General features: G+C 69.5%; 45 protein-coding genes and 5 pseudogenes (2 of these 50 cut by a window edge). 21 read left to right on the forward strand and 29 right to left on the reverse strand.

Translation table 11 applies throughout. From position 1 onward, the window contains the following. The 3 genes from E4N62_RS03490 to E4N62_RS03500 all read left to right on the forward strand — a co-directional run. Positions 1–104: the final stretch of a hypothetical protein gene (locus E4N62_RS03490; protein WP_220649043.1), read on the forward strand. Its footprint begins 652 nt before the window's first position; the window shows 104 of its 756 coding nt (coding positions 653–756); its start codon lies off the left edge, out of view; it ends in the stop codon at positions 102–104. A 244-nt stretch (positions 105–348) separates the two neighbouring features. Next, positions 349–1,728 carry an O-antigen ligase gene (locus E4N62_RS03495; RefSeq protein WP_220649044.1) on the forward strand — a complete coding sequence of 460 codons (1,380 nt, stop codon included), beginning with the start codon at positions 349–351 and terminating at the stop codon, positions 1,726–1,728. Between the two features lie 133 nt (positions 1,729–1,861). Next, positions 1,862–3,094 carry a lipopolysaccharide biosynthesis protein gene (locus tag E4N62_RS03500; RefSeq protein ID WP_230211868.1) on the forward strand — a complete coding sequence of 411 codons (1,233 nt, stop codon included), beginning with the start codon at positions 1,862–1,864 and terminating at the stop codon, positions 3,092–3,094. Positions 3,095–3,184: 90 nt separating this feature from the next. On the opposite strand, the gene E4N62_RS03505 is transcribed toward E4N62_RS03500, so the two are convergent. The 7 genes from E4N62_RS03505 to E4N62_RS03535 all read right to left on the reverse strand — a co-directional run bounded on the left by E4N62_RS03505 (position 3,185) and on the right by E4N62_RS03535 (position 10,001). Continuing rightward, the gene (locus E4N62_RS03505) at positions 3,185–4,114 is read right to left on the reverse strand and encodes a phosphotransferase (RefSeq protein WP_220649046.1); all 930 of its coding nucleotides are present in this window, start codon (positions 4,112–4,114) and stop codon (positions 3,185–3,187) included. After that, positions 4,111–4,860 carry a class I SAM-dependent methyltransferase gene (locus tag E4N62_RS03510; protein WP_230211869.1) on the reverse strand — a complete coding sequence of 250 codons (750 nt, stop codon included), beginning with the start codon at positions 4,858–4,860 and terminating at the stop codon, positions 4,111–4,113. Before E4N62_RS03510 ends, E4N62_RS03505 begins: the two co-directional genes overlap by 4 nt. A gap of 46 nt (positions 4,861–4,906) precedes the next feature. Then, positions 4,907–5,815, reverse strand: a complete 909-nt coding sequence (locus tag E4N62_RS03515) for a glycosyltransferase family 2 protein (protein WP_268268912.1) — start codon at positions 5,813–5,815, stop codon at positions 4,907–4,909. Between the two features lie 148 nt (positions 5,816–5,963). Further along, the gene (locus E4N62_RS03520) at positions 5,964–7,211 is read right to left on the reverse strand and encodes a glycosyltransferase family 4 protein (RefSeq protein ID WP_230211871.1); all 1,248 of its coding nucleotides are present in this window, start codon (positions 7,209–7,211) and stop codon (positions 5,964–5,966) included. 47 nt (positions 7,212–7,258) lie between these two features. Beyond that, a complete protein-coding gene (locus tag E4N62_RS03525) occupies positions 7,259–7,798 on the reverse strand; it encodes an SAM-dependent methyltransferase (RefSeq protein ID WP_230211872.1) in 540 nt (179 codons plus the stop codon). A 251-nt stretch (positions 7,799–8,049) separates the two neighbouring features. Then, positions 8,050–8,952, reverse strand: coding sequence for a WecB/TagA/CpsF family glycosyltransferase (locus E4N62_RS03530; RefSeq protein ID WP_230211873.1), 903 nt, complete (start codon positions 8,950–8,952; stop codon positions 8,050–8,052). Between the two features lie 47 nt (positions 8,953–8,999). Continuing rightward, positions 9,000–10,001, reverse strand: coding sequence for a UDP-glucuronic acid decarboxylase family protein (locus E4N62_RS03535; protein ID WP_230211874.1), 1,002 nt, complete (start codon positions 9,999–10,001; stop codon positions 9,000–9,002). A gap of 261 nt (positions 10,002–10,262) precedes the next feature. Between E4N62_RS03535 and E4N62_RS03540 the strand changes: the two are divergent. The 3 genes and pseudogenes from E4N62_RS03540 to E4N62_RS03550 all read left to right on the forward strand — a co-directional run. Further along, positions 10,263–10,853, forward strand: a pseudogene (locus E4N62_RS03540) (sugar transferase); the annotation flags it as partial. Between the two features lie 187 nt (positions 10,854–11,040). Continuing rightward, positions 11,041–11,886, forward strand: coding sequence for a hypothetical protein (locus E4N62_RS03545; protein ID WP_230211875.1), 846 nt, complete (start codon positions 11,041–11,043; stop codon positions 11,884–11,886). 13 nt (positions 11,887–11,899) lie between these two features. Then, positions 11,900–13,753 (forward strand): DUF4012 domain-containing protein, encoded by a 1,854-nt coding sequence (locus E4N62_RS03550; RefSeq protein WP_230211876.1) that lies wholly within the window; start codon positions 11,900–11,902, stop codon positions 13,751–13,753. 57 nt (positions 13,754–13,810) lie between these two features. Here E4N62_RS03550 and E4N62_RS03555 read toward each other — a convergent pair whose 3' ends face one another. The 3 genes from E4N62_RS03555 to E4N62_RS03565 all read right to left on the reverse strand — a co-directional run bounded on the left by E4N62_RS03555 (position 13,811) and on the right by E4N62_RS03565 (position 17,008). Further along, the gene (locus E4N62_RS03555) at positions 13,811–14,461 is read right to left on the reverse strand and encodes a low molecular weight phosphatase family protein (RefSeq protein ID WP_230211877.1); all 651 of its coding nucleotides are present in this window, start codon (positions 14,459–14,461) and stop codon (positions 13,811–13,813) included. A gap of 740 nt (positions 14,462–15,201) precedes the next feature. After that, positions 15,202–15,330 (reverse strand): hypothetical protein, encoded by a 129-nt coding sequence (locus E4N62_RS47810; RefSeq protein ID WP_268268915.1) that lies wholly within the window; start codon positions 15,328–15,330, stop codon positions 15,202–15,204. An 811-nt stretch (positions 15,331–16,141) separates the two neighbouring features. Next, positions 16,142–17,008 (reverse strand): LysR family transcriptional regulator, encoded by an 867-nt coding sequence (locus E4N62_RS03565; RefSeq protein ID WP_230211878.1) that lies wholly within the window; start codon positions 17,006–17,008, stop codon positions 16,142–16,144. A 202-nt stretch (positions 17,009–17,210) separates the two neighbouring features. Here E4N62_RS03565 and E4N62_RS03570 point away from each other — a divergent pair, with 202 nt between their 5' ends. The 4 genes and pseudogenes from E4N62_RS03570 to E4N62_RS03585 all read left to right on the forward strand — a co-directional run. After that, positions 17,211–18,656: an amidohydrolase family protein gene (locus E4N62_RS03570; RefSeq protein WP_230211879.1), complete on the forward strand. Its 1,446-nt coding sequence runs from the start codon at positions 17,211–17,213 to the stop codon at positions 18,654–18,656. Between the two features lie 234 nt (positions 18,657–18,890). Next, positions 18,891–19,643 carry a fumarylacetoacetate hydrolase family protein gene (locus E4N62_RS03575; protein ID WP_374116917.1) on the forward strand — a complete coding sequence of 251 codons (753 nt, stop codon included), beginning with the start codon at positions 18,891–18,893 and terminating at the stop codon, positions 19,641–19,643. Beyond that, the gene (locus E4N62_RS03580) at positions 19,640–20,584 is read left to right on the forward strand and encodes an MBL fold metallo-hydrolase (RefSeq protein WP_230211880.1); all 945 of its coding nucleotides are present in this window, start codon (positions 19,640–19,642) and stop codon (positions 20,582–20,584) included. Before E4N62_RS03575 ends, E4N62_RS03580 begins: the two co-directional genes overlap by 4 nt. Positions 20,585–21,174: 590 nt before the next feature. Further along, positions 21,175–21,306 (forward strand): annotated as a pseudogene (locus E4N62_RS03585) (IS630 family transposase); the annotation flags it as partial. 72 nt (positions 21,307–21,378) lie between these two features. Here E4N62_RS03585 and E4N62_RS03590 read toward each other — a convergent pair. Next, positions 21,379–22,422, reverse strand: a complete 1,044-nt coding sequence (locus tag E4N62_RS03590) for a GlxA family transcriptional regulator (protein WP_374116918.1) — start codon at positions 22,420–22,422, stop codon at positions 21,379–21,381. Positions 22,423–22,558: 136 nt separating this feature from the next. On the opposite strand from E4N62_RS03590, the gene E4N62_RS03595 reads away from it, so the two are divergent. Further along, positions 22,559–23,485: an NADP-dependent oxidoreductase gene (locus E4N62_RS03595; RefSeq protein WP_230212426.1), complete on the forward strand. Its 927-nt coding sequence runs from the start codon at positions 22,559–22,561 to the stop codon at positions 23,483–23,485. Positions 23,486–23,607: 122 nt separating this feature from the next. Beyond that, positions 23,608–24,603 carry an NADP-dependent oxidoreductase gene (locus E4N62_RS03600; RefSeq protein ID WP_230211881.1) on the forward strand — a complete coding sequence of 332 codons (996 nt, stop codon included), beginning with the start codon at positions 23,608–23,610 and terminating at the stop codon, positions 24,601–24,603. Between the two features lie 237 nt (positions 24,604–24,840). On the opposite strand, the pseudogene E4N62_RS03605 reads toward E4N62_RS03600, so the two are convergent. The 4 genes and pseudogenes from E4N62_RS03605 to E4N62_RS03620 form a co-directional block, all read right to left on the reverse strand. Continuing rightward, positions 24,841–25,278 (reverse strand): annotated as a pseudogene (locus tag E4N62_RS03605) (family 43 glycosylhydrolase); the annotation flags it as partial. Between the two features lie 120 nt (positions 25,279–25,398). After that, complete coding sequence (locus tag E4N62_RS03610; protein WP_230211882.1) at positions 25,399–26,829, reverse strand: glycoside hydrolase family 43 protein; 1,431 nt, start codon at positions 26,827–26,829, stop codon at positions 25,399–25,401. Positions 26,830–27,099: 270 nt separating this feature from the next. Then, on the reverse strand, positions 27,100–28,533 hold the full coding sequence (locus E4N62_RS03615; protein WP_230211883.1) for a glycoside hydrolase family 43 protein: 1,434 nt from the start codon (positions 28,531–28,533) through the stop codon (positions 27,100–27,102). 17 nt (positions 28,534–28,550) lie between these two features. Further along, positions 28,551–28,931, reverse strand: coding sequence for a hypothetical protein (locus tag E4N62_RS03620; protein WP_230211884.1), 381 nt, complete (start codon positions 28,929–28,931; stop codon positions 28,551–28,553). Between the two features lie 349 nt (positions 28,932–29,280). Between E4N62_RS03620 and E4N62_RS03625 the strand changes: the two genes are divergently transcribed. Together E4N62_RS03625 and E4N62_RS03630 are read left to right on the forward strand one after the other, a co-directional pair. Continuing rightward, positions 29,281–30,924: a sigma-70 family RNA polymerase sigma factor gene (locus tag E4N62_RS03625; RefSeq protein WP_230211885.1), complete on the forward strand. Its 1,644-nt coding sequence runs from the start codon at positions 29,281–29,283 to the stop codon at positions 30,922–30,924. 234 nt (positions 30,925–31,158) lie between these two features. After that, positions 31,159–33,477 (forward strand): family 43 glycosylhydrolase, encoded by a 2,319-nt coding sequence (locus E4N62_RS03630; RefSeq protein ID WP_374116919.1) that lies wholly within the window; start codon positions 31,159–31,161, stop codon positions 33,475–33,477. 459 nt (positions 33,478–33,936) lie between these two features. Here the strand turns inward: E4N62_RS03630 and E4N62_RS03640 are convergent. After that, positions 33,937–34,695, reverse strand: a pseudogene (locus tag E4N62_RS03640) (IS5 family transposase); the annotation flags it as partial. Between the two features lie 209 nt (positions 34,696–34,904). Between E4N62_RS03640 and E4N62_RS03645 the strand changes: the two are divergent. Together E4N62_RS03645 and E4N62_RS03650 are read left to right on the forward strand one after the other, a co-directional pair. Next, positions 34,905–35,597, forward strand: a complete 693-nt coding sequence (locus tag E4N62_RS03645) for a response regulator transcription factor (protein WP_128376845.1) — start codon at positions 34,905–34,907, stop codon at positions 35,595–35,597. Continuing rightward, positions 35,594–37,045, forward strand: a complete 1,452-nt coding sequence (locus tag E4N62_RS03650) for a HAMP domain-containing sensor histidine kinase (protein ID WP_230211887.1) — start codon at positions 35,594–35,596, stop codon at positions 37,043–37,045. The genes E4N62_RS03645 and E4N62_RS03650 overlap by 4 nt, the downstream gene beginning before the upstream one ends. Before the next feature lie 208 nt (positions 37,046–37,253). Here the strand turns inward: E4N62_RS03650 and E4N62_RS03655 are convergent, their stop codons facing one another. Continuing rightward, positions 37,254–39,404, reverse strand: coding sequence for an MMPL family transporter (locus E4N62_RS03655; protein WP_230211888.1), 2,151 nt, complete (start codon positions 39,402–39,404; stop codon positions 37,254–37,256). 86 nt (positions 39,405–39,490) lie between these two features. Beyond that, positions 39,491–39,724, reverse strand: coding sequence for a hypothetical protein (locus tag E4N62_RS03660; RefSeq protein ID WP_230211889.1), 234 nt, complete (start codon positions 39,722–39,724; stop codon positions 39,491–39,493). A 543-nt stretch (positions 39,725–40,267) separates the two neighbouring features. Between E4N62_RS03660 and E4N62_RS03670 the strand changes: the two genes are divergently transcribed. Then, on the forward strand, positions 40,268–40,501 hold the full coding sequence (locus E4N62_RS03670; protein ID WP_230211890.1) for a type II toxin-antitoxin system VapB family antitoxin: 234 nt from the start codon (positions 40,268–40,270) through the stop codon (positions 40,499–40,501). Beyond that, positions 40,498–40,905, forward strand: coding sequence for a PIN domain nuclease (locus E4N62_RS03675; protein ID WP_230211891.1), 408 nt, complete (start codon positions 40,498–40,500; stop codon positions 40,903–40,905). The genes E4N62_RS03670 and E4N62_RS03675 overlap by 4 nt, the downstream gene beginning before the upstream one ends. A 376-nt stretch (positions 40,906–41,281) precedes the next feature. On the opposite strand, the gene E4N62_RS03680 is transcribed toward E4N62_RS03675, so the two are convergent. The 6 genes and pseudogenes from E4N62_RS03680 to E4N62_RS03695 form a co-directional block, all read right to left on the reverse strand. Next, positions 41,282–42,124 carry a MerR family transcriptional regulator gene (locus E4N62_RS03680; protein ID WP_230211892.1) on the reverse strand — a complete coding sequence of 281 codons (843 nt, stop codon included), beginning with the start codon at positions 42,122–42,124 and terminating at the stop codon, positions 41,282–41,284. 294 nt (positions 42,125–42,418) lie between these two features. Beyond that, a complete protein-coding gene (locus tag E4N62_RS03685; protein ID WP_308184833.1) occupies positions 42,419–42,790 on the reverse strand; it encodes a discoidin domain-containing protein in 372 nt (123 codons plus the stop codon). A 127-nt stretch (positions 42,791–42,917) separates the two neighbouring features. Next, positions 42,918–43,214 (reverse strand): annotated as a pseudogene (locus tag E4N62_RS49230) (IPT/TIG domain-containing protein); the annotation flags it as partial. A 16-nt stretch (positions 43,215–43,230) separates the two neighbouring features. Then, positions 43,231–43,908 carry a discoidin domain-containing protein gene (locus tag E4N62_RS49235; RefSeq protein WP_374116920.1) on the reverse strand — a complete coding sequence of 226 codons (678 nt, stop codon included), beginning with the start codon at positions 43,906–43,908 and terminating at the stop codon, positions 43,231–43,233. A 43-nt stretch (positions 43,909–43,951) separates the two neighbouring features. Further along, positions 43,952–44,239 carry a hypothetical protein gene (locus tag E4N62_RS03690; RefSeq protein WP_230211894.1) on the reverse strand — a complete coding sequence of 96 codons (288 nt, stop codon included), beginning with the start codon at positions 44,237–44,239 and terminating at the stop codon, positions 43,952–43,954. Positions 44,240–44,542: 303 nt separating this feature from the next. After that, on the reverse strand, positions 44,543–45,247 hold the full coding sequence (locus E4N62_RS03695; RefSeq protein WP_230211895.1) for a helix-turn-helix domain-containing protein: 705 nt from the start codon (positions 45,245–45,247) through the stop codon (positions 44,543–44,545). 134 nt (positions 45,248–45,381) lie between these two features. Between E4N62_RS03695 and E4N62_RS03700 the strand changes: the two genes are divergently transcribed. Further along, positions 45,382–47,016, forward strand: coding sequence for an MFS transporter (locus E4N62_RS03700; RefSeq protein ID WP_230211896.1), 1,635 nt, complete (start codon positions 45,382–45,384; stop codon positions 47,014–47,016). 9 nt (positions 47,017–47,025) lie between these two features. Here the strand turns inward: E4N62_RS03700 and E4N62_RS03705 are convergent, their stop codons facing one another. After that, entirely contained in the window at positions 47,026–48,051 is a 1,026-nt protein-coding gene (locus E4N62_RS03705; protein ID WP_230211897.1) for a LysR family transcriptional regulator, read from the reverse strand. Between the two features lie 70 nt (positions 48,052–48,121). Between E4N62_RS03705 and E4N62_RS03710 the strand changes: the two genes are divergently transcribed. Beyond that, positions 48,122–49,126, forward strand: coding sequence for a cyclase family protein (locus tag E4N62_RS03710; RefSeq protein ID WP_230211898.1), 1,005 nt, complete (start codon positions 48,122–48,124; stop codon positions 49,124–49,126). Positions 49,127–49,133: 7 nt separating this feature from the next. Here the strand turns inward: E4N62_RS03710 and kstD are convergent, their stop codons facing one another. Beyond that, the gene (kstD, locus tag E4N62_RS03715; protein ID WP_308184835.1) at positions 49,134–50,816 is read right to left on the reverse strand and encodes a 3-oxosteroid 1-dehydrogenase; all 1,683 of its coding nucleotides are present in this window, start codon (positions 50,814–50,816) and stop codon (positions 49,134–49,136) included. A 394-nt stretch (positions 50,817–51,210) separates the two neighbouring features. Here kstD and E4N62_RS03720 point away from each other — a divergent pair, with 394 nt between their 5' ends. Next, a complete protein-coding gene (locus tag E4N62_RS03720) occupies positions 51,211–52,122 on the forward strand; it encodes an alpha/beta fold hydrolase (protein WP_230211899.1) in 912 nt (303 codons plus the stop codon). Positions 52,123–52,149: 27 nt separating this feature from the next. On the opposite strand, the gene fxsT is transcribed toward E4N62_RS03720, so the two are convergent. From fxsT to E4N62_RS03735, 3 genes are all read right to left on the reverse strand, one after another. Continuing rightward, positions 52,150–56,088, reverse strand: a complete 3,939-nt coding sequence (gene fxsT, locus E4N62_RS03725; RefSeq protein ID WP_230211900.1) for an FxSxx-COOH system tetratricopeptide repeat protein — start codon at positions 56,086–56,088, stop codon at positions 52,150–52,152. Then, complete coding sequence (locus E4N62_RS03730) at positions 56,085–57,422, reverse strand: TIR-like protein FxsC (protein ID WP_230211901.1); 1,338 nt, start codon at positions 57,420–57,422, stop codon at positions 56,085–56,087. Before E4N62_RS03730 ends, fxsT begins: the two co-directional genes overlap by 4 nt. A gap of 111 nt (positions 57,423–57,533) precedes the next feature. Next, positions 57,534–57,671 carry the end of an AAC(3) family N-acetyltransferase gene (locus E4N62_RS03735; protein WP_230211902.1) on the reverse strand. The gene runs 645 nt beyond the window's last position, so only the last 138 of its 783 coding nucleotides appear in the window; its start codon lies beyond the right edge, outside the window; it ends in the stop codon at positions 57,534–57,536.

Here is a 57,671-nt window from a genome sequence, read left to right on the forward strand (position 1 = left end):
GCGTACTGCTGGCGGCTCCGACCCTCGCCGACAGGATGGCAGCGCTGGATGCCGTGCGGAGCATGGACGACGGTGTGCCACTGTGCCGTGCGGGCAGCCGGTGAGCGCAGTCGCTGCACACCGGGCCGCCGACGGCACCAGGGGTACCGGTCATGCTGGCTTGCGGTGTCGGCTCGCATGGCTGAGCAGAGCACCCGGCAGAGCCGCAACCGGTAGGGAGTGAGCGTGACTGTCAGGGCGGCTCCCGTCGACGCCGAGGAGGCGAATGCCTCAGCGGCCCACACCCTTCCTGCGAGTCGGCCATTCTCATCGGCTTCCCGGCGTACACGTCACGCGATCGCAGGCACTATGGCCGTCATTTTGCTCCTGGCCGGGGGACGCTGGGTATCCCATATCGCGATTGGTCCCGTCTACATCGCCGACGTACTGCTGGCTGCCGCCGTTCTGCACACGGTGTGTTCCCGCCTCCTGGTCAAGCACCACTCGGGTAGCAACCAGGGGCCCGGTGTCCTGGTCGGACTGGTGGTTCTCGCCACGCTGGTTCGCGTCATCTCGTCCGAGGGGGAGGCGCTACTGATCGCACGCGACGCGGCGCCTTTCGTCTATGTGGCCGTCGCCTACCTCTCGGCAAGGGGATATCTCCTTGCGAGTGAGCCCGACCGGCGGCGGACGGCCCGGCTTGTCCACGGTGCACTGGTGATCCACTTGTGCTGGGTGGCGTGCGTAGTTCTGGTGCCCGACCTCTCATCGGCGCTCAGCGAGTCCTGGAGCGGTCCGACCCCGGAAGTGAGATCGGATCTCGACACAGCGTTGCTCGGCATCCTGGCGGGAGTGTCGATCCTTCGGTTCCGCCGCAAGGAGGGGACCTGGATGAGTGCATCGCTGGCCGGAGCCTCAGTCGCTCTGGCTCTCACCATGCACTCCAGAGCAGGTCTGCTTGCCTGCGGCATCTGCGTCGTGGCCGCTATGGCTGGCGGTGCCAACAGGAACGCCAGGGCTTCGGTTCGCACGGTGGCTCTCGGTGTGTCGGCGGTGATCCTGCTGATGGTGCTGCTTCCGAGCAGCCCGGCCGCTCAGCGCCTGATCGCGACTGTGGACCGGACAGCAGCCTCTCAGACGCTCGCCGTCAGTGCCGAAGGGACCTCGAACGCAAGGAAGGTGGCGTGGGAAAGGGTCATCAGATTCACGCTCGCCGACCCGGCCCGGGTAATGATCGGTGTCGGCTTCGGACCCGACTTTCTGAAGGACGCGGATGCAGATGTGGCGCTGGGTTCGCAGACCTACCAGGGAGTACGTTCCCCGCACAACTACCTCCTGACCGTTTTTGCGCGGCTCGGTCTCCTCGGACTGACCGTGATCGTCGCGCTTCTGGCCACAGTCCTCGCCGCCGCGATCAGGGAGCTGTGGGCACGACATCAGCCGGACGAACTCACGTTCATGTGTGTGCTCGTGGTGATGTCCTTGTTCGTCATCGCGATGCTGGGCGTTGTGTTGGAGTCTCCGTTCGGCGCAGTCCCCTTCTTCTGGGCCGGGGGAGTACTCCTGGCTCGCAGCCATCGGCGGCGACGCTCTTTGGCGAGAACAGCTCACGTGGCCCCGTCAGTCCCATACCGAGGGCGGCGCCTCATCGAAGCCCCTCCGGAGGGCGCCGGATCCCTGGCAGTGGTGGCCGAGTCGGCTCCTCCCCTCCCCATGGAGCCGACTGCACGGGCTGTACATCAGCGGTGACCGGCCACAGGAAGTGACATCGATGAGCTCATCGCCCCGTGAAAGCTCGGAGACCGAGGCCCCCGACGTGTCCGCAGTCGGATCCAGGCCCTCTCTACAGGCCGTCCTGAGATCGTTAGCCGCAAAGGCCGTTGTGCTCGTTCTGGGGGGAGCCGCCACCCTGCTGTCGGCGCGCAGTGTGGTCGAGACTCTCGGAATTGCCGGCTATGCGCTCGTCGCCCTGGTCAGTACGTTGCCGACCCTGCTCGCGGTCTGCGACCTCGGGGTCGGAGCCGCCGTGATCGACGCCTTCTCCAGCCGTGACCGCGAGCACATGCTCCGCACCATCACCGCGGGCGCCCGGACACTTCTGTGTGCAGGCTCAGCCATTGCCGTGTGCGGAGTCCTGACGGCCGCCTCGGGAGCGACCGACTCACTGCTCGACAGCGCGTCCGGAGCGGATGTCGCCCCCTGCATCGCCGTCGTTGCCGTGCTGTTCGGCTGCAGCCTGCCTCTCAGCCTGGGCGGATCGGTGCTCGCGGGCCTGGGCCGCTATCACTTCGCCGTGCTGCTGCAAGGGGCCGGCACGCTGCTCGCATTGACCGTCGTACTGCTCGGTGCCGCGTATGACGCGCCTCCGGCGGTCTTCGTCGCATCTGTGCTCGTCGGACAGTGTGCCGCCGGAGCGGCCAGCCTGTTGCTGGCCGGCCGCATGCTGAGGCTGCGCTTGCTCCGTGTCGTGCTCTTTCCGCTTCGTCGCTCACCAGGCACCCGAATCATGCAACTGGCAGGACCTATGGCTGTGATCAAGGTGACCTCCGCCGTCGCCTATGGTGCGGATCGCCTTGTCCTCAGCAGTGTCGCGCCCCCTGTCGCCGTGGCCGTCTATTCGGCGGGAGCCCAGCTCTACGCTCCTGCCTCCGCGCTCGTTGCAGCGGCGGCGCTGCCGCTGTGGCGAATGTTCAGTAGGCATCGTCGTACCTCCCCGCAGGCACCGCGTCGCCAACTGCTGCAACTCACGGCGTATTTCACCGCGGGCGGCTTAGTGATCAGTGTCCTGCTGGTGACCGCCGGCCCGACTGTGGCGAGTTGGATGCTGCACGACCGTGCTGCCGTCGGGCCGGGGCTGATGGCTGCCTTTTCCGCCTTGCTCCTCACCCACGCGGTGAACTACCCCGTGGCGATGTGGTTCTCGGATCCGGCAGGTCTCCGCTTCCAGGCTGTGCGTGCCGTCCTCATGGCCGTCGTCAACCTGGCGGTGTCGATTCCGCTGGCCTACTTCATGGGACCCGCAGGACCTGTGCTCGCCTCCGCCGGTGCCCACTTTCTGTGTGTGACCGTCCCCTGTCATCGCAGGGTCTTCAGTCGTCGTGGCAGGGCAGCGTAGTGCCGGCATCGAAACGCCGTCCCGATGCCTCGGCGGAGCCGTTGACGGATTCCTCGGGCGTCCACACGGGTGTCCCGCGGGCGCGTGGAGTCAGGTGACCTTGAGGCCCAGCTTCGAGGCGACGTGGTCGCGGAATTCGCCTACCCGTCGGATGCTCGCCGCGGGGGCCGAAGCGAAGTAGGACCGGAGTGCTTGGTCGACCTCTGGCTGAGGGCAGCCGATACGCGTGGCAAGCTGCGCCAAGGTCCCCTGCGGTTCGGTCAGTTCACGGACCACAGCCCTCGCCTTGATCCATCGGAGGTGCCCACCCGCCTGGACGAGGTAGTGAATGACGTCCCGCAAGGGACGCTGGGCCAGTGACGCGCACTCCCAATCGACGATGCCCAGCCCTTGGGGAGTTCTGAGGATGTTCCAGGGCGCCAAGTCGCCGTGCCTCAACGAGCACGTGCCGTTGCCCGGTCTGCCGAGTGCCGCCGTGATGTCCAGCAGCTCGTCGCGGGAGAGCAGTCCCGCCTGGCGGCAGTTCGACCAGGCCCGACTCATCACCACGAAGTGGTCCCCCACGAAGTCCGCGAAGAGGAGTTCGGGGATCTTGAACGGAAGCCCCATCGAGGGGAGTTCTGTGAGGACTTCCCCTTCGTTCTGGAGACGCCGGTCATCGCCGTTGCCAACCTTGAGCACATAGCGAGGGCGGCCAGAAGCAGAGAGGGCGGCAACGCATCTTCCCGGCGTGGACGAGTGCATGAAGGCCATGCCGTCGACGTCCTTGGGCAACGCGTGGAGGAAGGTGTCCGCGAAGGCCAGCGGATTTTCGACCTTGGGCCCGATCTGCATGCGCATCATGAGCTGGTCGAAGAGGGCGGCCGCACGGCCGACAGGTCGCAAGGGCCGATCGATGACGCGCGCGGCTGCCGTGCCGTGTCGTCCGCCCGTGCTCCGCAACTCGATACGCCGGCCCAGTGGGCCGGCGCGCAACAGCCCGCGCTGCCAGGTGAACTGCGAAACGTCCACCTTCGTCATCTCACAGCCCTCGCCATGTAGAGCTGCTCGACCATCAGTCCTCCGGTGATCCTCTGCAGAGGCGGCCTGCATGCGACCGCATCGGCCCTTCTCAGAGCCGCAGCAGGCAGATTCCGGTGCAGGACGGGAGGGAAGGCCGAGAAGCCGCGGCGGGATTCGACCCGGAATCCGGATGCGTGCAGAAGTTCGATGATGTCCCTGTGCCGCAGCTCGTTCGGGCGCTCCGGCCTGCTCTTGGGCACGCGTACGGCGATGGACCGCAGACTGGGACAGTGCCCATGGTTGTTCAGGATGAGGAGAGCACCTGGCTCCATGTGCTGCCTGATCTTGCGGAGAACAGGCACCCTGACCTCTTCAGGCGCATTCAGAAGAAATCGAAAGACAGTGACGGCATCGTACGGGCCTGCCAGCAGGTTCTCGGTGAGTACGCAACCGGTCCTGATGAGTGCTTCGGGGCTGGCCTCGGCCGCGTGCTTGGCCATCTCCGCCGAGATGTCAACGCCCGTCAGCTCGTCCGCCACGCCTGCCAGTCCTCGCAGAATGCGGCCGGTTCCACAGGCGAAGTCGAGAACCCTGAGGCATCCGCGACGTGCCCGCTCACTCCGAAGCACGTCCAGGAGGACAGGCCTTTCAAGACGCCACACATGGTCGTCGTAGCTACCCTCGTCGTACTGGCGATTGTAACGTTCCACCCGTTCCTCGTCGACGAACTTGGTTTCATAGCCGCTCCAGCCTGAACGCATCATGCAGGACCCTCTTCTTGTCGGTCACAGTGGGAATTTCGGTTTCCTCTCAAGAGGAAACCCGTACGTCCACCAGCTGTTTGGCGCGACGTAGGGCACTTTCGTTCAACCACCAGCGAAGATCTTCGCTCCGGGCCAATCGATTGGCCCGCAACTGCCTGGTGTATCCATGGCTCGCCACCTTCTGGGCGGCGTGCACCGACATGCCCACAAGACGGGAGGTGCGTCGCGCTAGCTTTGTTCTGGGCAGGCCGTGTACCGACGACATGAGATCGAACTCGGCCTGGTACCTCTCGGCGGGTTGTTGCGTGACTTGAGCGTCATGCACCCGATATGCCGCCAACGGGCGGGGCAGGTAGCGAAAACGTGCTCCGTCGGCCGCCAGCGAGAGCCACAGATTCCAGTCCATGACCCTGCGCAGCCGTGGGTCCCAAGACGTCTGCGTCAAGCGGCGACGGCGCACGAAAGTGGCGCAGGACGGAATGAAGCAACCGTACTTACTCAAGGTGAAGTGCGAGAAGCGGTGCGCGGGGAGGAGCCTCAGGTACCTGCCATGCGCATCCACGAATACGCAGTCCCCGAAGACCACATCGGTTTCCGGTTCGGCGGCGATCACGTCGGCTACCACCGCGACGGCGTCCGGGAGGTAGAATTCGTCGGCGTTGAGCCAGCCGAGCCAGTCCGACGTGGCACGGGCCGCAGCCCGGTTCATCGCGTCGGATTGCCCGCGATCGGGAATGCTCCTGTGATCCAGCTGGGGGTGCCGTCGCGAAAGATCCTCCAGCAGTTGCGCCGATCCGTCAGTGGACGCCCCGTCCTGCACGATGTGTCTGAGACCGGGGTAGCACTGACGTGCGACCGAGACCACCGCGTCCTCGATATATTGGCGATAGTTCATACTCGGCGTGAGAATGTCGATCGTGGGTCGTCCGATTGTCAATGGGTTCTCCCTGTCCATGCCCGCTCGCAAAGCGGCTCGATAACCGGAGATGAGCCCGCGCCCACCCTATTTTTGACGAGCCTGTCGTCCGCACATTGACACGCTGAGACACGCTCGGATGGCGAGTGCCGGTCAAGAGAGCCGGAGTGGGGCCCAGGCCGCCGCGTCAGTGCGACGAGGGTGTGCCGGCACCTCGGGACCGGCGATGCGCGGCCTGCTGCACCGCGCTCTCGTAGACGGCAGCCATGGCGGCTGTCCACGACGCTGCGGCGTACCGCTCGGCGTGTACTTCCCGGCAGTGCTCACGCAGTGCGGGAAAGAGGTCGCGAGCCGCTGTGAGCGCGTGCGGCAAATCGCCGGCGCCCCGGTAGACCGCGCCCGTACCGTCACGAAGCACACTGTCTGCCGCGGCTGACCCGCTCAGGGCAAGCACCGGCACCCCCGCGGCCATGGCCTCCTGATAGATGACAGGTGCCATTTCGGGGCAGACACTTGGGAAGATCAGTCCCGTGTAGTGGGGCAGTCGGCCCAGGAGCTGCTCACGGGGGAGCGCGCCAAGGATTCGACCGCCCTTGGGCAGGGCTTCCCTGCAAGCCCACTCCAACGGTCCGGACCCGATCACGTCCAGCCGTTCGCTCGCCGGCCAGTGTTCCAGTAGCGGGATGATGCCCTTCTCCTCGCTCAGCCGGCCCGCAAAGACCCAGCGGCTGCCCGCTCCCGGTTCTTCCAAGGCGTCCCGGGAGCGCACGGCTCGTGCGGCGTCGACGAAATTCGGTACCAGAGCGAATTTCTCCGTCGGCAGCCCGAAGCGAAGGTAGAAGGCGCGGCTGTACTCGGAGAGCACCACCAGCCGGTTGGCCCGACGCAGTACGGGATGGGCTGCCGGACCTCTTCTACCGGCCCACGCAAGGGGGAACGTCGCTCTGCGCGCGCTCCGGTAGCAACTGTGCCGCAGTCCCGCCCACCGCTCTCCGTCGGGACATGCGGTGCACATCCTCCCGTCACGGAAGAGCGTCCCGGCCGCGCAGGCCGGACGGTAGTTGTGCACCGTGGCGACGAGGGCGCCAGGCCAGCGCTCCAGCCAGCTGGTGCCGAAGTTGGGGAAGAGGTTATGTACGTGAACGACATCAGGGGCCAGTCGCTCCAGTTCCGCCAGGGGCGACCGACCGTGGCCGGTCGTGACTCGGATCGCAGCCCGCAGGGTGTACCCCGGCTCAGCCTGCAACGCGTCGGTGTGCGCGGCGACGATGGTCACCTCGTGCCCGGCGACGCGCAGCGCCTCCGCCTGGTCGAGCACGACGGTGTTCTCGCCGCTGGGCTGGAGCGAGGAGTAGAAGCTGTGCACCAGCGCCACTCGGTAGGTTGCGGGACGCCCGGGCGGACCCTCGGCCCGGAGGTGAGCTGTCTCGTTCACTCGGCCTTCCTCGGCATCCGTGTCGTTGAACAAGCGTGATGACCGTGTCACCGGCGGTTCCCGGCGACGAGTGCGAAGGCCGTCGTCGGGAAGAACCGTTCTCCGGCGGCCTGCAGCAGTCCCGATCGGGCGGACCGGTGGTGAAGCTTGACCTCCACGTCCTGGAAGGCCGGGTCGAGCAGGTCGCGCAGGGCCTCCTCGTCCGCGCCGTCGCGGACGACGTGGTACTCGACCGTGTCGGCCTCGCCGGCCTCGTCGTAGATGCCGCGCCGCCGGCGCAGGCGGGCGGCACGGCCGTAGCCTCGCCCGAGGAGGTACGCGTTGCGGTCCGGACTCATGGACAGCCGGGAGCGGCAGGGATACGCCAGGGGAACCTGGGCGCTCAGGAACGCGCCGCCGGGAACGACTTGGTCGATGAGCTGCTCGACAGTGCCCAGGCGGTCCGGGTGGCGCAGGACGGAGACGCGCACGACGGCGTCGACGGGCCCGGCTCGGCAGAGCGAGGTGCCGTCCTTGTCGTACGGCACGGTGACATTCGGATTGCGCCGGAATCGGCTCTGGAGAGAGCGGACGCTCGGTTCGCTCATCTCGGCCAACATGACCTGAGCTCGTGCAGCCACAAGATGATCGGTGAAGTTGCTGTGCCTGTCTCCCGGTTCGAGCACTCGGCATTGCCCATTCCGGTCGATGACCCCTTGCACCAGGGCACGCAGGTTTCCGATCAGCCGGTCACGCATCGTGTGGTGGCGGATATGCGGGGAGCCCTTTGCGTACTCTTGCCGGATTCGGAGCTCACGCTCTCGCAGCTCCCGCATAGACGGTTTCGCCGGAGTGATCGTCATGGCCGTACCCCAGGAACCTCATCAGGAATCTCGCGTTCCTGGCCGATGAGTTGGCCCGAATTCAGGCAATCGGCCGCCGGGTGCACCGCAGCGCCGCCGGTTCGCAGTGGACGGCTCGCCTGGCGTACCACGCCGCGCACGAAACGCGCGTTGCCGAACACATAGCGCCGCCACAACCGACGCGGCTCGCTGCCCAGTCGGAACAGCCATTCCAGCCCGCTGCGCTGTATCCATGGCGGTGCCTGCCGCTTGGCGCCGGCGATGAAGTCGAAGGCGGCGCCCACGGCCACGGCCACCACGGGAAGTGCGGCACACAGGTCGGCGGCCCAGCGATCCTGCTTGGGGGTGCCGAGGCCCACCCAGACGATGTCCGCTGCGACGCAACGGATGTCCTCCAGCTGTTGCCGCAGTTCCTCGTGGGACAACGGCCGGAAGGGCGGGGAACTGGTGCCGACGATCCGCGTCCCCGGACAACGCTTTCGCAGTTCCCGGTGCAGCGCGTCCAGCACCTGGGGCGTGGAGCCCAGTAGGTAGTGGTTCAGTTCGGTGTGCTGGGTCAGGGCGAAGACGTCCAGCAGGAGGTCGGGGCCGTAGACGCGGGTGCTCGGCAGGGTGGCACCACGGTGGAGCAGTTGGTTGGCCCATACGACAGGCTGTCCGTCGGGGAGGTTGAGAGAGGCCGAGCGCAGAATGCCGTGCAGCTCGGGGTCCCGGTCCGCGAGGGCGAGCGTGTACGCGTTGGACAGATGGACATCACTGCCGAGAGGGACACCGAGGGCGTCCGGTCCGCCGGTGTCCCCATGGCGTGCCGCGTGGATCCGATGGGCGAGGCGCACGACGTGGCGGGCCGCGCTCTCGCGGGTGTGCGCGGTGATGGGCACCCCCAGGCACTCGACCACGGGAGCGGGCGACGTCGGTCCTGTCGTTCGTGAGCTTGGTGGGGCGGTCATGAGGAAGCGGCTTCGGTGCTCAGCGGGAGTGCGGTGGGTCGGTTGTCGCGCTCGGCGAACTCGGAGAAGGGCAGACGGCGTCGGAAGTCGGTGATGGTGTCGCACAGGCCGCGCTCCACCGGGGTCGTGGGCTCCCATCCCAGGAGGTCGCGGGCCAAGGTGATGTCCGGGCGCCGCTTTTTTGGATCGTCCTCAGGACGGGGGACCAGCGTGACGTCGGAGCTGGACTGGGTGAGTTTGCTGATCCACTGGGCCAGTTCGAGCATGGAGACCTCGTGTGGATTGCCCAGGTTGACCGGCCCTCCATGGCTGCTGGCGAGCATCCGCATCAACCCGTCGACCACATCATCGACATAGCACAGGGACCGGGTCTGACTCCCGTCGCCGGTGACGGTGATCGGCTCTCCGCGCAGTGCCTGGCGAATGAAGGTGGGGATGGCCCGACCGTCGTCCAGGCGCATCCGCGGGCCGAAGGTGTTGAAGATGCGCACGATCTTGGCGTCGACGCCGCGGCTCCTGCGGTACGCCATGGTCAGTGCCTCGCCGAAGCGTTTCGCTTCGTCGTACACCGACCGTGGACCGACCGGGTTGACATGGCCCCAGTAGCTCTCTGGTTGAGGGTGGATCAGGGGGTCGCCGTACGACTCGGAGGTGGAGGTCAGCAGGAATCGAGCATGCTTCGCGGCGGCCAGGTCCAGGGCGTGCCAGGTTCCGGCCGAGCCCACACGGAGTGTCTCCAGGGGCAGTCTCAGGTAGTCCACGGGTGAGGCGGGGGAGGCCAGGTGGAGGACAGCGTCCACCGGCCCCGGCACGTCCAGCCCTTGGGTGACGTCCCAGCGGCAGAACCGGAAGTGTCGCTCGCCCATGAGATGTTCGATGTTGTCGACGCTGGATGTCATGAAGTTGTCCACGCAGACCACGTCGTGGCCCGCGTGGAGCAGTCGCTCACACAGGTGGGAGCCGACGAACCCGGCCCCACCCGTCACTACCGCTCGCATGAGGGTCCTCTCGGTAGGCCCCGCCCAAGCTGGTGGACGGGGCAAGTCGCAGTGTCATTGTCGAAAATCAGGCACATGTCGTGTTTCTATCTATTAGCCAGATGTGAGTTAAATAAGACGATAAGTGAGTGGAAACACCTCGCGGTGGCGCACCTTTCACTCGTCCGTCGCACTAAGAGAAGGGGGCGCGGAATGTCGGCACCCGCTGCGGAGACGGCTCGCCGCTGGTCAAACGCGTGCCGTTGGCGGCGATGGGCGGGGCGGGCGGCCAAGCGGACCATCGACATGGTGGGGGCCGTAGCGCTGCTCGTGCTGGCGGCGCCGGTGCTTCTGGCGGCCGTCATCGCCGTGAGGGCCGACACTCCGGGGCCCGCACTGTTCCGTCAGTGGCGCACGGGTTGGCGCGGCAAGGAGTTCAAGCTTCTCAAGCTGCGCACCATGCAGGTCGGCTCCGAGGGATTGCGGGTGGCGCTGGCCGACCGAAACGAAGCCGGCGGGCAGCTGTTCAAGATTCGTGAGGACCCCCGTGTCACCCCTGTGGGGCGTTGGCTGCGTCGCTACTCCCTGGACGAGTTGCCGCAGCTGCTCAACGTGCTGATGGGGCATATGTCGTTGGTCGGTCCTCGGCCGTTGCCGGTCGAGGACTCGGTGTTCGCCGGGGAGGCCCGGCGCCGCCTGCTGGTCCGGCCGGGGCTCACCGGCTTGTGGCAGATCAGCGGCCGGTCCGACCTCGCATGGGAGGACGCCCTGCGCCTGGACCTGGAATACGTCGACACCTGGTCGATCCGGAAGGACCTGGTCATCCTCGCGAGGACGCTACCGGTCGTACTGCGCGGCGACGGCGCGTACTGACACCGCCGGTGCCGAGCCGCCGCCGCAACAGTCGGTGTGGTCGCGCGGATCTTGGGAGTGCGCCATCGGGGGGAACTTGAGGCGTGTCGCGTTAGCCTCGGAGTGGATGTAGACATATAGAAGGATGTTGGTATTTGTCGGCGGCGCCGCCATCCGGACACGAGATCAGCTGGGAGATTGGTGCAAGATGATCAAGTCCTCGCAGTGGCGGGCCGCCCTGGCTGCCACAGCCGCCACTTTCGTTGCCGCCGTACCGCTGGCGAACGCGCAGGCCGCGTATGCCGATGCGCCCGCGAGTGTCTACCAGCCCTACCCACCGGAGCTGAACACTGCCACGGTGCCCGCGGGTGGAGTGATTTACTTCGTCGCAGAGGGGTTCGAGCCCGGCGAGGTGGTCACCGCAGCGCTCGTCCCGCAGTCCTCGACCACCCTCAGCGGATCGCCCCGCAGCGGGGACGGTGAAGGCGGCGGGGACAAGTGCAAGGAGCGGGACGCGACCTACCGGGCCGACGCGAGGGGCACGGTGTCCGGGTGCTTCCAGGTGCCCAAAAAGACTCCTCCAGGACCCTACCTGTTCACGCTCACCGGCGAGGAGTCGGGAAGCGTCTCCGCACCCGTGACGGTGACGGCAAAGAACGGGCCCGGGAATGAGTACGGGAACGGGCCCGGGAATGAGTACGGGAACGGGCACGGCCCCGGGGAGCGAAGCGCGGACGGGGCGAGCCTCCCCCTGGAAGATGGCGCCGAAGGTCGACCCGGCACCGTCAAGGTCGCCGGCAACGGAAAGACCCTCGCCCTGAGAACCGGTGCCGCCGAGGAGCAGCCCGGCTCCGTCGGGACGGCGAGTCAGCAGGGAGACCTTGCTCCGGCCGGCTACGACGCGGCCAGTCAGGTGAGTGGCAGCACGGTGCCGGCGGAGACCGGCTCGGGTACGAACTGGGCGCTGGCGGGCGGGGCTGCCGGGCTGGCCGCCATCGCCGTCAAGGCGGTCACGGTCGTACGGCGCCGTCACACTCGCACCGAACAGGGCTGAGCCGGCCTGCAGCATGCGAATGCCGCGCCTCAGGAAAACCACCGAGCCGTACAATGCCGACAGCCTGGTCCGATGGCTCCGTCACCGTCGTGCCGGGCTGCTCGTGGCCGCCCTCGCGGGCCTGCCTCTGGCCGGCGCCGGGTGGATCGTCGTCACCGGCCTGCTCGCCCATGACGAGCTGCTGGCCTCTCAACAGGCCTTGAACTCGCTGCGGCAACAGATTGCAGCAGGTTCCCTCGCGGAAGTGTCCGCGGGAGGTGGCGTGCCGGTGAAGCAGAAGCCCGACGCCGCCGTGCGCGCAGCCGCCGCACATGCTGCGCGAGCACACAGTCTCACCACCGGTCCGGCCTGGTACTCCGCCGCGCACGTGCCTATCCTCGGTGGTCCCGTCCGCACCGTGCGCGGGGCCGCGGAGGCTGCTGAGCGGTTGACCCGCGAGGTGCTCTCCCCGCTGGCGGACACCGCCGCCCAACTCACAGCCGACACGGCAAAAGACGGTGGTCACCTGAGTCTCCCCGCGCTCCGCCGCGCCGCTCCGGCCCTCGATCAGGCCTCGCGCAGCGCCTCCGATGTGCGTCGCGAGGTCCACGAGTTGCCTAGCGATACCTGGCTGCCCGCCGTCGACGGGGCCCGAGCCCAGCTTGCCCAGAAACTCGACCGGATCGTCCCTGCCACGGGCGACGCCGCCGCGGCGGCGCGTGTGCTGCCGTCGATGCTGGGAGAGCGGAGCCCACGGCGGTATGTGGTGGTGTTCGAGAACACGGCCGAGGTGCGTGGCACCGGCGGGCTGCCCGGAGCGTTCGCGGTCCTCACCGCGGACCGGGGCCGTCTGGCGTTCGAATACTTCGGCAACGACACGGAGATGGCGGACGCCGTCGCGTCAGTCGACCTGGGCGACGAGTACGCCGCGTTGCACGGGCACAACGCCCCCACTACTACCTGGGTCAACTCCAACCTCAGTCCGCACTTCCCGTACGCCGCCCGCATCTGGACGGCCGCATGGGAGAATCACACAGGTCAGAAGGTGGACGGCGCCTTCGCCCTCGATCCCAGTGCCCTGGCAGGGCTGCTCACCGCATCCGGTCCCGCCCGTCTGCCCGACGGTACCGCGGTCACCGCTGCCAATGTCGTGGATCTCACCGAGCGCAGCAGCTACGCGGCCTACGCGGACACTCGGGAGCGCAAGGCATTCTTCCTCAACGTGGCTCGCGCCGTCGCGGGGAGGCTGCTGGGGGTTGCGAACGATCCGCCGCGACGGACCGCGTTGTTCGCCGCCCTGAGCGGGCAGCTGAGGTCGGGACGGGTCAAGATGTGGAGTGCTCACCCGTCCGAGCAGCGTGAACTCCGGCGACGCCCGTTCGGCGGCACCTTGCCCGACTCCGCCGACCCGTTCGCCGGACTGGTCGTCAACAACGCGGCCGGCACCAAGCTGGACTACTACCTGGACCGGCGTCTGGAGTGGGCTCCTGGCCGGTGCGTCGCAGCCGGTCGTGAGGTCACCGTGACCGTGGACCTCACCAACAGAGCACCGGCCTCGGGACTCCCCCTGTATGTCACCCAGCGAGTGGACGCCCCTTCTTACCGGACCCGGCCCGGCGACAACCGTCTGCTGGTTTCGTACTACGCGAGTAAGGGGGCGAGGCTGGCCAAGGCGGCTCTGGACGGGCGACCGGCTATGGTGAACCAAGCTGCCGAGCGCGGTCACCCGGTCTACACCCTTGACCTGGAGCTGCCCGCAGGTTCCACCCGCACCCTGGAATTGCGCCTGCTGGAGAGCCCCTCAAGCCGTCCTCCGTTGCTGCTGCGCCAGCCGATGGTGCGGCCCTTGCGGGCCACGGTGCGGCCGTACCCGGCGTGTGGTGACTGACTGCTCGGCTTGTTCCTCGCTCTTGGCTTCCTGCCGCCCTGCCGCCCCGGGGATCCCTCAGGCTCGGGATTCGAGCGTGAGGTGCTCACCGTCAAGGGGCAGGCCCAGTACAGCTGCGGCGATCCGCTCCACCGGCTCGGCGATGCGTGCCGCGGTCTCCCGGGCCACCCGCATGGGGGCACCGTAGGGATCAGCCACGTCATCGTCGTCCGCACCGTTGCCGTCAGTTCCACGCCGTGCCGCGGCGCCCCTGACCAGCGCTGTGGCTCGCTCGGCAGGGTCCGTCGCACCCGCGGCGTCCTCCGGACTCAGCAACCGGCCGAACTCACGCAAGGTGAAAGCCCGCTGCAAGGCCCACAGCGGAGACAGCCGCACGGCCGCCTCGCGGTGCTCCGTGGCAGCCCCCAGCACCAGGTCGGCGTCCTCCACCAGTGCTGCGGTCAGTCGGCGAGCGAGCGCGCCGCAGGGATCCCCGCCCAACTCGACGAGGAGGGTTGCCGCCGCCGGGTCCATGGGCGTTCCCGCCATGGCTGCGGTGCCGGCGCTGCTCACCCGGAAACTCTCCGATGTTTCTGGAGACGCGGCGAGCCGGGCCGTCAGCAGGCGCTCGGCCAGTGGGGAGCGGTGCAGATTTCCCGTGCAGACGACGAGCACGCGAAAGTGCGCGCCCCTGCGTCCCGGCATCGGCGAGGCAGGGGAAGGGCTCATGGGGGAAGTATCCCGCCACGTATGGTCGTCTGGGGCGCGCCTCACCGGGTGACCCGACACAGGAACACGGATGCTGCCTCGGGCGTCCCTGTCGCCCGCGCGCCCGCAAGCAACGTAGGGAGAGCCGGACTTCGCCGAGTCCACCGCTCTGGCCGCGCACAGCGGGAAGATCCGGCGGCGTAGGGCAGACCGACGACGAGGCGGTCCTGCTCATCGCCCATACCCGGCCCACCGCTCCCGATGACGTGGCGACATGCAGTCTTCCCAGCGATCCCCGGGCGGCAGGGCAGGCACGCGAATACGTCCGCGAGAAACTGGCGTCGTGGGGCTCGGACGACCTCGTCACCACACCGAACTCCTGGTCAGCGAACTCGTCGGCAACGCCGTACGCCATGCCGCGTTCCCCGGTGTCGAACCGTACGCCGCCTATGCGCGAAGCCGAGCCGACTGGAGGTTCGTCGAACTCCCCGGAGGGCACGACCGCATCATCTCCGCTGCAGGCTCGGTCGCGCCTTGCTCGAGTTGTGCGATGTGCTGCTTTGTCCGGACGAGCCGGTGCGGACGATTGACTTGGTGCTCGTGCCGGAGCACCGTCGCGGCGGCGGAGCTGTGAGTTTCGCCTTGCGCGGTTGGACCAGGGCCCACCCGGTGGGCGGGGAGGAACACCGGACAGGCCCTGGTGGACACTGGGGGTCTGGGGCGCGGGCGGACGTCGGGCGCCGAACCCTGTCACGGGTCCGTCAGTCGCGGTGCAGCCAGACCGTGGTGTCCGGCGGCAGCAGCTCGTCCTTGTCCAGCCGCGTTGCTGCGAGGAGGGGGCCACAGGCATAGGTGAGCGGGATGGGCTGGTCGGAGCACAGGCCTGACACTGATCAGCGCGTCTGACCACGGAAAGCGTCAAAGATGAGCGTTGATCGGCAAGGACCGCCAAGATCCCCAAAGGACTCATAATCCGTCGGCCGTGGGTTCGAGTCCCACCCGCCCCACCATTCAGGTCTGTGACCTGCGGAAACGTCTCAGCGGGCGTGCGGATTCAGGACTTTGGGCCAACGGACTGAATCCGCTGCTCGCGACTTCAATGACGGTTCGCTGCGCGATGGTTGACACCCCTTTGACCTGCACCGATGGATGGGTCCGTGGGCTCGTGCATGCCTTGGCGGGCTGTTTGTCCGGCTGGTGAGCTCCCGAGTTGGGACGCTGATGGGACACAGGGATCAGGAACGGACAGCGGAAGGTCGATCACTCCGTGGCTGCCGCGGGAGTTACCGACAAGTCGTCGTTCGTACGCGGCACCACGAGGCGCCCCCACGGGCCGCTGAACGCTTCGCGACGGCCGGTGCTGGGCCCAGTGACGAATAGGCCCGCTCGCGTGGGATCTGAACCGCGAAGCCGGCCTGCTGGTCATGGCGACGGGAGCCCCGACACAAGCGATCACCATCGGGCCACCGGGGCCTCGACCGCATCGCTCGACTCAGCTCGCGCAGGGCTGCAGACGCTCCGCAGGAACCTCGCCGATCCGCCGGTGGACATCGCTGGAATCTCTGAGCGGGCGGCAGGCAGACCATGGAAGGCGCGAACCGCCTGGTTCTTCGCCTGTGGCGTCAGAGAGGCGAGCGGCAGCGCCGAAAGCCCGCGCCGGGATGCGCCGACGGAACAACCCTGCGGATTTCCCTGGCTGACTCACGGAACTCTGTCGAGAAGGCGCGTGGCGTGGCGGACGGCGGCGATGGCGTGCCGGTCGTCGGTGGCGCGGGTGGCGACGGCGATCTCCACGGGCGGTCCGTCGAGCGGGACGAACCGGACGTCCGGGTGTGGGTAGAAGCGGCCGGCGGCCTCGGCGTGCAGGGCTATGCGGCCGGTTGTCGCCACGGCTCCCGGTATCGCGGCGGGGTTGCGCAGGGCGCCACGGCTGTGGGACCCGTCGGCGGCGGGGCCGGACCAGGCTTCGAGCGCGGGATGGGCGAGGGCGGTGGGCAGCCATGGGCTGTCACTGAGGTCGGCCTCGGTCAGACGGTCGGCGTCGGCGAGAGGGGAGCGGGCGGGGACGACCACGACCCGGGGCATGGTCAGGGCGTGTTCGAAGACGAGCCCGTCGACGGGGCCGACGTACTGGACGATGCCCACGTCGACCCGATGGCTGCGGACCGCTTCGTACTGGTCGGTCAGGTCCAGTTCGGCGTAGGAGAAGGCGATTTTGGGATCGTGTCCGTGCACCGCCGCAGTCAGGTCCGTCCAGCGTTCGGCGAGTCCGAATCCCAAGACGCCCAGCGTGAGGAGCTTTTCGTCGGCGATGCGGTGGCGGTTTTGTTCGGTGAGGGAGTCCACGGTGTCGAGCAGAGTCCGGGCTTCGGCGATCAGCCGCTCTCCCTCCGGGGTGAGCGCCACGCGGCGGCTGGTGCGTTCGAAGAGCTGGGTGCCCAGTTCCCGTTCCAGCCGCTGGATGTGGCGGCCGAAGGGCTGGGGGCTGATGTAGTGCCGCTGCGCGGCCCTGCCGAAGTGCAGTTCCTCCGCCAGTGTCACCGCGTAGCGGAGCGCCCGGATGTCCATCCCTGTGCCTCCGTGCCTCCCGCTCCGTACCGCCCGTGCAGGCCGGTGCTTCCGTCTACGTCAGCGGAGGTCGAGCCGTCAACCCCTCGGTCACGGCCGGTTCGCAACCATTTCGGCTGATGATCCCCGGCCTCCTCCTCTGGTGAGGTGAGTCCACGGGAGGCACTGCCTCTGTGGCTCGGATGACGAAGGAGTCATCATCATGGCTCGGCATCGCGTTGTGCTGCGCGGCGGCACCGTCCTCACCATGGATCCGCAGCTGGGGAACCTGCCCCGAGGTGACGTGTTGATCGAGGACGGTGCGATCGCCGCGGTGGCACCGGACCTCTCCGTCGACGAGGCGGAGACGGTGGACGTCACGGGGCACATCGTGGCGCCCGGCATGATCGACACCCACCGGCACACCTGGCAGACGCAACTGCGCGCCCTGTGCGCCGACTGGACCCTGGCGGACTACCTGTTCGGCATCCGGCTCGGCGCCTCACCGGCCTACCTCGCCGAGGACGTCCACCTGGGCAATCACCTCGGCGCCCTGGACGCCCTGAACTCCGGCGTCACCACGATCCTGGACTTCTCGCACTGCAACAACACGCCCGAGCACGCCGATGCCGCGATCACCGGACTGCGGGACGCGGGAATCCGCGCGGTGTTCGGCTACGGCTTCTTCGAGTCGAACCCGCTCCAGCCGCCGCACTTCACCGACCACGCCTTGCGCCTCGCGGACTTCCGGCGCGTCGCCGACACCCACTTCCCGAGCCGGGACGCGCTGCTGACCCTCGGGGTGGCGCTCACCGAGTACGGCACGCTGCCGTTCGACACCACCCGCGCCGAGATCGCCGCCGCCCGCGAACGCGACGCGCTGATCGTCACGCACACCGGCTGCGTGTGGTCACTGCCGAGCGGCGTGCGCGAACTCGCCGCGGCGGGCCTGCTCGGACCGGACCAGGTCCACGTGCACTGCAACACCCTCACCGACGAGGAGTGGCGCCTGCTGGCCGACCACGGCGCCAAGCTGTCGATCTCGGTGGAGACCGAACTCAACATGGGCATGGGCCGCCCCGCCTTCGCAGCCGCCCGCCGGCACGGCATCAAACCGACCCTGTCCTGCGACATCGTCTCCCTCAACACCGGCGACCTGTTCACCCAGACCCGCATGGGCCTGGCCTTCCAACGTTGGGCCGACACCGAAGACCTCAACCTCACCGGCGGGGACCCCACCACGGTGACCATCACCGCGCAGGAGGCACTGGCCTGGACCACCGTCAACGCGGCCGAGGCGATAGGACTCGATCACCGCATCGGCAGCCTCACCCCCGGCAAGCAGGCCGACATCATCGTGACCGGCGGGTCCGGCATGTCCCAGCACCCGCACCTCGACCCGGCCGGCACCCTCGTCTTCCAGACCACCCCCGCCGACGTCCTCCACGTCCTGGTCGCCGGCTGCTTCGCCAAGCGCGACGGCCGACTCACCGGCACTGACCTTCCGGCCCTGCTCGCACGAGCGGACGCCTCAGCCGAAACAGTCCTCGGCCGGCTCGCCGACGCCGGGCGCCCCCTGCCCGGCACCCCGCCGGAAGGCTGGGGCCTCATTGCCCGCATGTCGTCAGAGCTCCAGGCGGCTCCGGAACACCAGCAGACCGGAAAGTGATCATGCGCTTCGTCACCTACACCGAAAGCGAGGGCGACCGCGTCGGTGTACTCGACGCCGACGATCTTGTCCACGCCCTCCCACCCGGTATCCGTCTCATCGACCTGCTCGACGACCCGCAGCGATTGCACGACGCCGCGGACAACGCGCTGCGCGATCCCCGTGCCGTGCACCCCTACGCCTCGCTCAGGCTGCGGGCGCCGATTCCCCCAGCCGCCGACCGTGCGGGACTTCATGACCTTCGAGAGCCACATCGAGGGCGTGGCCAAACTGGGCGGACCAGAGGCAGGATCGCCCGAGCAGTGGTACGAGGCGCCGGCCTTCTACTTCACCAACCCCTACGCCATCCACGGCCCGCAGGACGATGTGCGCATCCCGCCGGGCTGCACACGCTTCGACTTCGAACTCGAGGTCGCCGCCGTGATCGGGCAAGGCGGCCGAGACCTGACCATCGACGAGGCCGAGTCCCACATCGCCGGATACGTCCTCATGAACGACTGGTCCGCGCGCGACCTGCAATTCACGGAAATGCAGGTTCGCCTCGGCCCCGCCAAGGGCAAGGACAGCGCCACCACGCTCGGCCCGGTGTTCGTCACCCCCGACGAACTGGAGCCCTACCGAGCGGGCAACGCCTACAACCTGCGGATGACGGCCGCCGTCAACGGCATCGTCGTCGGCCAGGACGTATGGAGCAACATGGCCTTCAGCTACGCCCAGATGGTCGCCTACGCCTCGCGGGGCACCGAGGTCCGCACCGGCGACATCCTCGGTTCCGGGACCTGCGGCGGCGGCTGCCTGGCCGAACTGTGGGGACGCCACGGGTTCGACGTCCACCCTCCCCTGGCCCCGGGGGACACCGTCACCCTCAGCGTCGAGCACCTGGGCACCCAGACCTGTCGCGTGACCGAGCGTGACGAGCGCCCCGTCGGCGATCTGCGGGCCACCTCGCACCCGAACGCCCTCGCACCCCACGGAGGCCACCGATGATCTCCGCCCAGAGCCCGGCACCGGACGCGGCAGGCACCGCCCACGCCGTGGCCCCCGGCGTGTACGCCTGGATACAGCACGACGGCTCCTGGTGGATCAACAACGCCGGGTTCGTCACCACCGACGACCACACCGTCCTCATCGACACCTGCGCCACCGAGAACCGCACCCGGGACCTGCTGGGCGCCGTCGGCCGGGCGGCGCCGGGCACACCGATCCGCTACCTGGTCAACACCCACCTGCACGGCGACCACACCCACGGCAACAGCCTGCTGCCCCGCACCACGGTCGTCATCGCACACGAAGCCACCCGCGAAGGCATCCTGACCGACACCGTCATCGACGGCTGCCCACCGATCTGGCAGCCCGTACCCGACTGGGGCGCGGTCACCCGGCGCGCCCCGGATCTCACCATCCGCACCGCACTCACCCTGCACAGCGACAGCCACCCGATCGAATTGCTCCACCCCGGCCACCCCGCGCACACCAGCGGCGACCTGATCGCCTGGCTCCCCGAACAACGCGTGCTGTTCGCCGGAGACCTGCTCTTCCACCGCGTCACCCCGCTGGTGTTCATGGGCTCCCTGGACGGCGCCCTGCAATCCCTGGACTGGATCGCCTCCTTCGCACCCGAGCACGTGGTGCCGGGCCACGGCCCCGTCATCGACGCACACGCCCTGCCGGCGGTGCTCGACCAGCACCGCGCGTACTACCGACTCGTACACACCACAGCCCAGGCCGGCCTGCGCGACGGCCTCACACCCCTGCAAGCGGCGCGCACCTGCCGCCTCGGCCCCTTCGCCGACCTGCCCGACGCGGAACGCGTCGTCCTCAACCTGCACCGCGCCTACGCCGACACCACCGGCCACCCCTTCGACCTGCCCCAGGCATTCACCGACGCGATCACCTACAACTCAGGCCCCCTGCACACCCAGGTCTGACCGGCGTCGGCCTACCTCACGAAACGCGCATTGCCCGCCACCACCTGCAAAGGCTGCACTGAACAAAGTCCGCGACACCGCCGCCGAGGCGGTCGCCGACATCCCCGACGGTGCCTCACAGGCCGTAGGCCGGGTCTGCCCCTGCCCTTCGACAGGGGGCGCAGAGGCTCCGCCTCGATCGTCGAGGCGGAGCTTCCGTGCATTGGAATGGCAATCCGCTGCCGACGGGATCGAAACCCACCTCCGAGCTGGCGTGATCGTCCGACAGCCCAGTGTCCCCGGCCGTCCGCAGGCGGTGTCGGGACGCAGTTGGGACGCAAGGACAGGAACAGACTGACGAAGACTGAGGGGCGGAGACATAGCACACCCTGTCTGACCAGCGAAAACGTCGTGAACGGACGTTGATCGGCAAGGGCCGGCCGTGTGCCGCCAGGCGCGGGTGCATCCGGTGCTGGGACACGCCGTCCATGGACGGTCCTGTGCCCGAGACCTGGCTAGGGGGTGTTTCGAAAGTCCCGCATAGGTTCGCCGGGTCGGCGGTCGTGGCGGTTGCATGTGCGGTGACATCCGATCCGACCGCTGGAGGCGCGGTGGCCGAGCCCGTCCGTGTGCGCAGACTGACCGACCACGAGGGGCAGAAGCTGCAGCAGATCGTGCGCCGGGGCGGCACGAGTTCGGTGCGCTACCGGCGGGCGATGATGCTGCTGGCCTCCGTTGGAGGGGGCACCGGCAGCGGACGATCAGGCGGATCCCGGCCGGCCCGCGGAGCGGGTATGTGCGGCGCTGATGTGTCCTCAGACGCCCGCTTCCACCAGGTCGTCGGTATGGAAGGTGCGGCGGTAGGAGGCGGGTGAGACGCCGAAGGCGGTGCGCATGTGGGCGCGCAGGGAGTTGGCGGAGCCGAAGCCGCAGCGGTGGGCGACCAGGTCGATGGACAGGTCGGTGGTCTCCAGCAACTGCTTGGCCAGTTCCAGGCGTTGCGCGGTGAGCCACTGCACGGGGGTCATGCCGACCTCGTCGCGGAAGCGGCGGGTGAAGGAGCGCAGGCTCATCCGGGCGTGTTCGGCCAGGCGGTTCAGGGAGAGGGGTTCGCCGAGGTGTTCCAGGGCCCAGGCGCGGGTGGCGGTGGTGGTGCCGACGGTGGGTTCGGGCACCGGGCGGTCGATGTACTGGGCCTGGCCGCCGTCCCGCCAGGGCGGGACGACGCACATGCGGGCGGCGCGGTTGGCGGCGGCGGCGCCGTGGTCGCGGCGGATCATGTGCAGGCACAGGTCGACGCCGGCGGCGACGCCCGCGGAGGTCAGGACGTCGCCGTCGTCGACGAAGAGGACCTCCTCGTCGACCTTGACGCGGGGGTAGGCGCGGCGGAACTCGGGAGCGAGGCCCCAGTGGGTGGTGGCGGGCCGGCCGTCGAGGAGGCCCGCAGCGGCCAGGACGTAGGAGCCGGCGCAGATGGACACCAGGCGGGTGCCGGGCCGGATGCCGGCGATGGCCGCGGTGACCTCGGGCGGCAGCGGGCCGCCGCGGCCCAGCTCGGGCATGGCGTGCGTGGGCGGGACGATCACGGTGTCCGCGGCGGCCAGGGCCTCGGGACCGGCCGCGGGCTGCACGGTGAACCCGGCGTCGCTGAGGACCGGGGCGCCGTCGGCGGTGCAGACGGTGACCTCGTACAGCGGGCGTGAGCCGGCGTCCAGGACGCTGCCGAAGACGCGGGAGGGGATGCCGAGTTCGAAGGGCGGGACGCCGGGCAGGGCGAGGACGGCGATGCGGTGCCGCCCGGCCGCGTCGGCGCTCGGGTCGGGGAGGGGGTCGGTGCACGGCCACTGCATCTCACTCATGGCCAGATCCTGTCACATAGTGGCCAGACAGCCAACACCATGGTGAGGGCGGATGCCGGATCGTGGACTGCGTCGCGCCGGGAAGGGCCCGGACGGCCGGTATCCGATCAAGACGGAAGAGAGTGAGGCGGACAGCATGCGTGCGGTGGTCGTGGAGCAGTGGGGCGGACCGGAAGTGCTCGTGGAGCGTGAGGTCGCCCGGCCCGAGCCGGGACTGAACGAGGTCCTGGTGCGGGTCCACGCGGCCGGTGTGAACCCGGTGGACTTCAAGACCCGGGCCAGCGGTGCCCTGATCGAGTGGGGAGAGGTCCCGGCGGTCGGCTGGGACGTCTCCGGCACCGTGGAGGCCGTCGGACCGGGCGTGGGGATGTTCCACCCCGGGGACGAGGTGTACGGCATGCCGCTGTTCCCGCGGCAGGCCGGCGCCTACGCCGAGTACGTCGTCGCCCCGGCCCGCCACCTCGCGCCCAAGCCAGCGAACCTCACCCACGTGCAGGCGGCGGCGCTGCCGCTGGCCGCGCTGACCGCCTGGCAGGCCCTGGTGGACACCGCCGGGGTGCGCGCCGGTGAGCGGGTGCTGGTGCACGCGGCGGCCGGCGGGGTCGGCCACCTGGCCGTGCAGATCGCCAAGGCCCGCGGCGCGTACGTCATCGGCACGGCCAGCGCCGGCAAGCACGACCTGCTGCGGCAGCTGGGCGCGGACGAGGTGATCGACTACCGCACGGTCCGCTTCGAGGACGCCGTCGGGGACGTGGACGTGGTGCTGGACGGGCTCGGCGGCCAGAACGCCGAGCGGTCCCTGACGGTGCTGCGCCCGGGCGGCCGGCTGATCACCCTGCCCGGCCCCGCCGACGTCCCCGCCGACGTCCCCGGCCACGTGCGGGCGGTGTGGATGCTGGTCGAGCCCGACCACCTGGGTCTGCGCGAGATCGCCGCCCTGGCCGAGCGGGGCGCGCTCACGCCCGTGGTCGAGACCGTCGTCCCGCTGGCCGAGGCCGCGAAGGCGCACGAGATCGGCGAGCAGGGCCGCACCACCGGGAAGATCGTCCTGAGCGTCGCCTGACGCCGGCCGCCCCGGCCGGGTCGGCTGCGGGCAGGTGGAGCGGGATTGGAGCCCCGGGACCGACCGGTCCTGATCTGGCCTCACGCCTGGATAAATAGGATGAAGACAAGGAGTAGTGCCCCATGCGAGCGTTCGTCGTCACCAAGTACAAGGAGCCGCTGCAGGAGGCGGACGTCCCCGAGCCCACCGTGGGGGAGCGCGACGTGCTCGTCCGGGTGGAGGCCGCCGGACTGAATCAGCTGGATGAGAAGATCCGCGCCGGTGAGTTGAAGCAGGTCCTGCCCTACAAGTTGCCGCTGATCCTGGGCAACGACGTCGCGGGCACTGTCATCAGCGTCGGGAAGGCGGTGCGCGGCTTCAAGCCCGGAGACGAGGTCTACGGTCGGCCCGACCAGGACCGCATCGGCACGTTCGCCGAGCGCATCGCCGTCGCGGAGGGCGACCTGGCGCTCAAGCCCGCTTCGATCAGCATGAATGAGGCCGGCTCGCTGCCGCTGGTGGCGCTCACGGCGTGGCAGGCGCTGGTGGAGCGCGGGAAGGTGCGGCCCGGGCAGAAGGTTCTCATCCACGCCGGGGCCGGCGGGGTCGGTTCGATCGCGATCCAGCTCGCCGCGCACCTCGGTGCGAGCGTCGCCACGACCGCCAGCGGTTCCAACGCGGACTTCGTGCGCGCGCTCGGCGCGGACACGGTGATCGATTACCGCAGCCAGGACTTCGAGCAGCTCCTGACCGGCTACGACCTGGTGCTGGACAGCCTCGGTGGGGAGACTCTCGAGAAGTCCCTGCGGGTGCTCAAGCCCGGCGGCAAAGCCATCGAGATCGCTGGTCCCCCGGAGCCCACTTTCGCGCGCGAGGCCGGCCTCAACCCGCTGCTGCGCCTGGGGGTCGCCGCCCTGAGCCGCAAGATCCGCAGGCAGGCGAAGAAGCTCGGCGTGACGTATGAGTTCATGCTCATGCGCGCCAGCGGCGACCAGCTCCGCCAGATCACCACCCTCATCGACCAGGGCGTGGTGCGTCCGGTCGTGGGAAAGGTGGTCGGTTTCGACCAGACTCCGCAGGCGCTGCAGTCCCTGTCCCAGGGTGGCATCCGCGGCAAGGCCGTCATCGGCAGCAGCTGACCCGCCGCAACCGCGACGGGCGACACAGAACGCACGAGGACACCACCCATGTGTGTCGCCTCCCAGTCGGTCGGACGGCGCGAGCGGAACAAGCAGGAGAAACTCGACCGCATCGTCGCTGCCGCCAGTGAACTGTTCGCCGAACACGGCGTCGATGAGGTCACGACCCAACGTCTGGCCGTTCACCTTCAGGACGCTCGCGTCGATCAGCCAGTTGGGCGGGTAGAGGTTGGGGCCGGTGATCATGGACTTGTACGTGTAGGGGCCCATGGGGTCCGTGCCGGCGCTCTCCAGGACGTGCGTGCGCTGGGTGCCGTTCGCCCCGCAGCACGAAGTGCCGCTCTGCCCGGCGCTGTAGTACAGGTACCAGTGGCCGTCGGAGAAGTGGATCTCCGGGGCCCAGATGTTGGAGTTGCGGGTGGGGGTGGTGTCCGACCAGATCTGCACGCTGGGAGCGGTGGCGAGGCCGGCGAGGGTGGGCGACTCGCGCGCATGCCCAGGACGCCGGTGAACGTCGTCGTGACGAGGTAGTAGTTGCCGTCGTAGTACTCCAGCCAGGGATCGGCGCCCTTCACCGACTTGAGCGGGTTCGTGTCGGGGCGGCCGTCCACCGCGGAGGCGGGGCCCTGTGCGCAGGCCAGCGCCGTGAGCAGGGCCACGGCGCCGGTCAACCACAACCTGAGATGGCGGAGGATCACGGTACTTCCTTTCCGGGTTTCACGCGGAGGGCACGGGAGCAAAGGAAGGGGATGCCGGCGCCTCAAGGAGAGCGCCGGCATCCCTGTCGAGGTCGGGTCAGTTCGTCACGCGGAAGGTGGCGTCGGCGCGTCCTGTCGCGGTGGTGATCGGGTCGAGCTTCAGTTGGTAGGCGTAGTGGCGGATGTAGCGGTCGGGGTGGTTGTAGGACTGGAATGAGGACCAGGTGGAGTCGGCGAGGCCGGCGACCTGGCGGAAGGTGGCGTCCGCGGCGAACTGGGCGGTGCCGTCGTTGCGGACCAGTTGGAAGTCGTTGTTGGCGTGGCGCAGGAAGTAGCCGCGGTAGTTCACCGACTCGAAGGAGACGGTGCCGGTGCCCGCGAGGCCGGGCCGCAGCCGGAACTGTGCGTCGGGGCCGGTGATGTTCTGGTCGATGCGCACGTCGAAGGCGGCGTGCCGCACGTAGCGGTCCTGGAAGTTGAACGACTGGAGCCGCTTGGCCGGGATGTCGGTCCAGCGGGCGAGCACCCGGGACTCCTCGGCGGCCGTGAGGTTCAGGATCGAGCCGTGGCGCTTCTTGTTGACGCCCAGGTTGTAGGTTCCCGACGCCGGAATCTGGTAGGTGCTGGGGGCGGAGGGGTTGGTCGTCGTGACCGGCATGTAACCGCGTCCGGAGGAGTACTGGTCGAGGTAGAGCGCCCACTCGTTGCGGTCGCGGAACTTCATCCACATCGGGCCCTCGACCTGGGCGCCGGTCAGGCCGATGCCGGAGAGGTTGCCGAGGTTGGTCCACGTCCCCAGGATCGAGTTGCTGCCTTCGATGGTGATCTGGCCGTCGCCGGAGGCCCGCACGTAGCGGTAGTTGCCGACGCCGGCCGGCATCTCGACGATCTGGGTGTCGATGATCTCCTGCATGCCGGGGCGCTCGATGTAGGTCTGCGGGGTGGTGATGGTGCGGAAGTCGCTGGTGTGGGCGTAGTAGATGCGATGCTTCTTCACGCCGTCGACGGGCTTGTTCGTCGCCCAGTACAGGACGTAGTTGTTGGTGGCCGGGTCCCACTGCGCCTCCGCGGCCCAGGCGTTGCGCCCGTCCGGGATCGCGCCGGCGACGTTGAGCAGCCACGGCTCCGACCAGTTGATCAGGTCCGTGGACTCCCACACCACGAGGTTGCGGCTGCCGTTGTACACGGCGGCCTCCCAGTTCTGCCCGCAGCTGATGCACAGGTCGGTCGCGATGATCCAGTACTTGTCACCGTTCGGGGACCGCACCAGTGCGGGGTCGCGCACCCCCTTCGTGCCGACCGTGGAGCGAAGGGCTATGCCGCCGCCGTTGAGATCGGTCCAGTTCAGGCCGTCCGTGCTGTATGAGAAGTAGATCTGCTGGCCGTTGGAGCCTTCCCCGATGAAGTGCGTCATCAGGTAGCCCGGGTCGGCGGCGGCCGCCCGCTCGGGTGCGGCCAGCGCCTGTGAGGTGAAGAGGAGGCAGGCGGCGACCAGTATCGCCGCCAGCCGGGAGAGAAGTATGCGCATGTACGAAACCTGTCCTTCTGCGGGTGCCTCGATTTGCGTGTCGAGGGCTGATGCGTCTCGTTCTTGAGAGCTTGAGGTTGTCGCTGGTGCTCGGGTGCTCGGGTGCTCTGGCCGCGGTTGGGCCGGATCGTCGGCCCGTCGCCTGGCAGAGCCCCGCTTCGTGCTCGGGTGGCGGCCGTGTGCGGGGCTCGCCCTGGCGGTCGCCACCGACTCGGCCTGCGCCAGGGCGATGCCGCACCGCGGGATGCGGCATCCCTGTTGGTTCCAGGATCAGTTCGTCACGCGGAAGGTGGCGTCGCCGCGTGCTGTCGCGGTGGTGGTGGGGTCGAGGCGGAGTTGGTAGGCGTAGTGGCGGATGTAGCGGTCGGGGTGGTTGTAGGACTGGAATGAGGACCAGGTGGCGTCGGCGAGGCCGGCGACCTGGTTGAAGGTGGCGTCGGCGGCGAACTGGGCGGTGCCGTCGTTGCGGACCAGCTGGAAGTCGTAGTTGGCGTGCCGCAGGAAGTAGCCGGGGAAGTTCACCGACTCGAAGGAGACGGTGCCGGAGCCCGCCAGGCCGGGCCTGATCCTGAACTGGGAGTCCGGGCTGGTGCTGACGTTCTGGTCGATGCGGACGTCGTAGTTGGCGTGGCGCACGTACCGGTCCTGGAAGTTGTACGACTGGAGCCGCTTGGCCGGGGTGCTGGGCCAGCGGGCGAGCACGCGGCTCTCCTCGGCGGCCGTGAGGTTCAGGATCGAGCCGTGGCGCTTCTTGTTGACGCCCAGGTTGAAGCTGCCCGATGCCGGGAGCTGGTAGGTGCCGACGGCGGAGGGGTTGGCCGTCGTGACCGGCATGTATCCGCCGCGGGAGGCGTACTGGTCGAGGTAGAGGGTCCACTCGTTGCGGTCGCGGAACTTCATCCACATCGGGCCCTCGACCTGGGCGCCGGTCAGGCCGATGCCGGAGAGGTTGCCGAGGTTGGTCCACGTCCCCAGGATCGAGTTGCTGCCTTCGATGGTGATCTGGCCGTCGCCCGAGGCGCGTACGTAGCGGTAGTTGCCGACGCCGGCCGGGACTTCGACGATCTGGGTGTCGATGAGTTCCTGGGTGCCGGGGCGGTCGATGTAGGTCTGCGGGGTGGTGATGGTGCGGAAGTCGCTGGTGCGGGCGTAGAAGATGCGGTGCTTGGTCTTGCCGTCGAGGGGCACGTTCGTCGCCCAGTACAGGACGTAGTCGTTGGTGGCGGGGTTCCAGATCGCCTCCGGTGCCCAGGCGTTGCGCCCGTCGGGGATCGCGCCGGCGACGTTCAGCAGCCACGGCTGCGACCAGTTGACCAGGTCCGTCGACTCCCAGACGACGATGCTGCGGCTGCCGTTGTTGATGGAGCCGTCCACGGTCGACCCGCAGCCCCAGCACAGGTCGGTCGCGATGATCCAGTACTTGTCACCGGCCGGGGAGCGGACCAGTGCGGGGTCACGCACCCCCTTCGTGCCGATGTTGGAGCGCAGGATCGGCGCTCCGTCGTTGAGGTCGTTCCAGTGCAGGCCGTCCGCGCTGTGCGAGAGGTACATCTGCTGACCGGTCGACCCCTCCCCGGTGAAGTGCAGCATCAGGTAGCCCGGATCGGCGGCGGCCGCCCGCTGAGGTGCGGCCAGGGATTGCGAGGTGAAGAAGAGGCCGACGGCGAAGAATATCGCCGCGAGCCGGGTGAGCAGCCTTGGCATGTGCGTGCCCTGTCTTTCTACGGGTGCCGGGACGGGGTGGAAACGGGCTTCCGGACGCGTGACCACTGGAAGCCGGTGGCTGTGCCGCTGGTGCGTTGTCCGGGCAGGGCCAGGTCAGTGGTCGAGGCGCCGACGTCGTTGACGCACTTGCCGCCGTGGCGGGCTCCGAACTGGTGGCAGTCGTCGCTCTCGACCCATGCGAACCGCTGGTCGTGACGGAGGGGAAGGGGTACTGGGTTGATGTCTGTGGCAGCGGCGGAACTGGCGAGCGGGTTCGGGAGGGTGGTGGTGGCTGCCTGTGCGAGGGGATCGGTCGCACCCGTCCCGGCCGTCGCGCCGTAGGCGAGCGCCCGGCGGACGATCGGTTCCACGCCGGCGGAGGGGGGAGCAACGCTCATGACAGAGACATCCTTGTTTCACGTCGCGGAGCGAGCCAAAAGGGTCCGACGTACCAGACTTTGTTCGATATGACGGACATCGTTCGTGAATTCGGCCAAAAGTTAGAGGGAGGTAAAAGCGGGTGTCAAGAGGTGTGAAGACAGCAGGAACAGCGTTGCCTCCCTCTGCGCTCGGAACGGGGTCCTACGCATCAGGAGACGCACCAGCACGTCGCGCATAACGGAAAACTCTGAACGGGCGAAGGCGGGGGCGGTACCTGAGCGGCGACCCGACGCCCGTCCTCGGGATTCGCTCCTGGCACACTGTCGCACTCGACACATCGGCAGGACGACGGGACGGTGGGCTGAGGTGCGCTCCCAGAACAGGCAGGAACGGCCGGACGTCGACGTCGTCATGGCGGCGCGGGCCGGGGACCGGCAGGCCTCGGAACAGCTGGTACGGGACTGTCTGCCGTTGGTATACAACATCGTCGGGCGGGCGCTGGACGGGCACAGCGACGTCGACGACGTGGTCCAGGAGACGATGGTGCGGGTCCTGGACGGGTTGCCCGGACTGGAGCAACCGGATCGTTTCCGGTCCTGGCTCGTCGCCATCACCGTGCGGCAGATCCGTGACCGGTGGCGCAGAGGGCGCACCTGGCTCGCTGCGGAATCCCTGGAGGAGAACGCCCACGAAGCAGACCCGCAGGCCGACTTCTCCGACCTGACGATTCTTCGGCTCGCACTGTCGGGCCAGCGGCGTGAAGCGGTGGAGGCGACCCGCTGGCTGGAGGACGAGGAACGTGAGGTGCTCTCGCTGTGGTGGATGGAGAGCGCGGGTGAGCTGACCCGCGGCGAGCTCTCGGCGGCCTGTGGCCTCACACCGCAGCACGCGGCGGTCCGAATCCAGCGGGTCAAGGAACGGCTGGAGACGGCGCGCACCGTCGTACGGGCCGTGACGGCCTCGCCGCGCTGTCCGGTCCTGGCCGTCGTGCTCGCCTCGTGGGACGGGCGGCCGTCCGCGCTGTGGCGCAAGCGGCTGGCACGCCATGTCCGCGACTGTCCGCAGTGCCTGCTGAACTCGTCCGACCTGATACCGGCGGAGAGGCTGCTGGCCGGCCTCGCGCTGGTGCCGGTGCCGGTCGGCCTGGCCGGCCTGGTACTGGCCAGGGCGCTGGGGGAGGGCTCGGCCGGGGCGACCGTCGGCGCAAGCGCAAGCGCAAGCGCAAGCGCAAGCGCAAGCGCGGGCACGCGTACGGCGAGCGGTGCGAGCCGTACGGCGCGGACGATCGGGAGGCTGGCCGCCAAGCCCGCGGCCACGGCGGTCGCAGGCGCCGTCACGCTCGCGGCTGCCGCAGTGGCCTGGTACACCGCCACGGGATCACAGGAGACGGCCCCGCGGCCCGCCGTCGCGGCCCCGCTGTCGCCCTCCGCCTCGTCCGTGCCGCCATCCTCCCCGAGAACGTCCGCCTCACAGAAACCGACACCGACCACAGCACCGACCACAACGCCGACCACAGCACCGACCACGACGCCGACCACGACGCCGACCCGGGCCACGACGGCGGAGGCGCGGCGGATCTCAGGGCCGCATGCCCTGCGGTCGGTCGACAACCCCGGCGACTACGTGAGTCAGTCCGGCCGACTCGGCATCCTGGCCCCGGTCGGCGCCACCAGTTCCGCGGCCACCCGGCAGGCGGCCGTCTTCACCTTCGTCCCCGGCCTGGCCGACCCCCGCTGCTACTCACTCAGGGACGCCACGGGCAGGTACCTGCGGCACTACGCCTTCCGTATCCGGCTGGACCCCGACGACCGATCCGCCATCTTTCGGAAGGACGCCACCTTCTGCCCCCGTTCCGGTTCCACGGCCGGTTCGGTCTCCCTGGAGTCGTACAACTACCCCGGCCGCTACCTCCGTCACCGGGACAACCTCCAGCTGTGGCTCGACCCTTCGCGGAACACGGCCTCGTACCGGGCCAGCCGGTCCTTCGTCCTCGTGGCGCCCTGGACCTGACGTTGATCGGCCTTGCCTTGAAGGGAGTTGTTCGACAAATCGGACAACTCCCTTCAGGGTAAGGCGGTTGTTCGACTCGTCGGACATCGTTCGAAAGTATTGACGTTGACTCGCGGTTCACTTCAAACTCACGCAACGCGATGTCATACGGGCGGCACGTCAGCACCTCGGCCGAGGTCTCGGGGCCCCCTCCTCAGGCATGTCTTCATCACGGGATGTGAACCCATGCGCAGCGTGAGACCTCTGAGACGCCGGAGATTCCGGCCCGCCGCTCTGGCAGCCGTGGCCGCCGCCGTCTCGCTTCTGGTCGGCGTTGCCGGCCCGGCGGCCCCGGCCCAGGCGGCGGAGATCACCGACGGTCTGGCCCTCTGGTACAAACTCGACGCCACCTCGGGCACTGTGGCGGTGGACGCCTCGGGCAACGGCCGCAACGGAACCGTCAACGGCGCCGCGGGCTGGTCGGGTTCCGGGGAAGGGCTGACCTTCAACGGCTCCGACACCTACATCAAGGTGCCGGACAACATCATGAGCGGCATGAACTCGATCACCGTCTCGATGGACGTGCGGATCGACTCCGCCCAGGCCACGCCGTACTTCCTCTACGGCTTCGGCAACACCAGCAACGGAAGTGGCAACGGATACCTGTTCACCACCGGCGACTCGTTCCGGACCGCCATCGCGTCCGGGAGCTTCTCCACCGAGCAGAACACCCGGACCTCCGCCGCGCTGCCGCGCTCAGTCTGGAAACACGTCACCTACACCCAGACCGGCACCACGGGCGTCCTCTACCAGGACGGCGTGGAGGTGGCCCGCAACACGTCGGTCACCGTCACCCCCGGTTCCATCGGGTCCGGTATCACCACGGCCAACTACATCGGCAAGTCGCTCTACAGCGGTGACAAGCTCTTCAAGGGCAGGATGCGTGACGTCCGGGTCTACAACCGCGCGCTGGCGCCCGGCGAGGTCCTCGAACTGAGCGGGAACACCACGGGCATCTCCGCGGCCACCCACCCCGCGCTGAAGATCGGCGCCATCATCGACGACGCCAACAGCAGGATCACGCTGCCCGTCAAGGAGGGCACGGACCTCACCGCGCTCGCCCCGCAGTTCACCCTCGTCCAGGGCGCGTCCATCAGCCCCGCCTCCGGCACCCCGCGCGACTTCACCAGGCCCGTGACGTACGAGGTGACCGGCTCCGACGGCGCCCAGCGCCCCTGGACGGTCGCGGCGCTGATCATGAAGAGTCCGGTCCTCCCCGGGCTCACCGCCGACCCGAACATCGTCCGTTTCGGCGACACCTACTACATCTACCCGACCACCGACGGCTTCGCGAACTGGAGCGGTACGCAGTTCAAGGCGTACTCCTCCAAGGACCTGGTCCACTGGCAGGACCACGGCGTCATCCTCGACCTCGGTCCTGACATCAGCTGGACCGACAGCCGGGCCTGGGCCCCGACGATGACCGCGAAGAACGGGAAGTACTACTTCTACTACTCCGCCGACGGGAACATCGGTGTCGCGGTCTCCGACTCGCCCACCGGCTCGTTCACGGACCCCCTGGGCAAGCCGCTGATTGCCCGCGGCGCCTACTCGGGCCAGATGATCGACCCGGCGGTCTTCACCGACGACAACGGCCAGTCGTACCTCTACTGGGCCAACGGCCAGGCGTACGTCGTCCCCCTGAACGACGACATGGTCTCCTTCGACGCCTCGAAGGTCACCAACATCACCCCCAGCGGCTACAGAGAGGGCTCCTTCGTCATCAAGCGCAAGGGCACCTACTACTTCATGTGGTCGGAGAACGACACCCGCGACGAGAACTACCGCGTGGCCTACGCCACCGGATCCTCGCCCACCGGTCCCTGGACCAAGCGGGGCGTGATCCTGGAGAAGGACCTCTCGCTCGGCATCAAGGGCCCCGGCCACCACTCCGTGGTGCAGGTGCCGGGCACCGACGACTGGTACATCGCCTACCACCGCTTCGCCATCCCCGGCGGTGACGGCACCCACCGCGAAACCACCATCGACAGGATGGAGTTCGACGCCGACGGCCTGATCAAGAAGGTCGTCCCCACCCTGGGCAGCATCGACCCGGTCTCCGGCGGCACCACCCTGCCGACCGACACCAGCCGCTCGCTCCGGTCGGTCAACTTCCCGGGCCGCTACGCCGCCGTACGCTCCGACAACCTCGGCTACCTCGATCCGGTGACGTCCTCCAGCACCACGGCGGTCAAGCAGAGCGCCACCTTCACCGTCGTCCCCGGCCTGGTCGACGGAAGCTGCTACTCGTTCCGTGACTCCTCCGGCCGCTACCTGCGCCACAAGGACCTCCGCATCCGCTTCGACGCGAGCAACGGCACGGCGCTCTTCAACAAGGACGCCACCTACTGCGCCCGGCCGGGTTCGGCCACCGGCTCGGTCAGCCTGGAGTCGTACAACTACCCCGGCCGCTACCTCCGCCACTACAACTACGAGCTGCGCGTCGACCCCTTCCAGGACAACGCCACCTTCCGCGCCGACAGTTCCTTCACGGTGGTCGGCCCCTGGGCCTGATCGCGTTCCCCGCACGTCAAGGCCACAACGAGCGTCGGCCGCAACCTGCTGCGAGGTTGCGGCCGGCAACCGCGCCTTCTCCCCGCGGAGGGTGGTTACTTCACCGTGGGGCCCACCTCGACCGAGATCCGCGGTCCCCGTGACCGCGCCGTGGCCATGACGGCTGTGCCCGCCGGCTGCGCCACCACGGGATCGACGTCCGGAGACCCGAGCGGCGGCGGTGCCGCGACCGCGACGAGGATCCGGACGACGATCGACGTGCCGGCCGGCTTCGACCCGGCCAAGGCTCTGTCCCTGCCGGACTGCGTGCTCGCCCGGAACAGTTACGACACCCTCGTGCGAAAGAAGGACGTCGGCGGGCTCGTCGGCGGGCTGGCCACCAAGTGGAGGAACACGCCGACCTCGGCGACGTTCACCCTGCGCGCCGACACCACGTGCGCCGACGGGACGCCGATCACCGCGGGAGGCGGAGGAGGAGGGGCGGTGCTCGTAGTCACGGACCAGACGCCGGTGCGGTATCAGGATCCCGTAGGTCTGCTCGGCCCTCCATCGCTTCGGCTGCGGCACGAACCCCTTGTCCTGCGGGTTGCGTTGGACGATCTCGACGTCGATGCCCAGGCCGGCGCCGTGCGCGACGACCTGGTTCTTGAAGCCTTGGTCGACCAGGGCTTTGCGGACGGTTCCGCCGGCGTGCTCGGCGACCTGGTCCAGCAGGATGATGCCCGCGGCGTTGTCGTGGGTGTTCGCCGCGAGGACGACGACCGCGATGACCAGGCCGAGGACGTCCACGGCCAGGCCCCGCTTGCGGCCCGGCACCCGCTTGGCCGGATCGTGGCCGGTCGTCGAGGCGGGGACCCCGGCGGCCACGTGGACACTCTGGGTGTCCAGGACCACCAGGGTCGGGTCCTCTGATCGGCGGGCGCGCTCCCGGACCTGGCAGCGCAGCAGTTCATGGATGACCTGGTCGGTCCCGTCGTCCCGCCACGCGGCGAAGTAGTGGTAGGTGGCGCTCTTGGGCGGCAGGTCGTGCGGGAGACAGGCCCACTGGCAGCCGGTCCGCCCCTGGTAGAGGATCGCGTTGACGATCTCCCGCATGTCGTAGGCGCCCTGGTGGCCGCTGACCGAGCGGTGCCGGTCCTTCCACGCGGTGATCACCGGCTCGATCAACGACCACTGCTCGTCCGATAAGTCACTTGGATACGGCTTGCGTTCACTCACCCGATCACATCACCAGATCAACAACCGGACCGGCAGATTCCGCCCCGCCGCCACACCATCAGGCGACAGCAGAACCACTCAAAGACTCACAAACCGCCCTCTTGGGTATCCGTAAGTGCGCGGTCCCCAGCGACGCTCTAATCCTGGCCTCAGGTTGATCGGGGACAATGAGCGGCAAAAACATCGACTGGAAGGGGGGGCGGGCCGGCGTGCGGATCATGATCGCGGATGACGAGGCGGCCATCCGTGAGTCGCTGGAGCGGGTGCTCCAGGTCGAGGGTTACGACACCAGCACCGTCGCCAACGGTCTCGCCGTGCTCGACGGGGTCGGTGGGGCCGACGGCGACACGCTGGATCTGCTGATCCTCGACGTGATGATGCCCCGCCTCGGCGGGCTGGAGACCTGCCGGCGGTTGCGGGCCGCGGGTCGGGATCTGCCGGTGCTGATGCTGACCGCCCGTGACCAGGTCTCCGACCGGGTCACGGGGCTGGACGCGGGCGCCGACGACTACCTGCCCAAGCCGTTTGCCACCGAGGAGTTACTGGCCCGGGTGCGGGCCCTGCTGCGCCGGCGCACGCCGACCGACGGGGAGTCGCAGATCCTGTCGTTCGCCGACGTCCGGCTCGATCCCGACAGATTCGAGGCGTGGCGGGGCGGGCGGCCGCTGCGCCTGACCCGGACCGAGTTCTCCCTCCTGCAGGTCCTCATGAGCAACGCGACCCGGGTCCTGACCCGCGACGCGCTGTTCGAGGCGATCTGGGGCTTCGACATGAGCGCCACCGCCAACAACCTCCAGGTATACGTGAGCTACCTGCGCCGCAAGATGGAGGCCGAGGGTGAGCCGCGATTGATCTACACGCTGCGCGGCCTGGGTTACGTGCTGCGGGAGACTCCTCCGTGAGCAGGCCCGCCGGCCGGGAACCGCGCCGGCTGACCCGATGGTGGCGCCGGCGGTCCCTGCGGACCAGGCTGACGATGATCGCGGCGACGGCCATCGCGGTCAGCGTGTTCGTGGCCTTCCAGGTGGCCAGCGAACTACTGGACTGGGAGCTGCGGGACACCGCCGAGAATCAGCTACGCGCCGACTCCCGAGTCCTGGCGACGAACGCGCAGCGCGCCGGTCTGGCGCAGGTCCAGCTACCGCCGTATCCCGGAACCGGTCGGCTGGTGCGGGTCGTCCTGCCCGACGGCTCGACTCGGACGCCGGCCGGCCAACCCGCGCTGCCCCCCGTCAGCGAGCACGCGGGGCGCGTGGCGCAGGGCGCGTCGGCCGACCTGATGGAGTCGGGCGACAGCGACGAGGACGGCTACCTCGTCTACACGCTGCGGGCAGGCGACGGCGCGGTCCAGGTGGCCCAGGTCGCCGACGACAGCCCGATCAACCAGTTCGGGTTCGGCATGCTGCTGATCGGGCTGCTCTGCGTGGTCGGCGGCACCCTTGTCGGGCGGACCGTGGCGCGGACCGGGCTGGCACCGATCGACCGGCTCACCGCCGCCGCGGTACGTGTCGCGCACACCCGGGATCTCGACGCCGACGTCCCGGATGAGGGCGGCGGGGAGATCCGGCGGCTGATCCAGTCGATCAACGACATGCTCGCCGCACTCCGGGACTCCCGGCGGGCCCAGCGACTGCTCGCCGAGGACGCCGCCCACGAGCTCAAGACCCCGCTCACCAGCCTGCGCCTCAACGTCGAGCTGCTGATCCGGCTCGATCGGCGCGGCACCCTGGACAGCGCACTGCCCGCGGAGAGCCGGACCCGGCTGCTCAACGATCTCGGCGCCCAGGTGGCCGAGTTGAGCACCCTTGTCGCCGAGCTGACGGACCTGGCGCGCGGTGACGTCAGTGACGAGAACACCGAGCTGCTCGACCTCGCCGACGTGGTGGCGGCCGCCGCGACCCGGGCACGTTCCCGCGTGCCCGACATCGAGGTCGCGCTCGACGTGACCTCCGTGTGGGTGAGCGGGCGTCCCGCTGCGCTCGAGCGGGCGGTGCTCAACCTCATCGACAACGCCGGCAAGTGGTCCCCCGCGGACCAGCCGGTCCAGGTCCGGCTCCGTGCCGAGGACGCGTCGGCGGTGCTCGAGGTCGACGACGCCGGGCCGGGCATCGACGCCGCCGACGTACCGCGGGTGTTCGACCGGTTCTACCGTGCCGACAGCGCCCGGGCGTTGCCGGGATCCGGTCTGGGGCTGTCGATCGTGCAGCGGGTCGTCGACGCCCACGGCGGCCGGGCCAGCGTCGCCCGTTCCGCACGCGGTGGCGCGCTGCTTCGCATCGACCTTCCGGCCGCGGCCCGCCCGCCCCCGCCCGCGCGGCTCACCACCGGGGAGGACACCGCGGCGTGCTGACCCGCTCCGGCGGCGCGGCGCGGGACAAGGGACGGCGGCCCTCGGGCATGGCCCCGCGCGGCTCACCGTCGGGGCAGGACACCGCGGTGCGCCGACCCCAGCCCCGGCCGCACGGCGTAGGACCAAAGGGCGGCGGCCGTCGAGCCCCATGAAAGAGATCCGGGACGGGCCTGGGTCCCCGTCCCGGATCTCGTCCGTGCCGCCGCGCTCACCGTTGCAGCGCGGGCTCCTCCTCGTCGGCGAGCGGCTGTTGACCGTCCGGCAGCTCCGCCGCTGGACGGGACAGCCGGCTCGGCCACCACATCCGCCGGCCGATCAGCAAGGTGAGGGCGGGCACCAGGACCGACCGCACCAGCAGGGCGTCGAGCAGCACGCCGAAGGCGACCAGGAACCCGACCTCGATCAGCATCACCAGCGGAAGTGTGACGAGGACCGCGAACGTGGCCGCCAGGACCAGGCCTGCCGAGGTGATGACGCCACCGGTGGCCGAGAGGGCTTTGAGCATGCCCTGTCTGGTGCCGAGACGCACGGTCTCCTCCCGGGCCCGGCTGGCCAGGAAGATGTTGTAGTCGACGCCGAGCGCCACCAGGAACAGGAATGCCAGCAGCGGCACCGAATAGTCGACACCCTCGAACCCGAGGATCGTGTCGAAGACGAACACGCTGCCGCCGAAGGCTGCGGCGAACGAGACGACCACGGTGGCCATCAGGACCAGCGGGGCCAGGATCGCGCGCAGCAGCAGCCCGAGGACGATCAGGACGACGGCGAGCACCAGCGGGATCACCAGCTTCTCGTCGCGGCTGGTGGTCACCTCGGTGTCGAGGTTCTCCGCACTCGGCCCGCCGACGATCGCCTCCGCCCCGCTCACCGCGTGCACGGCGGTGCGCACCCGCTTGATCGTGTCGTACTCTGCGACAGTGTCCGGCGCGTCCCTCGGGAACACGGAGATGTTGGCCCAGCCACCGCTGGTCTGCTCCGGGATGGCCAGGGCCACACCGCGAGTGTCCTTGACGATGTCGAGCACCCGCTCCTGGTGCGCCGGCCGCGTGAAGATCGTCATCGGCTGGCCGCCGAGCTCCGGGAAGTGCTGGCGGAGAACGGTGAAGCCGGTGACCGACTCCGGCGCCGACAGGAACTGGTCCTGCTCCCGCAGGGCGCCGGTGTTGCCCGCCAGCCCGATGGCGAGCACGCCGAGGACTCCGAGCGAGCCGAGCGTCGCCACCCACCGGCGGCGACTGATGGCGGTGCCGAGCCGTCCCCACAGCCCCGGCTTCTCCTCCACGGCCGTGCTGAACCGCGGGATGGCCGGCCAGAAGATCCGCCTGCCGAGCACCACCAGCACCGCCGGGAACAGCGTCAGCATGGCCACCAGCGCGCACAGGATGCCGGCCGCACCGATCGGACCCAAGCCGCTGGTGCTGTTCAAGTCCGCGGCGAGCAGGCAGAGCAGGCCGGCGACCACGGTGGCCGCGGACGCGACGATGGCCGGCGCCGCGCCGCGCAGCGCGTGGACCATCGCCACCCGGACGTTCTCATGGTGGTGCAGTGCCTCCCGATATCGAGCGATGAGCAACAGGGCGTAGTCCGTGCCGACGCCGAACACCAGGATCGTCAGCAGCGCCGAGTTCTGGTCGTTGACCACGATGCCGAAGCCCTTGACGAGTAGATAGACGGTCCCCATCGCGGTCAGTGCGGCCGCGCCCACGGCCACCAGCGGGATGATCCACAACACCGGGCTGCGGTAGGTGAGGATGAGCAGGAGCGTGACGACGACGATGGTGGTGAGGAGAACCTGCACGTCGATGCCGTCGAAGACGGCGTCCATGTCGCCGTCGATCGCGCCCGGGCCGGTCACGTCCAGTTCCAGACCGGAGGGGCGGTCCTTCGCGGCGTCACGCAACGGGCCGACGATCTCCTCCGGTGGGCCGTAGGCCGTGCTCACATCGAGGGTGAACGTCATTGCTTTGCGGTCGGTGGAGAGGCTCGTCGGTGAGCCCTCGTCGTCCTCGCCGGCCGCCGCCGTCGTCTTCGGCGGGTACCGCTTGGCAAGGGTGTCGTAGTGGCGCTCGACCGTCGCGCGGTCGGCGGCGGTCATGCCGCCGGCCCGGTGGTACACGAAGACGAACGTGCTGTCCTCACCGCCGGGGAGACTGTCGTCCAGCACCGCCACCTTGGTGGACTCGGCACCGGCCGGCAGGGTGTCCACGGCGCTGTCGGTGGTGACCGAGCTCAACTTTCCGCTCAGCGGCACCATGCCCGCCGCCAGCACCAGCCACAAGCCAATCACCAACCACGGCACCCACCGGCCTGCCAACCGACCGGCCGGCGCTTCCCCGGACGGCGCTGCGTTGACTGCCATCACTAGCCTCCTACATACGGGTTGCATCGCTTATCTGGATGCCTGCTTCCTACGGAGCGAACCTGAGACGACTGTTAATGCGGTGCTCAGGCCGGTTGGCCGAACCATGTGCCGAGCGCACGCACCAGCGTGGTGGCGTCGAGGTCCCGCCCGCTAGGCAAGGCCCAGGCGGCACAGCCGTCGGGCCGGATGAGCAACGCGTCGACGTCCACCCGGCCCGTGCGGGCGGTGACGGTGTCGACCCGTCCGGTCCACGCGGCCGCGGCGTCGCGGACCTCCGCGCGGTCGGACGAGGTCGAGCAGGAGCCCACGACCCTCACGCAGCAGGTCCGCCGACCGGGTCACCGCGGTGACCCACCGCGACGGTGCGCGGGTCTTCGCCGGTTCGCACTCAACCGGGTCCAACACCCTCGGCTTCGCCGACGGACGCGTTGGGGACGCAAGGATAGGAACAGACCGACAAAGGCAAGGGCGAGCTGACACAGTTCACCGCGGCTGACCTGCAAAAACGCCATGGATCAGCGTAGAAGCGCAAGGGCAGCCAAGATCCTCAAAGGACTCATCATCCGTCGGCCGTGGGTTCGAGTCCCACCCGCCCCACCACTCGCTACGCGAGGAGAAACCTTCTGACCAGGCACTTTCCTGGTCGGGACGATGGTGTGTGTGAGGGTCCAGGTGACCCTGCGGTGATCATCATTTCATGATCGTCCGGACGAAATCCGGACGCCGATTCCGGTTAAGTCGCATATGGGGTATTTCGTGTCGGCGTCGGACAATGTGGCACCACTGCGCCTCCCCCCGTGCTGCGCTCAATGTTGGTGATGTGTCCTAAGTGCATACATCGTGGATGGTGGAGGTGTCCGGTGTCCGTCACGCAGATCGATCTCGACGACGAGGCGCTGGCCGAGGCCATGCGGCTCATGGGTGCCACGGCGAAGAAGGAGACCGTCAACGCGGCTCTTCGGGACTACGTGGCGCGGATCAAGAGGCTGGAGGCCGCGGAGAAGCTGGCCGCGCGAGGTGAGCGCGGCGAGTTCGAGCAGGCCGCAGCGGCTCATGAAGCCGAGAAACGTGCGCGGCGCGAGGCCTTCGAGTGATCACGTATCTGGTGGATACCTCGGCTCTGTGGCACCTGTTCCGTACTCCAGGTGCGCTGCGCCCCTGGGAGGGACACATCGCCGCCGGGGTGTTCCAGGTCTGCGAGCCGACACGAGCCGAATTCCTCTGCTCGGCGACAAGCCCGTCGCACCGAGATGAGCTGGCCGAGGAGCTGGACGCGCTCTGTCTGCTCTCTCCGGTTCCGAAGAACGCCTGGCGGTGGGTCGACGCTGCCCAGTACAAACTGACCCAGAGGGGCCGGCATCGGGCGGCGGGAGCGATCGACCTGTTGGTGTGTGCGACAGCTGTGCACCATGGGCACACCGTCCTTCATGTGGACAATGACTTCGTGACGGTGGCCGGAGTCCTCAAAGAGGTCCAGCAGCGAGACGTACGAGCCTGATCTCCGGAAGCAGGAGCACGTGTGTTGTTTCTGGCCTCGGTGATCGATGTCTACGGGGCGCATCGGCAGTCCTTCCGGTAACGGGTTCGACCGTACGCGGAGTGCGAGCACGCCTGCCCACACTTCCCGGCGCTGCCAGCGGTTCAGCCTGACCAAGCACGCGAACCTCGATCGAGCCGGTAGAGGTCTCCCGGGGAAGTGGCTCGGCCATGCAGCCGTGCTCCGCCCCGACTATCAGGGCGGAGCCTCTGCGCGCTGGAATGGAAATCCGCTGCTCTCGGATTGTGAGCCTGTCTCTCAACTGCAAGGACGGACGCTGCGGCAGCTGAGATCGTCGTGGCCGATCCGGGATCCTCACGCACGGCCACACCAGCGATCAGCTGCCTGCGGAGAGGTCCCCGTAAAGGAGCCGGCCCGTGAGTTCAATGCACCGCGCCCGGGCTGCGGAGAAGCTATGGGGCATCTTGGTGACCGCTTCGAAGGCACTCATCCGGGTGTCCTCCTCGCCGCTCGCCTCGGCGTCGTAGATCTCGAAGAGCTTCTCCTCGGCCTCGTCCAGTCCGGCCGCTTCCATGGCCTGTTCCAGGGCCTTGTGGTGGGCGCAGTGCCGCGCGGCGAGTTCCTCGACCCGCGGGTCGTGGGGGTCGACGGTGTCATCGAGGGCGGCGTCGGCCGCGTCGAGGCGGTCTGCCTCGGCCCGTAGGCCGGGATGGGTCGCCAGGGTGATGAACACACTGGCCTGAATCGCGGCGCCCAGCGGCCCGAAGATCCGTTCCGTGACCAGCAGGGTGTCCAGGTCGGAGGGGCGCAGTGCGCCAGAGGGCAGGTGGCTGAGCCGGTCCGTGACCAACGGGGAGAGCAGGCCCAGGGGGCTGCCCACGGCTCGCAGGCGCTGGACTGCCGCGCGCTGACGCTTGATGTCGGCCTCCTGGGCGGCCAGGGTCTCCTCCAGTCGGCCCAGGACGTCCTCAACGTCCCGGGCTTCGTCGAAGGCGGCCCGCATGTCGTCCAGGCTGATGCCGGCCTCGGACATCTTGCGGATCCACAGCAGGCGGATCATGTCGTCGTAGCCGTAGCGGCGGCGTCCGTCTCCGCCTCGCCCGGGCTCCGGCAGCAGACCGATCTGGTGATAGTGACGAATGGCACGCGGGGTGGTTCCGGCGAAGGCGGCGGCATCGCCGATCTTGACCTCACGGGGAGGTGTGACGGAGGGGTACATCGCAGACAGGGCCTTTCGTGCTGTGGTGCCCTCGACGACACCACATGCCGCTACGGCATGTGCAACTACCCACCCCCCGGGCCCTGACGGGCTATCGGGCCCTCCCTCGCCATTGGAGCCCCGTCCCAGGACAGGACCGGAATGGGTGGGGAGATCCGTCGAGCAGGTCTGATGGCACCCCGAGCAGGGATGGGGAAGCTTCAAGGAGCCCCATCACCGGGAGGGCCGGCTCGAGAGAAGGTCTCTCTCGAGCCGGCCCTTCCTCGCGTACTCCGCGTGCCGCACGCTCTCCGCTCAGCAACAGGGGCGAGGGGCGCCCGGTGTCGACGCCGTCAGCCGTGGGCTCGGTCGGTTGTAGACGTTGAATTCCGCGATGGACCACCAGTTACTCGCGACATCAGCGGTGTTGACGACCTTGATGTGGCGAGCCGTCCGCGTGGGGAAGGAGACCACCTGGACGCGCTGGCCGTCCGTCACGGAGGAGACCTTGCTCCAGCCGGTTCCGTCCTCCGAGACGTACACGTCCGCGCTTCGCGCGTAGTCGTCGATGCTTCCGCCGACGTCCAGGACGACCTTGCTGAAGGTCTGCGCCTGCCCCATGTCCACGTGGATCCAGAGGGCCGTCGTACTGCCCGGTTCCGGAGCTGTAGCGGTTACCGGAATCACCGTCCAGCATGTTGCCGGGCGCGTCCCACTGACTGGCGTCCGAAGCCGTCGCGGTCCAGCCCGTGCGCGGCAGCGCGGGGCCCAGGTCCATGACGTCGAACGATGAGCCGCCCGCGTCCGCTCCGGTGGCGCCCTTCACGGAGACCGTGACCTTCCCCGCTGGGAGTCCCTTCGGGACGTAGGCGCTGATGCTCGTGTCCGACCAGGTGTCTATCTCGGCATAGCTCGATCCGAAGTACACCGTGCCCAGTCCCTGCGAGGCACCGAAGCCGGAACCGTGAATCGTGAACTTGGAGCGTGGTACGCCCCGTTCCGGCTTCAGCTCGCTGAAGGCCGGCGACGGGAAGCTCGAGAGCTTCTTGGTCGTGAACATCGCCGGAGTGCCACCCGGGAGTTCATAGGCGTACGAGCCGTCGGTGGACATCTTGAAACTCTTGCTGTCAGCGGTCCCGTTGAAGACCACGGTGACCTGGTCCCCTTGCTTGCTGGTCCAGCTCTTCGACTGGAGGCCGTTCGCCACCGCTGTCGGAGCCGCGATGGAGCCGGTTCCGCGCGCGGCCCCGTACACCTCGATGTCGCCGATGGCCCACCAGAAGCCGGAGGCCGCGGTGCTGACGATGCGAAGGTACTGTGCCGTGCGGGTCGGCAGTGCGACGGTTATTTTCCCGATTCCCCCCGCTGCCGCTCGCGATCGCGCTGCCCCACTCGGCTCCGTCGTCCGACACGTAGATCTGATACTTCGTGACGTAGTCGAACGAGTTGTTCACGCCGGTGTCGAAGACGATCTTGTTGAAGCTCGTGGGGCTCCCCAGGTCGATCTGGAACCAGTCGCCGCTCGTCGTCCCGTGCCCGAGGCTCCATTTGGTGTTGATGTCGCCGTCGATCGCGTTCGCGGCCCTGCCCCGGTCTCGGCTGGCGCTCGACCGGGAGGTACCCCCACCGCCGCACCGGACGAAAGGCCAAGTACACCCAGTACGAGGCCTTTCGTCCGGCGCGCCGAGAGCACGCACCGGACGCCGCAGAGCCGCCCTTCGGGCGACGAAGGGACTTCCGAAACACGCCCTAGAGGACCGCCGAGTCACGGGTGGCGGCCCGTCGGCCGGCCGACGGGCCGCCACCCATGCCGGGGGCGCGGGCGCCGAAGCGCGCGGCCGTCTCCTCTCAGCACTTCTTGTCGTCTATGTACGCGGTCAGCGCGTCCAGGTCCACCGACGAGTCGTCGAGGGCTTCGCGCAGCAGATCGCCGGCGCCCTTCGGGTCGTCCGCCACCAGCAGCTTGCACACCGTTGCCTGCATCCCGGGGCTCCGGGCGTTCCAGATCTCGTCGTAGCGCGCCTCGGCCCCCGTGGGAGCGGTGCTGCTGGGGCTCGAGGCGGTCGTGTCGTCGCTGGTGCCGCAGGCGACGAGGAGCAGGCTGGCGGCGATCAGGACGGTTGCGGTGCGGCGCATGGGGCTCCCTGTGATGCGGTTATGAGGCAGCATCATGCGCGTGGCGGGGATGAGGCAACCCCTGTGTGGCCATGTTGTGACCCGTTGTAGCGGTGGCCTCAGTGGGCGGTGGGGGGTGCCTGCCATAGCCTGGTCCCGCTCGCCCGTAGATCTCACGAAATGCCCTCTGGCCGGGGGTGCTTGCGGCGTGGGGGTGGAGGATGTTCAGTCCGTGATGACGGCGTCGCGGTGGACCCGGGCGGGGTTCCGCGCGCAACGGCCCGGTCGACCCGACGTGTGCGAGTGGGGCGCGGGCCCGGGGCTTCAGAAGGGGCTCGGGGCGACCCGGTCCCGCGTACGTGGGCGACCTTCGCGGCGGCGGTGTCGGGGGCGACTCCGGCGGCGATCAGGGCCGCGGTGGCGGCGCCGGTTCCGTCGTCGGACCAGATGCCGCGGCTCACGCAGTCGAGCAGGGTCAGCAGCTGGGACTCCACGGCTCGGCCGAGCGGGGCGGGCGGGACGGTCGTCTGGAACACGCTCTGTCGACCGCCGTGGGCGAGGACCGCCGTGATCAAGTCGCGGGCGGGGCCAGCAGTTCGTCGGCGCGGGCGGGAGGAGGTCGTGGCCGCGGGCCAGCCGGATGAGGGTGCGGTAGCGGTCGCCGACGGGCCACATCGTGAGGACGCATCGCGCGAGGTCGGCGGCGGCGTCGGCGGTCGCCGCGGGGGTGCCCGTGACCGCGAGCCGGATCGCCTCCGCGGCCTCGGAGGCCAGGCCCTCCACGAGCGCGGCGCGGCCGGCGAAGTGGACGTACACGGTGCGCCGGGCCACACCGGCGGCAGCGGCGATGTCCTCCAGGCAGCTGTCGGGGTCGCGGGCCAGTTCACGCCGGGCGGCCTCAAGGATCCGGGCGCGGGTGGCGCGCGCGTCACGGCGCTGTGCGGCGGGAGCCCGGGCCGGGGCGTGAGCACGGGGGCGTATCGGTACCGATGCCGGTACCGGTGGCGGCGGTGCTGGGCGGGTGGTCACAGCGGTACCTCGGGAGCGGGTGGGAGGAGGGGGTCGACACCATAGTTGCACGGCAGCGGGCAGCAAACTAGTCTGCACATCGATGTGCAATTAAGGTGCTTCCGCTCGTCGTCCCGTCCTCTTAGGAGCTTCCGATGCCCTTCCTCGCGAACACCCCCGTGGAGAAGATGACCGGTCCGTACACACGGCGCTGGTGGGCACTGCTCGTGCTGTGCCTGAGCCTGCTGATCGTGGTCATGGCGAACACGTCGCTGATCGTCGCCGCCCCCGACATGACCACCGACCTGGGCCTGAGCAGCAGCGATCTGCAGTGGGTCGTCGACGGCTACACCGTCCCGTATGCGGCGCTGATGCTGGTGCTGGGTTCGATCGGCGACAAGTACAGCCGGCGCGGCGCGCTGGTCCTGGGGCTGCTGGTCTTCGCGGGTGGTTCGGTGATGGGGAGCATGGTCGACGAGACCTCGCTGGTCATCGCGGCCCGCGCGATCATGGGCGTAGGCGCCGCGGTCGTGATGCCGGCCACGCTGTCCCTGCTGGTCGCGACCTTCCCCCGGAGCGAGCGCGTCAAGGCCATCACCGCCTGGACCGCGACCTCCGGCCTGGCGATAGCCGTCGGACCGCTGGTCGCCGGCTGGCTGCTGGAGGACCACGCCTGGGGCTCGACCTTCCTGATCAACGTGCCGATCGCCGTCGTCGCCGTCGTCGGCGCGCTCGCCCTGGTGCCGCCGTCGAAGGCGGAGGGCATGGGCCGGATCGACTACGTCGGTGGTCTCCTGTCGATCGTCTCCGTCGGTTCCCTGGTCTACGCGGCCATCGAGGGCCCGCACTTCGGCTGGGGTGCCGGCCCCGTCACCGCGGCCGTGGTCGCCGGTGTCGGCCTGGTCGCGTTCGTCGCCTGGGAGCTGCGGCACCCGCACCCGATGCTGGACGTCCGCAAGTTCACGCTGCGGCCCTTCAGCGGCTCGATGCTCGCGGTGCTGTTCTTCTTCTTCGGTACGTTCGGCGCGATCTACTACTCGACCCAGTTCCTGCAGTTCGTCCTCGGCTACGACGCGCTCGACACGGGTGTACGGCTGCTGCCGCTGGCCGGAGCGGTGTTCCTCGGGGCCGTGGTGACTGGGAAGCTGACCCCGCGGCTGGGCGTGAAGGCGATGGTCGTGACCGGCATGGTCATCGGCACGGCGGGGGTGTTCCTGCTGACCCAGATCGACAAGGGTTCGACGTACGGCGACTTCCTGGCGCCGATGATGATGCTGGGCTTCGCGATCGGGCTGAGCGTCTCCCCGGCGACCGACACGATCATGGACTCCTTCCCCGAGTCCGAGCTGGGTGTCGGCGGCGGTGCCAACGACACCGCGCTGGAGCTGGGCGGTGCGCTCGGTATCGCGGTGCTGGGCTCGCTGCTGGGCACGGCCTACCGGGACGAGCTGACCGACCTGGTCGGCAACCGGCTCCCGGCCGAGGCGATGGAGACGGCCAAGGACTCGGTGGGTGGTGGCCTGGCCGTCGCCGAGCGCATCGCCCAGGAACCGTCCGTCGGTCCTCAGCAGGCCCAGGCCGTCGTGGACGCCGTCCACCAGGCGTTCGCCCACGGCGTCGCCCAGACAAGTCTCGTCGGCGGCATCATCATGGCCGCCGGAACGCTGATCGTCCTCGCGGTCCTGCCGGGCCGGTGGGGGTTCGCCAAGAAGGACGCCGAGCCGGCCGAGCGCGAGGCCGGGAGGGCGAGCGCGGCGGGCGTACGGGAGCGCGCCGGGTCGACCCGCTAGGTGTATTGATCACGAGCGTTGTTGAGCTGACCGGGCGGGCGGTACCCGAAGCTGCCCCGGTCGGCCCCGCGCGCCCTTGCGAAAGCCGCGCCCCTCCCGACCCCACACCCCGTCACGGCGCAGGTGTGAGCCCCAAGTTCCCGGCCGACCGGCGGAGGGCCTCGACCACGGCCGAGGTCCGGGGCTGCGGGCCGGAGGGGACGCGGGCCAGACGGCGGCGATGCGGCGGTGGCCCGCAACCGGGACCATGGGCAGGGCCACGGTCTCGGGAGGGGCGTCGGTGAGGGCGAGGGTGGGGACCACGGCCGCGCCGAGGCCCGCCCGCACCAGGGCCAGCGAGGTCGGGAACTCCAGGGCGGTGTGGGCGTGGCGCGGCGTGAAGGCGTACTGCGCGGAGATGCGCGCGAGCGCCCTGCCGCACGCCGTGCCGGGCGGGGCGGTGACCCAGGGCCGCTCGGCCAGGTCCCTGACCGAGTGGGGCGGCGGCGACCAGTCGGCCGGGGTGACCACGCGGTACTCGTCGTCGGCGACCGCCGCGGACGCGAGGTCGGGCCACTGCTCGTGCGGGTCGGGGTCGTCGCCGTCGTACTCGACGACCAGCAGGTCCAGGCCGCCGGTGCGCAGCTCGCGCAGGGCGTCCGGGCCCTCCGCCTCCACCACTCTCGGCGCCAGCTCCGGGTGGGTCCGGGCGAGGGCGGCGAGGGCCGGGACGAGCAGATGGCACACCGCCGACGAGAACGCGGCGACCGTCACCGGCCCCGCCGAACGCCCGGTCAGTTCGCTGAGTTCACGGCGGGCCTCCGCCAGCTCCCGCTCGATCCGCTCGGCCCGCGCCGCCAGCAACCGCCCCGCCGGGGTCAGCCCCGCCCGGCGCCGCGACCGGTCCACCAGGGGCTGCCCCACCTCCCGCTCCAGCTGCGCCAGATGCTGCGACACGGCCGACGGCGTCAGATGCAGCACCTTCGCCGCGTCCACCACACCGCCGCGCATCGCCACCGCGCGCAGGACACGCAGCCGCCGGGGGTCCAGTTCCATAAGCCTCACTGTAGTGCCGCTTCAGTAAATCTTGCTTGTGGTGCAGTGGTACTGCATGGAGGATCGGAGCATGAATGAGCACAGCGATGAGCAGGGCGATCAGCGGGCCGGTCGGCAGACGGGTCGGCAGATCGGGGACGGCGGGCAGTGGCGGGTCCGGTTCGACGCCGAGGTGACCTTTGGCAACGGCGGCGGTCTCCAGGCCCAGGGCTTCATGCTGGACGTGCCGGACGCGGAGATCGGTGACGGCGAGCTGGCCGAGCTGTTCGTCCGGCATCTCGGGCTGCTCATGGTCGACAAGGTGCACATCAGCGGCCGGGAAGCAGTGCGGGAGCGGCACAAGGGGTCGCGGGGCACGACGGACACCGCCGCCGGGTCCCGGAAGACCGTACGGGGGACGGGCGGCCGCCGGGCCGTCGACCTCAGCCACACCATCCGGCACGGCATGACCACCTACCCCGGTCTTCCCGGGCCCGAGATCGGCGACCACCTCTCCCGGGACGCCTCGCGGGAGATCTACGCGCCCGGCACCGAGTTCGCCATCGGTCGGATCACGATGGTCTCCAACACCGGCACCTATCTCGACAGCCCCTTCCACCGCTTCAGCGGCGGCCACGACCTCGCCGGACTACCGCTCACCGGGCTCGTCGATCTCGACGGCGTGGTCGTACGCGTCCACGACGCAGGCCGCCGGGCCGTGGACCGGGCGGCGCTGCTGCCGCACGACGTCACCGGCCGGGCCGTACTGATCCACACCGGCTGGGACCGCCACTGGGGCACCGACCAGTACGGACACGGCCACCCCTATGTCACCACCGACGCCGTCGCCTGGCTCGTCGAGCAGGGCGCCGCCCTCGTCGGCATCGACTCCCTCAACATCGACGACACCGACGACGGCACCCGCCCCGCCCACACCGGCCTGCTCGCCGCCGGCATCCCCGTCGTGGAACACCTGCGGAACCTGGAACAACTGCCCCCGCAGGGTTTCCGCTTCCACGCCGCGCCCCCCGCCGTCGAGGGCATGGGCACCTTCCCGGTACGGGCGTACGCGCTGCTCGACGAGGAGGAGGGCTGACGCGGCGCTACAGCTTCCCCGCGAGGTCCAGCGCGGCCACGTAGCCGAAGGTCATCGCCGGTCCGATCGTCGACCCGGCGCCCGCGTAACTGCGGCCCATCACGGCCGCGCTGGCGTTGCCCGCCGCGTAGAGGCCGGCGATCACCGTGCCGTCCGGGCGCAGGACACGGGCGCGGGCGTCGGTGAGCAGTCCGCCCTTGGTGCCGAGGTCGCCCGGGACGATGCGCAGGGCGTAGTAGGGCGGCAACCACAGGGGTGCCAGGCAGGAGTTGGGGCGCACGGACGGGTCCGTGTAGTAGTGGTCGTACACGCTGTCGCCGCGCCCGAAGTCCGTGTCGTCCCCTTGCCGGGCAAGGGAGTTGAAGCGGTCGACGGTGGAGCGGAGGGCGGCGGCCGGTACGCCGATCGCGCCGGCCAGCGCGTCGAGCGTCCACGCCTTGTGGACGGCCCCGGCGTCGTACCACTCGTCGGGGAACGGGAAGGTCGGCGCGATGTCCTTGAACAGGTACCGGTTCCGGTAGTTCTGGTCGACGATCAGCCAGGCCGGGATGTGGGAGGCGGACGAGGTGTCCTTCTCGTACATCGTGTGGACGACGTCGCTGTACGGGCCCGCCTCGTTGACGAACCGCGCACCGGACCCGTTGACCAACAGCCCACCGGGCAGCGTGCGTTCGGCGAGACAGAACCAGGCCTGGCCCGGGGTGTCGACGGCCGGTCCCCACCAGGCGTCGTCCATCAGCGCGACCTCGGCACCGGCGCGCTGACCGGCCCGTATCCCGTCGCCGGTGTTCTCCTTGGCCCCCACCGTCCACCGGGTCCCGACGGGCTGCTCCTGGTACTGCGCCCGCATGGCCGCGTTGTGCTCGAAGCCGCCGGAGCCGACGATGACGCCGCGGCGGGCGCGGACGAGCCCGGGGGAGCCGTTCCTGCTGACGACCACTCCCTTCACGGCCCCGCTCTCCGTGTACAGGTCGGTCAGCGGGGTGTTGAGCCACACGGGGACGTCGGCGCCGAGCAGCCCGGCCCGCAGCCCTCCCGCCAGCGCCTGCCCCATGGTGAGCGGCTTCTGCCCGAGCAGGGCGGCCTTCGTGCCCCGGGCGAGGCACTCGGTGGCGACGGCCAGCCCTTTCACGCTCACGGCGGTCAGCGCGAGCCACTTGTAGTCGGCGCTGAACACCACCATCCCGGCGGGGGTGGCCAGATAGGCGGGATTCAGCCGCGCCAGCTCGGCCCCCAGCAGATTGCCGTCGAACTGGTCCGGTTCGATGGACCGCCCGTTCGGCAGCCCGCCCGGCAGCTCGGGGTAGTAGTCGCTGTACCCCTCCATCCAGCGGAACCTCAGCGGGCTGTTCGCCATGACGAACGACAGCATCGCGGGCCCGTGGTCGAGGAACGCCTTCTGCCGGTCGGCGGGCACGTCGTCCCCGACGACGGCCGCGAGGTACTGCGCCGCCTTGGCCGGAGTGTCCGGCACCCCCGCCGCCTTGATCACGCTGTTGTTCGGCAGCCAGATCCCGGCGCCCGAGCGCGCCGCCGAGCCGCCGAACGTCGGCGCCTTCTCCACGACGACACAACTCAGCCCCTGCCTCGCCGCCGTGAGCGCGGCGGTCATCCCGGCCGCGCCGGAACCGACGACGACCACGTCGTAGGTGCCGAGCAGGGGCGGTGCGGCGGCGACGGCGGTCCCCACGAGCCCACCGCCCGCGGCGAACGCGGCCCCGCGCCCGCGGCCGTCCCCAGCACCCGCCGCCGACTCGGGCCCCCTCGGCCCCGTTCGTCTCTCAGGATCCGCGCTCATGGACATGCGGGACGCTCCAGCCTCGCGAAGGGACGGGTGGCGGTGCTGATCCCCGGCGGCAACGCTCCGTATGCCCCGGGCTGTGTGCGGAGCCTCGAATCTGACGTGAAGGCATGGTGAAGTCAAGACACGCGTCGGGCATGGTGCTTGTGGGGTGCGAGCCGCACGTACGCGTGCCCGTCCCCGGGGGAGAGGAGCGCCGGCGCGGTTCGTTTCGTGGGGTGGGCGGCCGGGAAATCTTCCGGCAGCGTGTTCTCGGCCCGCGGGCCGAGGGAGGGGGAGCGCTGTGTATGACCTGGCACGGGCACCGACCCATGTCCGGGCGCCCGACGGGCGGTTGCTGAGGGTCGAGACTTCGGGGGATCCGGCCGGGCGGCCCGTCTTCCTGTTCCACGGCATGCCCGGCAGCCGGGTCGGCCCCCGGCCCCGGCCGATGTTCCTCTACCAGCGGGGGACCCGGCTCATCAGCTACGACCGGCCGGGGTACGGGGGATCCGACCGCAGACCCGGCCGCCGGGTCGTCGACGCCGTCGAGGACGTGACCGTCGTCGCCGACGCGCTGGGCGTGGACCGCTTCGCCGTGGTGGGTCGCTCCGGCGGCGCCCCGCACGCACTGGCCTGCGCGGCACTGCTGCCGCACCGGGTGACGCGGGCGGCGGCGCTGGTGACGTTGGCGCCGCAGGACGCCGCCGGACTCGACTGGTACGCCGGCATGGCCCCCTCCAACGTCCACGAGTTCCATTCCGCGCACACCGACCCCCAGGGCTTCACCGCCCGGCTGATCCCGCGCTCCGCGGCGATCCGCTCCGATCCCGCGCGGCTGCTGGATCAACTGCGCGACGACCTCACCGACGAGGACCGGCTGATCGTCTCCGACAACGGCATCCGGTCGATGCTGCTGCGCAACTACCAGGAGGCGGTGCGGACTTCACCCTACGGATGGATCGACGACGCCCTCGCGCTGACCTCCCCCTGGGGGTTCGAGCCCGGCGAGATACGGGTGCCGGTGCTGTTCTGGTACGGAGCGAAGGACGTCTTCTCCCCGGCCGCCCACTCCTCCTGGCTGGCCGACCGCATCCCCCGCGCCACCGCCGTCCTCGAACCCGCCGCCGCCCATTTCGCCTCGCTCCGCGCCCTGCCGGAGGTCCTCAGCTGGCTCCTGCGGGGCACGCTGCTGTCCCTGGCCCCGCCGGTCTGACCTGCGCGCGGGCCCGTGCACGGGCCGTCACACCGCCAGTGGTTCCAGGTCGCGGTAGACCCGCCGGCCCTGCGCCACCAGCTGGGCGACACCGCTGCCTTCGCCCAACTGCCTCCTGAGCTTGGCCAGTTCGGCTACGACCTGCTCGCGCAGCCGGTCCGCCTCCGTCACCCGCCCCAGCGCGCGCAGCGTCAGCGTGGAGTTGGCGACCACGGCCAGGGCCTCCGGATGGTGTTCACCGAGCACCTCCGTCAGGGCCTCACGGGAGGGCTCCTCCAGCACCCACGCCTCCTCCGCGCGGCCCTGCTCGGCCAGCACGTTGGCGTAGTTGGTGCGGCAGAAGAGCGTGTGGGGATGCTGGTCGCCCAGCACCGCGACCATGCGGAGCATCACCCGCAGGAAGACCTTCTCCGCCTCTTCCGCGTCGCCGCAGCCCCAGTGGTAGACGCCCAGGTTGTTCAGCGCGGCCTGGGTGTACGGATGCTCCTCACCCGGCACCTTGCGGTACTCGGCCAGCGCCTCCAGCGCGATCCGGCGCGCCTCCTCCCGCTTGTCGGCGGCGTACAGGTCGGCCGCCAGGTTCAGGTCGCAGGCGAGCGAGTCGGGGGTGTGCGCGTCGTACTGCGCGTGGTACTGGTCCCGGGTCGCCTGCGTCAGGCGGTGCGCGTCCTTGAACTCGCCCGCCCGCCTCAGCGACACGGCCAGCGACTTCGCGCAGCTGAGCGTGCCGGGGAAGTCCTTGCCGAGCACCCGCTTGTGCGCCTCGTACGCCCCCGACAGCAGGGTGACCGACTCGGTGTAGTGGCCCACCTCGCGCAGGTCCCGGCCGAGACTGGAGGCCGACGACAGGGTGTAGGGGTGGTCGGGGCCGAGCACGTCCTTGCGGCGGAAGTAGGTGTCCTGGTCGATGTCCCGAGCGTCGTCGTAGCGCCCGACCATGCGCAGGGCCAGCGCCAGGTTGTTCGCCGCGCTCAGTGTCCGGGGGTGCGAGGGGTAGAAGGTACGGCTGAAGCCCTCCCGTGCCTCGCGGGCCAGCTTCTCCGCCTTGCTGTACTCGCCCAGGGCCGCGTAGTCGCTGGCGAGGGACGACGTGGTGATGTAGGTGTGGGCGTCCGAGGGCCCCAGCACCCGGCGCTGACGGTCCAGCAGATCCCGGTCGATCTTCTCGGCCTCGACATAACGCCCCTGCGAGCGGAGCACGTTGGCGAGCTGGCAGCGCAGATACAGGTACTGCCGGTGGTTCTCGCCCAGTTCGGGCTTCCAGTGCGTCAGCAGATCGTCGGCGAGGCGCTGGGCGCCGGGGAAGTCCCCGCGCTTCCACATGTACCGGACACGGTCGATGAGGAGCCGACGGGGCTCCGACTCCACGCAGTTACGGATGTCCGAGGCGCGCAGATGGGGCCATATCACCTCGAACCGCGGCCAGTCCTCGGGGTTGTCCGTGGGTTCGTCGTCGTCGGGCCGCGCTCCCGCGAGCACGGTGTGGACGACGTGCCGGGCGTGGCGCTGCTCCTCCTCGGTGAGCTGGGAACGGATGACGGCCTGCACCAGCCGGTGGATCTGGACGCTGTTGCTGACCTGGTCGACCTTCGCGAGGGCGAGCCGGGCGATCTCGCTGATGGCCCGGCCCACCATCAGGCTCTCCTGGAAGGCGGGGTCCACCTTGCGCAGCTCGTCCCGCATCTCCTTGCTGTAGAGCAGGCGGGACGATATCGGCTCGGGGGCCATGAACGCGCACAGCTGCAGCAGCCGCACCGAGGCAGGAGAACGTTCCTTCAGCCGGGCGATGGAGATGTTCCAGGTCGCGGCCACCGTGGTGGGGTAGGTGGTGGGCTGGTTGAGGTCGAGCACATGGGTGGTCTGTTCGGCGAGCTCGCTGAGGTACTCCTCGACCGGCGTGGCCGTCTCGGCGAGCCAGGCCGCCGCCTGTTCCACGGCGAGCGGGAGATCGCCCACGGCCTCCGCCACCCGGTCGGCCTCCTCGGGGCTGAGGCCGGGTGCCCGCAGGGAGAGGTGCTCCACGCTCTCCTGGCGGAGGAACACGTCGACGGGCAGTGACGCGCCCTGCTGCGCCCAGGCCTGGTTCCGGGAGGTGACGAGGATGTGCCCGCCGCCGCCCGTGGGGAAGAAGCGGGTGAGCTCCTCGGGGGTGTCCGCGTTGTCGAAGACCAGCAGCCAGCGCCGGGTGGGCACCCCCCGGCCCAGCATGCGTACGGCCTCCTGGCAGGCCAGCGCCATGTCCTCGCCACCGGGGGCGCCGATCCGGGAACCGAGTTCGGCGAGCGAGGCCACCACGTTGTCGATGTGCTCGGCGGAGATCCACCACACCAGGTCGTAGTCGGCCATGAAGCGGTGCACGTACTCCAGCGCCACCTGGGTCTTGCCGACACCGCCGAGCCCGAAGAGCGCCTGGGGACGCGGCAGCACGACGGAGATGCCGCCGCGGAGCTGTTCACGGAGCTGGTCGAGGATCACGCTCCGGCCGGTGAAGGTGGTGTTGCGCTGGGGCGCGTCCCAGATGTCGGGTGCCCGGCCCGGGAACCTCGGGTCCGCCCCGGCGGGGGCCCCGGGCTCGGCCCGCAGCCGCAGGATCTCGTGGAGTCCGTCGGCGCCGTCCGCCTCACCGAGCCGGTGCAGGTCCACCACCTCGGTGTAGGCGCCGGTCGGCCGGACCTCCTCGACGCGGGCCAGAGCCGGCAGGGCGGTCGAGGCGTTCGGCGCGGCGGCGGTGAGGGCCTGACGAACTCTGCCCGCGTGCCGGGACTTGTCGAAGGCGTGCGACAGCAGCAGCAGGACGCGGGTGTCCGGGTCCGGGGGCTCCGGAGGGCCGAGGGCCACGTCGTGCAGGGTGACGCGGCAGCCGGACCGCTTGAGCACGCCCTCCACCCACTCGGCCCACATACGGTTCTCCGCCGCGTGGACCACCAGGACCTCCACGGCCTGCGTCTGCGGCAACTGCCGGGTGAACGCCTCCAGGCAGCGCAGCCGCGCCTGTTCCGGTACGGGCGGCAGTGTGGTGACCTCGTCGTCGGAGAGCACCGAGGTCAGCCGTTCGAAGGCGGACAGCAGGGAGTTCGCGTTGCCGCTCTTGTCGCCGACGGTCGCGAGGGTCTCCTCGTAGGCGTAGTAAGGGCGGTAGGGGATCTCGACCTTGCCCCAGTACGCGTTCAGTTCCTCGGGCGCCAGATCCTGGCGGTCGGCCCCTTTGGGTAACCCCTCGAACTTCAGCCGGGCCAGGGCCCGTCCGGCGTCGGCCTTCTCCTTCTCGGCCTCGTCGACCCGCATCGGGACGGGCAGCACCCGGATCCACCGCTTGCCGTACCCCTTCTCGGCGCTGTGTGCCACGGCGGCCGCGCCGTCCAGCGCCTGGCCGCTGAGGGTGAAGCAGTCGACCAGCACGTCGGGCATCTGGATGGTGCAGATGTCCGCGTTGTCGGACAGTCCCGTCCGGCTGTCGATGAGGACGTAGTCGTAGGACGCCTTCATGTCCTCGCGGAGCGTGTCCAGGAACAGGCCCCCGCCCAGCCGCTCGTAGAAGTTGTCCCACTCGAAGGACGACACGGTCGCCGAGTACTCGCGGTTCTGCCGCCCGGCCGACAGGAAGTCGAGCGAACCGCCCTTCGGGAAGGCCAGGTTGAGGCGCTCGGGCGCGAGCGAGATGGCGTGGTCCTCGACGCGGGCGTACTCCCGGTGCCAGGGCCCGGAGCGGGGCCCGCCGGTGGTCGCGGCCCAGCAGTACTCGGTGATGATGTCGATCACGCCCGAGGTGGCGGCGAGCACGTTGAGGTCGAGGAACGGCTCGAAGAAGCGGTGCAGACCCGGGGCCTCCAGGTCCCAGTCGACCGTCAGGACCCGTTTGCCGTTCGCGGCGAGGATCCACGCCGTGTTGGCCAGGGCCATCGTGCGGCCCGTACCGCCCTTGTACGAATAGAAGGTGATGATCCGTCCACGCTCCCCGGCCGTCATGCTTCTCCTCCGTGATCGGAACCCGCGGCGGGCTGCTGCGGGTAGGTGGGGCCCATGAGACGGGGCTGTGGCAACTGTGGGCCCTCGGGCGGATGCGCCTGCGCGTGCCTGAGGTACTGCCGGGTCGTGTGCGCCGCCAGAGCCGGCAGCACGTCGGCGAACACCTGGAGCGAGGGCACGCCGTTGGCCGCGATCCGGCAGTCGGTCCGGCGCCCCCGCTCCAGGATCAGGGGGAGGGTGCGTTCCAGCTTCGCCTTGACCTGTCGTCCTTCCGCGCCGTGACACTCCTCGTCGTTGTGGTTCCAGGGGACGATCGCGCCGACCCAGGGGCGGGCGTTGGCGTCGAACGCCTTGAGCCTGCGCCGCCGGTCCTCGTCGAGGACCGCCCAGCAGTCGACCAGCAGGATCGCCGGGTGGCCGGGCTCGGGTTCCTCGGCCGCGGGGTGTTCGGCGGATCCGCCGGCCGCCAGGTCGTCGGTGGTCGGGTCCTCGTTGTCGAAGTCGGACACGGTGATCCGGTAGTCCAGCGACCGGATCAGTTCCTCCGCCAGTGTGGCGATGGGCCGGGGAGTCTCGTCGCCGTAGGGGTTCCACTGCAGGGAGCTCTCGCCGTAGCGGCCGTTCTTCCGGGACTCCGGCACCAGATGACGGGCGGGTGCCGCCACGGTCAGATGGATACGGCGGGGCCCGTCCCCCGGGGGAGCGAAGGCACTCGGCGTGGACTCGAAGGGCCTCGGGGTGCTCGACGGCAGCGGCGACTCCTCGGCGACCTGCACGATGCGCTGGGCGAGCGTGAACACCGTCTCGTCGTACTCGTCGCGCAGCCGCTTGAGTTTGATCAACCCGTAGATCCCGTGGTCCAGATAGCGCTCCCCGAACACGTTCCGCTCCACCTGGAGGTGGCGCACGGACTCGGGCAGCCGGTCCATGCCGACGCGACTCCACAGCGCCGGCACGATCGCCGGGATGTCGCCGGCCCCGGCGTCCCTGGCCTGACGTATGCGGTCGCTGAAGGCGAACCACTCCCGACCGCAGGCCTCGCTGCTGAAGTACCTCGGGGAGTACAGCGGCACGAACACCCGGCAGTGCGCCAGGTTGTCGCTGAGCCGGACGGGCCAGCCCTCCCCCGAGCGCATCTCCCGGTCCATGAAGCCCGGGGGCGTGCCCGCCGGCAGATCGGTGATGGCCAGGATGTCGGCGCACAGATCCTTGTAGAGCGTGTACACCCAGTGGTCCGGGTCCCCGCTGTCGGGGCCGGACGGAGTGTGGGCATAGCTCAGAAAGAAGTAGGGCCGGTTGTCCGGTGCGCCTCGCCCTCGTACATGTCTGTTCACGCGCCCCCCGCCTGTCGATGCCCTCTGTTCCCCCGCCGGAGAGTCATCTGGCCGGAACCAACAATGTGCCCGACCACCCCCGCGACCGCATGGCTTGTTTCACGTCATTTGTCAGCGATATCCGGACATGAGCAGAGCCGCGGTGTCGACAGCGGCCCGCATGTCGAGGAGGAGGACGGGCTTCCCCGCCCATTCCCGCACCCTGAACAGCTCATGCGGCAGCTGCGCCCCGATCTCCCCGAAGTCCCC

The organism is Streptomyces sp. MNU76, from assembly GCF_020982545.1.
In the GTDB taxonomy this organism is placed as follows: domain Bacteria; phylum Actinomycetota; class Actinomycetes; order Streptomycetales; family Streptomycetaceae; genus Streptomyces.

Bases quoted from the DNA above. Each gene is read 5' to 3' on its own strand.
- E4N62_RS03495 (WP_220649044.1), top strand. From the start codon at position 349: ATGGCCGTCATTTTGCTCCTGGCCGGGGGACGCTGGGTATCCCATATC.
- E4N62_RS03575 (WP_374116917.1), top strand. From the start codon at position 18,891: ATGACCTTCGAGAGCCACATCGAGGGCGTGGCCAAACTGGGCGGACCA.
- E4N62_RS03690 (WP_230211894.1), bottom strand. From the start codon at position 44,239: ATGCGCCGCACCGCAACCGTCCTGATCGCCGCCAGCCTGCTCCTCGTC.
- E4N62_RS03535 (WP_230211874.1), bottom strand. From the start codon at position 10,001: ATGCGAGCGGTAGTGACGGGTGGGGCCGGGTTCGTCGGCTCCCACCTG.
- E4N62_RS03565 (WP_230211878.1), bottom strand. From the start codon at position 17,008: ATGGACATCCGGGCGCTCCGCTACGCGGTGACACTGGCGGAGGAACTG.
- E4N62_RS03555 (WP_230211877.1), bottom strand. From the start codon at position 14,461: ATGAGCCCTTCCCCTGCCTCGCCGATGCCGGGACGCAGGGGCGCGCAC.
- E4N62_RS03705 (WP_230211897.1), bottom strand. From the start codon at position 48,051: ATGGAACTGGACCCCCGGCGGCTGCGTGTCCTGCGCGCGGTGGCGATG.
- E4N62_RS03615 (WP_230211883.1), bottom strand. From the start codon at position 28,533: ATGCCAAGGCTGCTCACCCGGCTCGCGGCGATATTCTTCGCCGTCGGC.
- E4N62_RS03600 (WP_230211881.1), top strand. From the start codon at position 23,608: ATGCGAGCGTTCGTCGTCACCAAGTACAAGGAGCCGCTGCAGGAGGCG.
- E4N62_RS03620 (WP_230211884.1), bottom strand. From the start codon at position 28,931: ATGAGCGTTGCTCCCCCCTCCGCCGGCGTGGAACCGATCGTCCGCCGG.
- E4N62_RS03655 (WP_230211888.1), bottom strand. From the start codon at position 39,404: ATGGCAGTCAACGCAGCGCCGTCCGGGGAAGCGCCGGCCGGTCGGTTG.
- E4N62_RS03545 (WP_230211875.1), top strand. From the start codon at position 11,041: ATGATCAAGTCCTCGCAGTGGCGGGCCGCCCTGGCTGCCACAGCCGCC.
- fxsT (WP_230211900.1), bottom strand. From the start codon at position 56,088: ATGACGGCCGGGGAGCGTGGACGGATCATCACCTTCTATTCGTACAAG.
- E4N62_RS03610 (WP_230211882.1), bottom strand. From the start codon at position 26,829: ATGCGCATACTTCTCTCCCGGCTGGCGGCGATACTGGTCGCCGCCTGC.
- E4N62_RS03680 (WP_230211892.1), bottom strand. From the start codon at position 42,124: ATGTACCCCTCCGTCACACCTCCCCGTGAGGTCAAGATCGGCGATGCC.
- E4N62_RS03710 (WP_230211898.1), top strand. From the start codon at position 48,122: ATGAATGAGCACAGCGATGAGCAGGGCGATCAGCGGGCCGGTCGGCAG.
- E4N62_RS03595 (WP_230212426.1), top strand. From the start codon at position 22,559: ATGCGTGCGGTGGTCGTGGAGCAGTGGGGCGGACCGGAAGTGCTCGTG.
- E4N62_RS03550 (WP_230211876.1), top strand. From the start codon at position 11,900: ATGCGAATGCCGCGCCTCAGGAAAACCACCGAGCCGTACAATGCCGAC.
- E4N62_RS03580 (WP_230211880.1), top strand. From the start codon at position 19,640: ATGATCTCCGCCCAGAGCCCGGCACCGGACGCGGCAGGCACCGCCCAC.
- E4N62_RS03510 (WP_230211869.1), bottom strand. From the start codon at position 4,860: ATGATGCGTTCAGGCTGGAGCGGCTATGAAACCAAGTTCGTCGACGAG.
- E4N62_RS03700 (WP_230211896.1), top strand. From the start codon at position 45,382: ATGCCCTTCCTCGCGAACACCCCCGTGGAGAAGATGACCGGTCCGTAC.
- E4N62_RS03525 (WP_230211872.1), bottom strand. From the start codon at position 7,798: ATGAGCGAACCGAGCGTCCGCTCTCTCCAGAGCCGATTCCGGCGCAAT.
- E4N62_RS03570 (WP_230211879.1), top strand. From the start codon at position 17,211: ATGGCTCGGCATCGCGTTGTGCTGCGCGGCGGCACCGTCCTCACCATG.
- E4N62_RS03590 (WP_374116918.1), bottom strand. From the start codon at position 22,422: ATGAGTGAGATGCAGTGGCCGTGCACCGACCCCCTCCCCGACCCGAGC.
- E4N62_RS03505 (WP_220649046.1), bottom strand. From the start codon at position 4,114: ATGACGAAGGTGGACGTTTCGCAGTTCACCTGGCAGCGCGGGCTGTTG.
- E4N62_RS03515 (WP_268268912.1), bottom strand. From the start codon at position 5,815: ATGGACAGGGAGAACCCATTGACAATCGGACGACCCACGATCGACATT.